At 59.1% G+C, this 55,493-nt stretch carries 57 protein-coding genes (2 of these 57 running past the window's edge); 33 read left to right on the forward strand and 24 right to left on the reverse strand.

Going from position 1 to position 55,493, the window contains the following annotated elements:
- Nucleotides 1-615 carry the 3' portion of a DUF2063 domain-containing protein gene (locus tag J4E42_RS19330; RefSeq protein WP_207285915.1) on the forward strand. The gene continues 141 nt to the left of window position 1, outside the view, so 615 of the gene's 756 nt are visible here — the last part of the coding sequence; its start codon lies off the left edge, out of view; the stop codon is at nt 613-615.
- A 149-nt stretch (nt 616-764) separates the two neighbouring features.
- On the opposite strand, the gene J4E42_RS19335 is transcribed toward J4E42_RS19330, so the two are convergent.
- The 5 genes from J4E42_RS19335 to J4E42_RS19355 all read right to left on the reverse strand — a co-directional run bounded on the left by J4E42_RS19335 (nt 765) and on the right by J4E42_RS19355 (nt 5,163).
- Entirely contained in the window at nt 765-1,712 is a 948-nt protein-coding gene (locus J4E42_RS19335; protein ID WP_192418604.1) for a phosphatidate cytidylyltransferase, read from the reverse strand.
- Nucleotides 1,709-2,308: a 1-acyl-sn-glycerol-3-phosphate acyltransferase gene (locus J4E42_RS19340; RefSeq protein ID WP_008028204.1), complete on the reverse strand. Its 600-nt coding sequence runs from the start codon at nt 2,306-2,308 to the stop codon at nt 1,709-1,711. The genes J4E42_RS19335 and J4E42_RS19340 overlap by 4 nt, the downstream gene beginning before the upstream one ends.
- Nucleotides 2,295-2,927 (reverse strand): CDP-alcohol phosphatidyltransferase family protein, encoded by a 633-nt coding sequence (locus tag J4E42_RS19345; RefSeq protein WP_207285916.1) that lies wholly within the window; start codon nt 2,925-2,927, stop codon nt 2,295-2,297. Before J4E42_RS19345 ends, J4E42_RS19340 begins: the two co-directional genes overlap by 14 nt.
- Before the next feature lie 191 nt (nt 2,928-3,118).
- Nucleotides 3,119-4,426: an ATP-binding protein gene (locus J4E42_RS19350; protein WP_207285917.1), complete on the reverse strand. Its 1,308-nt coding sequence runs from the start codon at nt 4,424-4,426 to the stop codon at nt 3,119-3,121.
- A complete protein-coding gene (locus J4E42_RS19355) occupies nt 4,423-5,163 on the reverse strand; it encodes a response regulator (protein WP_008028195.1) in 741 nt (246 codons plus the stop codon). The genes J4E42_RS19350 and J4E42_RS19355 overlap by 4 nt, the downstream gene beginning before the upstream one ends.
- 305 nt (nt 5,164-5,468) lie before the next feature.
- Between J4E42_RS19355 and J4E42_RS19360 the strand changes: the two genes are divergently transcribed.
- From J4E42_RS19360 to J4E42_RS19370, 3 genes are all read left to right on the forward strand, one after another.
- A complete protein-coding gene (locus J4E42_RS19360; protein WP_008043296.1) occupies nt 5,469-5,729 on the forward strand; it encodes a DUF2790 domain-containing protein in 261 nt (86 codons plus the stop codon).
- A gap of 48 nt (nt 5,730-5,777) precedes the next feature.
- The gene (locus J4E42_RS19365) at nt 5,778-5,990 is read left to right on the forward strand and encodes a hypothetical protein (protein ID WP_207285918.1); all 213 of its coding nucleotides are present in this window, start codon (nt 5,778-5,780) and stop codon (nt 5,988-5,990) included.
- Between the two features lie 152 nt (nt 5,991-6,142).
- Entirely contained in the window at nt 6,143-7,354 is a 1,212-nt protein-coding gene (locus J4E42_RS19370; RefSeq protein ID WP_207285919.1) for a cytochrome c biogenesis protein DipZ, read from the forward strand.
- Between the two features lie 9 nt (nt 7,355-7,363).
- Here J4E42_RS19370 and J4E42_RS19375 read toward each other — a convergent pair whose 3' ends face one another.
- Entirely contained in the window at nt 7,364-8,356 is a 993-nt protein-coding gene (locus J4E42_RS19375; protein ID WP_008028188.1) for an AraC family transcriptional regulator, read from the reverse strand.
- Nucleotides 8,357-8,536: 180 nt separating this feature from the next.
- Between J4E42_RS19375 and J4E42_RS19380 the strand changes: the two genes are divergently transcribed.
- Together J4E42_RS19380 and J4E42_RS19385 are read left to right on the forward strand one after the other, a co-directional pair.
- The gene (locus J4E42_RS19380) at nt 8,537-8,806 is read left to right on the forward strand and encodes a DUF4242 domain-containing protein (protein WP_008028186.1); all 270 of its coding nucleotides are present in this window, start codon (nt 8,537-8,539) and stop codon (nt 8,804-8,806) included.
- Nucleotides 8,807-8,841: 35 nt separating this feature from the next.
- Entirely contained in the window at nt 8,842-9,654 is an 813-nt protein-coding gene (locus J4E42_RS19385; protein ID WP_207285920.1) for a class I SAM-dependent methyltransferase, read from the forward strand.
- 138 nt (nt 9,655-9,792) lie between these two features.
- On the opposite strand, the gene J4E42_RS19390 is transcribed toward J4E42_RS19385, so the two are convergent.
- The 3 genes from J4E42_RS19390 to pcsA form a co-directional block, all read right to left on the reverse strand.
- On the reverse strand, nt 9,793-10,719 hold the full coding sequence (locus J4E42_RS19390) for a universal stress protein (protein WP_207285921.1): 927 nt from the start codon (nt 10,717-10,719) through the stop codon (nt 9,793-9,795).
- A 273-nt stretch (nt 10,720-10,992) separates the two neighbouring features.
- Entirely contained in the window at nt 10,993-11,379 is a 387-nt protein-coding gene (locus tag J4E42_RS19395) for a DUF488 domain-containing protein (RefSeq protein WP_207285922.1), read from the reverse strand.
- 3 nt (nt 11,380-11,382) lie between these two features.
- Nucleotides 11,383-12,105: a phosphatidylcholine synthase gene (gene pcsA / locus J4E42_RS19400; RefSeq protein WP_008028178.1), complete on the reverse strand. Its 723-nt coding sequence runs from the start codon at nt 12,103-12,105 to the stop codon at nt 11,383-11,385.
- Between the two features lie 1,073 nt (nt 12,106-13,178).
- On the opposite strand from pcsA, the gene J4E42_RS19405 reads away from it, so the two are divergent.
- The gene (locus tag J4E42_RS19405; protein WP_207285923.1) at nt 13,179-13,892 is read left to right on the forward strand and encodes a tellurite resistance TerB family protein; all 714 of its coding nucleotides are present in this window, start codon (nt 13,179-13,181) and stop codon (nt 13,890-13,892) included.
- A gap of 72 nt (nt 13,893-13,964) precedes the next feature.
- Here J4E42_RS19405 and J4E42_RS19410 read toward each other — a convergent pair whose 3' ends face one another.
- The 5 genes from J4E42_RS19410 to J4E42_RS19430 form a co-directional block, all read right to left on the reverse strand.
- Nucleotides 13,965-14,417, reverse strand: coding sequence for a cupin domain-containing protein (locus J4E42_RS19410; RefSeq protein ID WP_008034751.1), 453 nt, complete (start codon nt 14,415-14,417; stop codon nt 13,965-13,967).
- 258 nt (nt 14,418-14,675) lie between these two features.
- Nucleotides 14,676-14,954, reverse strand: coding sequence for a DUF3303 domain-containing protein (locus tag J4E42_RS19415; protein WP_008043696.1), 279 nt, complete (start codon nt 14,952-14,954; stop codon nt 14,676-14,678).
- 205 nt (nt 14,955-15,159) lie between these two features.
- Nucleotides 15,160-15,561, reverse strand: a complete 402-nt coding sequence (locus J4E42_RS19420) for a hypothetical protein (RefSeq protein WP_207285924.1) — start codon at nt 15,559-15,561, stop codon at nt 15,160-15,162.
- Nucleotides 15,562-16,739: 1,178 nt separating this feature from the next.
- Nucleotides 16,740-16,991: a glutaredoxin 3 gene (gene grxC / locus J4E42_RS19425; protein ID WP_008041062.1), complete on the reverse strand. Its 252-nt coding sequence runs from the start codon at nt 16,989-16,991 to the stop codon at nt 16,740-16,742.
- A 27-nt stretch (nt 16,992-17,018) separates the two neighbouring features.
- Nucleotides 17,019-17,537 carry a carboxymuconolactone decarboxylase family protein gene (locus tag J4E42_RS19430; protein ID WP_008033958.1) on the reverse strand — a complete coding sequence of 173 codons (519 nt, stop codon included), beginning with the start codon at nt 17,535-17,537 and terminating at the stop codon, nt 17,019-17,021.
- 134 nt (nt 17,538-17,671) lie between these two features.
- Between J4E42_RS19430 and J4E42_RS19435 the strand changes: the two genes are divergently transcribed.
- From J4E42_RS19435 to J4E42_RS19460, 6 genes are all read left to right on the forward strand, one after another.
- Nucleotides 17,672-18,499 carry an AraC family transcriptional regulator gene (locus J4E42_RS19435; protein ID WP_207285925.1) on the forward strand — a complete coding sequence of 276 codons (828 nt, stop codon included), beginning with the start codon at nt 17,672-17,674 and terminating at the stop codon, nt 18,497-18,499.
- Nucleotides 18,500-18,782: 283 nt separating this feature from the next.
- Nucleotides 18,783-19,280, forward strand: a complete 498-nt coding sequence (locus J4E42_RS19440; protein WP_207285926.1) for a hypothetical protein — start codon at nt 18,783-18,785, stop codon at nt 19,278-19,280.
- Nucleotides 19,281-19,646: 366 nt separating this feature from the next.
- A complete protein-coding gene (locus J4E42_RS19445) occupies nt 19,647-20,204 on the forward strand; it encodes a polysaccharide biosynthesis/export family protein (protein ID WP_207285927.1) in 558 nt (185 codons plus the stop codon).
- Nucleotides 20,205-20,230: 26 nt separating this feature from the next.
- On the forward strand, nt 20,231-21,349 hold the full coding sequence (locus J4E42_RS19450) for a hypothetical protein (RefSeq protein WP_207285928.1): 1,119 nt from the start codon (nt 20,231-20,233) through the stop codon (nt 21,347-21,349).
- A 20-nt stretch (nt 21,350-21,369) separates the two neighbouring features.
- Nucleotides 21,370-22,935, forward strand: a complete 1,566-nt coding sequence (locus J4E42_RS19455; protein WP_008041067.1) for a hypothetical protein — start codon at nt 21,370-21,372, stop codon at nt 22,933-22,935.
- Nucleotides 22,936-23,021: 86 nt separating this feature from the next.
- A complete protein-coding gene (locus tag J4E42_RS19460) occupies nt 23,022-23,753 on the forward strand; it encodes a CpsD/CapB family tyrosine-protein kinase (RefSeq protein WP_223437084.1) in 732 nt (243 codons plus the stop codon).
- Nucleotides 23,754-23,799: 46 nt separating this feature from the next.
- Here the strand turns inward: J4E42_RS19460 and galE are convergent, their stop codons facing one another.
- The 3 genes from galE to J4E42_RS19475 are packed head-to-tail and all read right to left on the reverse strand — an operon-like array spanning nt 23,800 to nt 28,968.
- Nucleotides 23,800-24,777, reverse strand: a complete 978-nt coding sequence (gene galE / locus J4E42_RS19465) for a UDP-glucose 4-epimerase GalE (RefSeq protein ID WP_008041069.1) — start codon at nt 24,775-24,777, stop codon at nt 23,800-23,802.
- Between the two features lie 43 nt (nt 24,778-24,820).
- Nucleotides 24,821-27,436: a cellulase family glycosylhydrolase gene (locus J4E42_RS19470; protein ID WP_207285929.1), complete on the reverse strand. Its 2,616-nt coding sequence runs from the start codon at nt 27,434-27,436 to the stop codon at nt 24,821-24,823.
- A 5-nt stretch (nt 27,437-27,441) separates the two neighbouring features.
- The gene (locus tag J4E42_RS19475; protein WP_207285930.1) at nt 27,442-28,968 is read right to left on the reverse strand and encodes an O-antigen ligase; all 1,527 of its coding nucleotides are present in this window, start codon (nt 28,966-28,968) and stop codon (nt 27,442-27,444) included.
- A gap of 95 nt (nt 28,969-29,063) precedes the next feature.
- On the opposite strand from J4E42_RS19475, the gene J4E42_RS19480 reads away from it, so the two are divergent.
- The 13 genes from J4E42_RS19480 (at nt 29,064) to J4E42_RS19540 (ending at nt 42,184) form a co-directional block, all read left to right on the forward strand.
- The gene (locus J4E42_RS19480; protein ID WP_207285931.1) at nt 29,064-30,440 is read left to right on the forward strand and encodes an oligosaccharide flippase family protein; all 1,377 of its coding nucleotides are present in this window, start codon (nt 29,064-29,066) and stop codon (nt 30,438-30,440) included.
- A 52-nt stretch (nt 30,441-30,492) separates the two neighbouring features.
- Nucleotides 30,493-30,687, forward strand: coding sequence for a hypothetical protein (locus J4E42_RS19485; protein WP_207285932.1), 195 nt, complete (start codon nt 30,493-30,495; stop codon nt 30,685-30,687).
- Nucleotides 30,684-32,147 carry a GMC oxidoreductase gene (locus J4E42_RS19490; RefSeq protein WP_207285933.1) on the forward strand — a complete coding sequence of 488 codons (1,464 nt, stop codon included), beginning with the start codon at nt 30,684-30,686 and terminating at the stop codon, nt 32,145-32,147. Before J4E42_RS19485 ends, J4E42_RS19490 begins: the two co-directional genes overlap by 4 nt.
- A gap of 75 nt (nt 32,148-32,222) precedes the next feature.
- Nucleotides 32,223-32,834 (forward strand): acyltransferase, encoded by a 612-nt coding sequence (locus tag J4E42_RS19495; protein WP_008041075.1) that lies wholly within the window; start codon nt 32,223-32,225, stop codon nt 32,832-32,834.
- Entirely contained in the window at nt 32,831-33,787 is a 957-nt protein-coding gene (locus tag J4E42_RS19500) for a glycosyltransferase family 2 protein (protein ID WP_008041076.1), read from the forward strand. Before J4E42_RS19495 ends, J4E42_RS19500 begins: the two co-directional genes overlap by 4 nt.
- A gap of 8 nt (nt 33,788-33,795) precedes the next feature.
- The gene (locus J4E42_RS19505; RefSeq protein WP_192418546.1) at nt 33,796-34,320 is read left to right on the forward strand and encodes a serine O-acetyltransferase; all 525 of its coding nucleotides are present in this window, start codon (nt 33,796-33,798) and stop codon (nt 34,318-34,320) included.
- Between the two features lie 43 nt (nt 34,321-34,363).
- Complete coding sequence (locus J4E42_RS19510) at nt 34,364-35,341, forward strand: glycosyltransferase family 2 protein (RefSeq protein ID WP_207285955.1); 978 nt, start codon at nt 34,364-34,366, stop codon at nt 35,339-35,341.
- Nucleotides 35,342-35,348: 7 nt separating this feature from the next.
- A complete protein-coding gene (locus J4E42_RS19515; protein WP_207285934.1) occupies nt 35,349-36,284 on the forward strand; it encodes a DUF535 family protein in 936 nt (311 codons plus the stop codon).
- Between the two features lie 75 nt (nt 36,285-36,359).
- The gene (locus tag J4E42_RS19520) at nt 36,360-37,562 is read left to right on the forward strand and encodes a glycosyltransferase (RefSeq protein WP_207285935.1); all 1,203 of its coding nucleotides are present in this window, start codon (nt 36,360-36,362) and stop codon (nt 37,560-37,562) included.
- Nucleotides 37,559-38,746 carry a glycosyltransferase family 2 protein gene (locus J4E42_RS19525; protein WP_207285936.1) on the forward strand — a complete coding sequence of 396 codons (1,188 nt, stop codon included), beginning with the start codon at nt 37,559-37,561 and terminating at the stop codon, nt 38,744-38,746. Before J4E42_RS19520 ends, J4E42_RS19525 begins: the two co-directional genes overlap by 4 nt.
- A complete protein-coding gene (locus J4E42_RS19530; RefSeq protein WP_207285937.1) occupies nt 38,746-39,480 on the forward strand; it encodes a WecB/TagA/CpsF family glycosyltransferase in 735 nt (244 codons plus the stop codon). Before J4E42_RS19525 ends, J4E42_RS19530 begins: the two co-directional genes overlap by 1 nt.
- A 375-nt stretch (nt 39,481-39,855) precedes the next feature.
- On the forward strand, nt 39,856-40,989 hold the full coding sequence (locus J4E42_RS19535) for a hypothetical protein (RefSeq protein ID WP_207285956.1): 1,134 nt from the start codon (nt 39,856-39,858) through the stop codon (nt 40,987-40,989).
- A gap of 58 nt (nt 40,990-41,047) precedes the next feature.
- A complete protein-coding gene (locus J4E42_RS19540) occupies nt 41,048-42,184 on the forward strand; it encodes a glycosyltransferase 61 family protein (protein ID WP_207285938.1) in 1,137 nt (378 codons plus the stop codon).
- Between the two features lie 120 nt (nt 42,185-42,304).
- Here the strand turns inward: J4E42_RS19540 and J4E42_RS19545 are convergent, their stop codons facing one another.
- The 7 genes from J4E42_RS19545 to J4E42_RS19575 all read right to left on the reverse strand — a co-directional run bounded on the left by J4E42_RS19545 (nt 42,305) and on the right by J4E42_RS19575 (nt 49,404).
- Nucleotides 42,305-43,729 carry an undecaprenyl-phosphate glucose phosphotransferase gene (locus J4E42_RS19545; RefSeq protein ID WP_008041091.1) on the reverse strand — a complete coding sequence of 475 codons (1,425 nt, stop codon included), beginning with the start codon at nt 43,727-43,729 and terminating at the stop codon, nt 42,305-42,307.
- A gap of 384 nt (nt 43,730-44,113) precedes the next feature.
- Complete coding sequence (locus tag J4E42_RS19550) at nt 44,114-44,635, reverse strand: hypothetical protein (RefSeq protein WP_008041092.1); 522 nt, start codon at nt 44,633-44,635, stop codon at nt 44,114-44,116.
- 139 nt (nt 44,636-44,774) lie between these two features.
- Nucleotides 44,775-45,296 (reverse strand): methylamine dehydrogenase light chain, encoded by a 522-nt coding sequence (locus J4E42_RS19555; RefSeq protein ID WP_008033908.1) that lies wholly within the window; start codon nt 45,294-45,296, stop codon nt 44,775-44,777.
- Nucleotides 45,297-45,313: 17 nt separating this feature from the next.
- Nucleotides 45,314-45,934 (reverse strand): methylamine dehydrogenase accessory protein MauD, encoded by a 621-nt coding sequence (gene mauD, locus J4E42_RS19560; RefSeq protein WP_207285939.1) that lies wholly within the window; start codon nt 45,932-45,934, stop codon nt 45,314-45,316.
- Between the two features lie 3 nt (nt 45,935-45,937).
- On the reverse strand, nt 45,938-46,477 hold the full coding sequence (locus J4E42_RS19565; protein WP_207285940.1) for a MauE/DoxX family redox-associated membrane protein: 540 nt from the start codon (nt 46,475-46,477) through the stop codon (nt 45,938-45,940).
- Nucleotides 46,478-46,490: 13 nt separating this feature from the next.
- A complete protein-coding gene (locus J4E42_RS19570) occupies nt 46,491-47,639 on the reverse strand; it encodes an amine dehydrogenase large subunit (protein ID WP_207285941.1) in 1,149 nt (382 codons plus the stop codon).
- A 283-nt stretch (nt 47,640-47,922) separates the two neighbouring features.
- Nucleotides 47,923-49,404 carry a sensor histidine kinase gene (locus J4E42_RS19575; RefSeq protein WP_207285942.1) on the reverse strand — a complete coding sequence of 494 codons (1,482 nt, stop codon included), beginning with the start codon at nt 49,402-49,404 and terminating at the stop codon, nt 47,923-47,925.
- A gap of 393 nt (nt 49,405-49,797) precedes the next feature.
- Between J4E42_RS19575 and J4E42_RS19580 the strand changes: the two genes are divergently transcribed.
- The 7 genes in view from J4E42_RS19580 to J4E42_RS19610 are tightly spaced (at most 25 nt apart) and all read left to right on the forward strand, a layout consistent with a single transcriptional unit that may run on beyond the window.
- The gene (locus J4E42_RS19580) at nt 49,798-50,961 is read left to right on the forward strand and encodes an acyl-CoA dehydrogenase family protein (protein ID WP_008041125.1); all 1,164 of its coding nucleotides are present in this window, start codon (nt 49,798-49,800) and stop codon (nt 50,959-50,961) included.
- Nucleotides 50,962-50,986: 25 nt separating this feature from the next.
- Nucleotides 50,987-51,358 carry a hypothetical protein gene (locus tag J4E42_RS19585; RefSeq protein WP_207285943.1) on the forward strand — a complete coding sequence of 124 codons (372 nt, stop codon included), beginning with the start codon at nt 50,987-50,989 and terminating at the stop codon, nt 51,356-51,358.
- Between the two features lie 3 nt (nt 51,359-51,361).
- Nucleotides 51,362-51,847 (forward strand): nuclear transport factor 2 family protein, encoded by a 486-nt coding sequence (locus J4E42_RS19590; RefSeq protein WP_207285944.1) that lies wholly within the window; start codon nt 51,362-51,364, stop codon nt 51,845-51,847.
- Nucleotides 51,844-52,992, forward strand: a complete 1,149-nt coding sequence (locus J4E42_RS19595; protein WP_207285945.1) for an amidase — start codon at nt 51,844-51,846, stop codon at nt 52,990-52,992. The genes J4E42_RS19590 and J4E42_RS19595 overlap by 4 nt, the downstream gene beginning before the upstream one ends.
- 20 nt (nt 52,993-53,012) lie before the next feature.
- Nucleotides 53,013-54,296 carry a Rieske 2Fe-2S domain-containing protein gene (locus J4E42_RS19600; RefSeq protein WP_207285946.1) on the forward strand — a complete coding sequence of 428 codons (1,284 nt, stop codon included), beginning with the start codon at nt 53,013-53,015 and terminating at the stop codon, nt 54,294-54,296.
- Complete coding sequence (locus J4E42_RS19605; protein ID WP_207285947.1) at nt 54,293-54,793, forward strand: aromatic-ring-hydroxylating dioxygenase subunit beta; 501 nt, start codon at nt 54,293-54,295, stop codon at nt 54,791-54,793. Before J4E42_RS19600 ends, J4E42_RS19605 begins: the two co-directional genes overlap by 4 nt.
- Before the next feature lie 10 nt (nt 54,794-54,803).
- On the forward strand, nt 54,804-55,493 hold the 5' portion of the coding sequence (locus J4E42_RS19610) for an SDR family NAD(P)-dependent oxidoreductase (protein WP_192229059.1). It continues 51 nt past the right edge of the window; 690 of the gene's 741 nt are visible here — the first part of the coding sequence; its start codon is at nt 54,804-54,806; its stop codon lies beyond the right edge, outside the window.

A 55,493-nucleotide genomic window follows, 5' to 3' on the forward strand; every position in this document is an offset into this window, starting at 1 on the left:
TTGCTCAGCGGCACTTTTCCGGTGTTGATCAAGATTCTTGGCGATGAGCGCTGGGGTTCGCTGGTGCGCATCTTCTTGCGGGACCACCGCGCACAAACGCCGAAATTCGGTGAGATCGCCAGGGAGTTTGTCGACTTTCTCGCGTCAGAACCGCCTGCGTTGTACGAGGGGGCGTGGCCGCCGTTCCTGGTGGAACTGGCGCATTACGAGTGGATCGAGATGGTGTTGCAACAGTCCGACGCCGAGCCATTGCCAGCGAGTGATGTCGGGCTGCTGCTGGATCGACCGTTGCAGATTTCACCGCTGGCCTGGCCGTTGGCGTATGCCTGGCCGGTGCAGTTGGTGGGGCCGGACTATCAGCCTGAAACACCTCCGGCTCAGCCGACGTTGCTGTTGGTTCGTCGGGCGGAGGACTGGAGTGTGAAGTTTTCCGAACTGAGCCCGCTGGCCTGGCGCTTGTTGCAGCGGATCGACGAGTTTCCCCAACTGAGCGGACGTGAGCAGCTGGAAGGATTGGCCGTCGAAGCGGGGGCGGCGGGATCGCAGGGTTTCATCGACAGCGGAGCGGCGTTGTTGCGGCAGATGCACGGGGAAGGAGTAGTTGGACTGCAGTAACACCGCACACCTTTGTAGGAGCCGGCTTGCTGGCGATAGCGGTCCAACAATCAACATTGATGTCGCCTGACACACAGCTATCGCCAGCAAGCCGGCTCCTACAAGGAGTCGGGGTGTCAGGAAACAGTGGTGTGTCAGGTATTAGTGGCTTATGTGGCGGAGAAGAAGTACCGCGTCAGGTGAAAGAAGATCGGTGCCGCGAAGCAGATCGAGTCCATCCGGTCGAGCATGCCGCCGTGGCCCTTGATCATGGTGCCCCAGTCCTTGGCGCTGAGGCTGCGCTTGATCGCCGACATCACCAGGCCGCCCAGGAAACCCATCACCACAATCACGAACGACATCATCAGCGACTGCCAGAAACTGAACGGTGTCATCCAGAACATGCAGCCGCCAATCAGCGTGGCCGACAAACCGCCGCCGACCAGGCCTTCCACGGTTTTCGACGGGCTCACCAGCGGCGCAACCTTGTGCTTGCCGAAGAGCTTGCCGAACACGTACTGCAACACGTCACTCAACTGCACGACGAACACCAGGTAGAACAGCAGCAGCGCGTTCTGGCCCTGGAAGCCTTCCAGGTCCAGCAGCAACAACGCCGGCGCGTGGCTGATGCAGTAGACGCAAATCATCACCCCCCACTGAATTTTGGCTGCCCGTTCCAGGAAGGCGTCGGTGTCCTGGCTCAGCACCGCAATCGCCGGCAACAGCAGGAAGGCGTACACCGGAATCAACAGCGTGAACAGCGAATACCAGTGGGTGCCGATCAGTACGTATTGCAGCGGAATCAGGATGAAAAACGCCGAAAACAGCGCGTTATGGTCGCCAGGCCGGGTCGGTGTCAGGGTGATGAATTCCCGGAGCGCGAACAGGGAAATGAAGCCGAACAGAATGACCGTCGCGTTCCCGCCCAGCAGGTAGGACACGAAGAAAATGATCACCATCCCCCACCAGGCATTTACGCGCTGGTTGAGGTTTTCGATGGTCGAGACCGAACCCTCTGTCGTCGCCCGCTTGGCCAGTATCCGGCCGATGATCGAAGCGATCGCCAACAGGGCGGCAATGGCGCCGAAGAACCACAAAAACTTTTCATCAAGATTCATTCCGACAACCTCACAATCGCGTCACGCGCCCGATCCAGAAACACCTGTTTTTCCTCGCCGCTGATCCGTTGCAGCGGATCGCCGATACGGATTGTGCAGATGATGGGCAGGGGGACGTGTTTGCCTTTTGGCATGGAGCGATGCAGGTTTTCCAGGTAGATAGGCACCAGGTCAACCTCAGGGAATGTCTCGGCCAAGCGGAACAGACCCGATTTGAAAGGACCGGGCAACGCCTCGCTGCCGCGCGTGCCTTCCGGAAAGATGATGATCGAATGGCCGGCGCGCACCACGTCGAAAATCGGCTCCAGTACGTTGACGCCGGGCGCGGGGTTGCGATCGATCAGCACCGCATTCAGGCCTTTCTGCGAGATGTATGACAGGAATTTGTTCTTTCCCCAGTAGTCAGCGGCCGCAACCGGTTTCACGTTCACTCGGGCTTCCGGTGGCAGGGCCGCGATGATTGCCAGGGTGTCCATATGGCTGGAGTGATTGGCGAAGTAGATACGCTGGCGTGTCAGGTCCGGCGGGCTTTCCCATCGGGCGGTGACGCCGATCACGAATCGAAGAACAGAAATCAGCGCGTTACTGATCCACATGAGGATTCCCCTTCAGTTCGCGCGAGATGGCCAGGCTTCGCGTGACGCAGGTCGCGGCGGAGCCGATGGCGATGATGACCAGCGCAATCAACAGCACGTAGTGAGTGGCATAAACGCTCGCTTCGACGGCATTCAGCAGCAGCCCGACCGTCATGACTGCCATTCGGTGTTGCTTGGCCATCGGGCCGATGAAGCTCTGTTTGAGACCGATCGAGCCGCCAAACACCCTGACGTAAGCCGTCAATGCCGCAGCCAGCGCGGCAAACCAGCCAAGGTCAGAGTAGCCGATGGCGTAGCCCAGGCCGACAATCAGCAGGCTGTCGGCAATCCGGTCGGGGAATTCGTTGTAGAGGCTGCCGATGTCGGATTTCTTGCCGCCCTCAATCGCGACCATGCCGTCGAAGAGGTTGCACAACAGGCGTAACTGAATGCCGAGGGCGCAGAGGATCGAGCCGATGACGCCCGTGTCGATATTGAGCGCGACGATGCCAGCGAGTGCGAAGGCGATACTGGCCAAGGAGATCTGATTGGGGGAGAGGTCCCTTTTCACCAACTGGTCGGTGACGTATTTGGCCCATCCCGCAGAACGCGTTTTGATGGGTCTTCTGTTTTCATCCATGTGCAATGTCCATATCAGTGATGAGGTACTGCCGAGTACAGCACAGCGGCGAATCACCGACTGCGCCCGACAATATAAAGGCTTTCCTTAGCCTTGGTTCAGGTTCTGTAGGAGCGAGGCTTGCCCGCGAAGAACGATGACACGGTTTTCAGGTAGAACCGTGTCGAGGCCTTCGCGGGCAAGCCTCGCTCCTACAAAGAGCGGGTGGGGAGCTTTAGCTCTGCGCAGAGTCCGCCGCCTTCGCGGTTGCTCAGCGTCAACGACCCGCCGAGGGCCAGCGCCAGTTGCTGGGCAATCGCCAGGCCCAGGCCGGTGCCGCCGGTGCTGCGGTTGCGAGAATTCTCCACGCGGTAGAACGGCTCCATCACGTGGGCGAGTTCTTCTTCGGCAATCCCGGGGCCGCGATCCATCACCTTCACCGACAAGCTGCCGCCAGGTTTCGATTCCACCTGCAGTTCCGCTGCGCCGGCGAATTTGAGTGCGTTGTCCGTGAGGTTCACCAGCACGCGGCGCAAGGCGTGCGGCCGGGTGTCGATGACGGTGTCACTTTTTCCGCTGAGCTGAACGTCTTTGCCCACGTCCTGATAGTCGAACACCAGGCTGTCGAGGAACGAATCCAGATCGGTGCGACGGCTCTCTTCGGTGGCGCCATGGACGCTGCGGGCATAGGCCACGCCTTCGCGCACCAGGTGCTCCATCTCGCCGAGGTCGTTCCACAGTTTGTCTTTTTCGTTGCAGTCGTCCATGAGCTCGGCGCGCAGTTTCATCCGAGTGATGGGGGTTTGCAGGTCGTGGGAAATCGCCGCCAGCAATTGCATGCGTTCTTTGAGGTATGCCGCGATACGCGCCTGCATGGCGTTGAAGGCCATGGCGGCGTGGGCGACTTCGGTCGGGCCTTTTTCGTCCAGGTGCACCGGGTGGGTGTTGGGGTCCAGCGTTTCGACGGCCTGTGCGAGGCGGGTGAGGGGGCGAATGGCGATTCTCACCGCCAGCCAGGTGCACAGAATCATCAGCAACAGTTGACCGAGCAAGACGACCGGCAACCAGGGCGACAACGGCACCATCGACGGACGCACGTCGATGGTGACCGGGCTGCCATCGGCCAGTTTCAGATGGACCTGGAAGTGTTTGACCGGACCGGGAATGTCCGTAACCGTCATCGGGTAATCCTTGCCGATGGCGTCCTTGATCGAGGTCATCGCGATAGGCGTATCGCTCATCGCCGTGCCGGGCGAACCTTCATCCAGCAAATAGCGGTAGTTGCGGCGATCCAGTTGTTGCAGCCAACTCATGCGTTCTTCGGCCGGCAAGCGGTCGAGGATGGCGATGGACGTTGAAACGTCGGTTTCCAGATTGCCCAGCATGGTGTTTTTCGCGCTTTCGTAGCGCTCGTAGTACTGCGCACCGAAAGACAAGACCTGCGCCAGAATCAGACCGATCAGGAATATCAGCGACAGGCGCGAGGCGAGGGTGCGGGGCCACCGCAGGGAAAGGTTCATGCGGGCGCCCCGAGGACTTCCACCGGCAGCGAAAACACATAGCCTTCGCTGCGCACGGTTTTGATGTAGGCCGGTTCCCGTGCGTCGTCGAGCAAGCGCTGACGCAGGCGGCTGACCAGCAAATCGATGGAGCGGTCGAACAGATCGGCATCGCGGCCCTGGGTCAGGTTCAGCAACTGGTCGCGGTTGAGCACCCGTTGCGGATGATCGAGGAACACCCGCAGCAGTCGATATTCCGCGCCGCTGAGCGCGACCATGGTGCCGTCGTCATCGAGCAGATGGCGGGCCGAGGTGTCCAGGCGCCAGCGACCGAAGGCCAGCAGGCGACCGCTTTCGGTGACCACCAGGTTGGGCGGCAGCATCCGCGTGCGCCGCAGCACCGCGTTGATCCGCGCCAGCAGTTCACGGGCGGCGAACGGCTTGACCAGGTAATCGTCGGCGCCCATTTCCAGGCCGATGATACGGTCGGTTTCATCGTTGCGCGCGGTGAGCATCAGCACCGGGGTGGTCTTGTGTTTGCCGGCGCGGATCTCGCGGCACAGCATCAGGCCATCGTCGCCCGGCATCATGATGTCGAGCACGATCAAGTCCACCGGCGTGGTCTCCAGGAACGCGCGCATCTGCCGGCCGTCCGCCACGACGGTGGTGCGCAGGCCGTTCTTCTTCAGGTAGTTGCCTACCAGCTCTCGAATCTCGCGGTCATCGTCCACGATGAGGATGTGATCGACGTGTTCCATGGGGCCAAGCCTCTTCAAATAGGGAGTGCGCACAGTCTATCGAGCCTTTGCCCGCTCGCCCGCCACCCTTTGTATTGCAGTGTATCTGGTGTGTCGGCGGATACACATGGACTTAAAAACCCGGGAATCCAGGGGTTTTGTATCGCTGTGTATCGGCAGGCCCCTTTGATACGTACCGATTTACACGCGCCGCTTCTCGACACAGACGAGATACCTCAGGGCCTTCTAATAGGTTCCATCGAGGCAAACCCAACCGCCTCGGCTCAATTGAACGATCTACCCATTGAAGCCTTGAGGACACCACCATGAACACCAAAGCCATCTACGCCGCTTGCCTGTTTGCCGCCCTGAACATCTGCACCCTGTCGGCCCGTGCCGAAGCCGACGTCAGCGCCAGGACCTACAGCTACGGCACGCACCTGGACATCAAGAAAGTGGTGTCGTTGACACAGGACACCACCAACGCCTGCGGGATTGTCGATGCCCAGCTGACTTACCTGGACTCCCAGAACAAAACCCAGGTGCTGGACTACCGAAAAATTGCTGACTGCAACGAAGACAACTGAGTCCTTCGCTGACCGATTGCCAATCCCCTTTGATACAGGAAGAACGCCATGAACAACGTAACCCGCTTTTTGACCGCCGCTGCCTTCGCCCTTGCCGGCGCCGCCGCTCACGCCAACGCCGCCGTTGAACAAAGCACTTGCGGTAGCAGCACCTGCTTCCAGCTGACCCCGGTGAACGAGCAGGGCGCCAATGATTTGCTGGTACAGGACGGTTCGAGCCGTACGCCGCAAGGGCAATTTCTGGATGAACAAACGGCCTGAAGCAACACCGTTCCCCTGTAGGAGCTGGCTTGCCAGCGATGGCGTCATCACATGCCACTCATATGTGACTGACAGATCGCTATCGCTGGCAAGCCAGCTCCTACAGGGACCGCGTGTGAATCGCCACCCTCGCATTTAATAAGGTGATCCCCATGTTTCTCATCGCTTTCCTGGGCGGCATTTTGACCGTCCTCAGTCCCTGCATCCTCCCGGTCGTGCCGTTCCTGTTCGCCGGGGTCGACCGCACCCGCTCCTCGATCCTGCTCACCCTCGGCGGCATGGTCCTGACCTTCGCCCTGATCTCCAGCCTGGCCGTGGTCAGCAGTGAATGGGTGGTGCAAGCCAACAACACCGGTCGCCACGTGGCCCTGGTCGTGATGGCGCTGTTTGCCCTGTCGCTGATTTCGGCGCGGGTCGGTGGCTGGCTGGCACGCCCGTTCGTGCTGTTGGGCAATCGTCTGGACCCCGACACCCGCAAAATGTCCGGCCCGTTGGGTTCGGTGATGATCGGTGTCGCCACCGGTCTGCTCTGGGCGCCGTGCGCCGGGCCGATCCTCGGCGTGATCCTCACCGGCGCCATGCTGCAAGGCGCCAACGCGCAAACCAGTCTGTTGCTGGTGGCGTACGGCCTGGGCAGCGCGTTGTCCCTGGGCACCTTGATCTTCGCCGGTCGCGGCCTGGTCAATCGCTTGAAAGCGTCGATTCCGGTGACCGGCTGGTTGCGACGCGGTACCGGGTTTGCGGTACTGGCGGCTGCGGTGGTGATTTCCACCGGCGCCGACAAGACCCTGCTGGCCGGCACTTCTTCCGAGGGCGTCAGCAGTATCGAGAAAGGCGTGCTGGAAAGCGTACCGAAAGTGGTCGATTACCTGGTCAGCAAGGTCAAGGCCGATACAAGCCTGGACAATGCCCAGGGTCCGATGCCGTCGCTGTCCGGCGCCGTCGAATGGATCAACTCACCAGCACTGACCAATGAGTCGCTCAAAGGCAAAGTGGTGCTGGTGGACTTCTGGACCTACGACTGCATCAACTGCCAGCACACCCTGCCTTACGTGAAGGACTGGGCGAAGAAATACGAGAAGGATGGCCTGGTGGTGATCGGCGTCCACACCCCGGAATACGGCTTCGAGCGCATCATCGCCAACGTCAAGGATCAGGTGAAAAAGCTCGGCATCACCTACCCGGTGGCCATCGACAACAACTACGCGATCTGGCGCAACTTCGATAACCAGTACTGGCCCGCTCACTACCTGATCGACGCCAAGGGGCAGGTGCGTTTCACCCACTTCGGTGAAGGTCGCTACGAAACCCAGGAGAAGATGATCCAGCAGTTGCTGGAAGAAGCGAAAGCACCCGCTGCGTAACCCGTCAACTCAATGGCTCACAGGCTCCGCGCCGTGGGCCATTGTTCGTTTCTCCTGACTGCGCCGCCACGCTGCGGGCGGTGCGCCGAACTCCCGCCGAAACGCCCGGCTGAATGCCGTATCGGTCTGGTAACCGACCTCCTCGGCGATGCGCATCAATGAGCTGTTACTGCTGCGTAACAGGTTGGCCGCCAGCAACATGCGCCATTGCGTCAGGTACTGCATCGGCGAAATCCCCACCAGTTGCTGAAAGCGTTCCGCCAATACCGATCTTGAGGTGCCGGCGGTGCGCGCCAGTTCATCCAGTGTCCAGGCATGACAGGGTTTTTTGTGCAGCGCGTTGAGGGCGGCGCCGACGATCCGGTCGCCCACACCCGCCAGCCAACCGGTCCGGCCTTCGCCCTGTTCGTGCATGTACAAACGCAGCACTTCGATGAACAACACCTCGGCCAGCTTGGCCAGTACGCCTTCACCACCGGGCCTTGGCGAGCGTGCCTCGGCCAGCGCATAACGCACCGAAGATTCCAGCCAGATCCCGGCGTTCGAGCCGCGCACATTGACCTTTACCACGGCCGGCAACCCCGTCAACAACATGCCCGCCAGCCGCGTATCGCACGCCAGATAACCGCACACCAGGCGCGTGACCGCGCCGCCACCGCCATAACTCAACTGCCGTGGACGGCGCGCGAGCACGACGTCCAGCCGTGCACCGCTGGCCGGCGCGAGACCGGGTTTGGAGCACATGCGGTGGGCATCGCCCTGCGGAAACACCACCACATCGCCAGCCGTCAGCAATTGGGGAGGATCATCACCGAGTTCGACATAGCACTCGCCTTCGGTGATCAAGTGAAAGATCACCACGCGTTCGGCGCCGGGCTCGAGAAACGGTGCGGCGGTGTCCGCGCTCGGTGACTGATAACACCAGGGGGCAGTGAACCTGGCGTTGATGAAAATCGCGCCGACCAGGCGGACGACGCGCAGGGTCTGGGACAGGGCGTCCATGGTGGTGTTCCCCTGTGGGCGGGCAGTTTTTGATTGTGAGCCTGTCGCGGCACAACGCGAAACCTCCGGACGATCGGGCAAGGTTGGCCGACGATCGGGCAGGACGCCGATGGTCAGCGGCGCGATAGTTGGCACAGGGTCTGCCGACCCTGTCATCAATAACAAAAATGAGAGGTTGCCATGCCGAAGTTCATCATTGAACGCGAGATTCCGGGTGCTGGAACACTGTCAGAAAGGGATTTGAAAGCGGCTTCGCAAAAGTCCTGTCGAGCGCTGCGCGACTTGCCGGAGGTGCAGTGGCAGCAGAGTTATGTCACCGGTGACAAGCTCTACTGTGTGTACCTCTCGCCCAACGAAGAGTTGATCCGGGAGCATGCCAGGCTGAGTGGTTTCCCGGCCAATCGCATTTCCCGGGTCATGACCGTCATCGACCCCACCACGGCGGAATAAGCCAGGGGCGTTTGAACTCGTAACGGAGCGATTTGATGAGTACTCCCATTGATCTCACTGCCTTGAAAAACCGTCAGATGGCCGCCTGGGCCAGTGGCGACTATGCCGTGATCGGCACCACCTTGCAGATTGTCGGCGAGCAGCTCGCCGAAGCCTGCGACCTGCTTTGCGACGAGCGCGTGCTGGACGTCGCCGCCGGCAACGGCAACGCGACATTGGCGGCCGCGCGCCGGGGTGCCCGCGTCACGTCCACCGACTACGTCGCCGCGCTGCTGGAGCGCGGCGAAGACCGGGCCAGGGCGGAACGCCTGGAGGTGACCTTTCAAGTGGCGGATGCCGAGGCGCTGCCGTTCGAGGACGGCAGTTTCGATGCGGTGCTGTCGACCTTCGGCGTGATGTTCGCACCGGACCAGTCCAAGGCTGCCGCCGAGCTCGCGCGGGTCTGTCGTCCGGGCGGCCGGATCGGCCTCGCCAACTGGACGCCCGAAGGTTTTGTCGGCCAGATGTTCAAGACCCTGGGCCGGCACATGCCACCTCCGCCGGGGGCACAACCACCGTCGAACTGGGGTTCCGAGGCCTGGCTGCATAAGCATTTTGATGAGCGTGAGTTTCTGCTTCAGGTGACACGGCGGTTCTTCAATTTCCGCTACCGTTCGGCCGCGCATTTCATCGACACGTTCCGCACCTGGTATGGCCCGGTCCACAAGGCGTTCGCGGCGCTGCCCCCCGAAGGCGCCCAGGCCCTTGAAGGTGACCTGGCCGAGCTGATCAACCGCTTGAACCGCACGGGTGAAAAATCGCTGGTGGTGCCGAGTGAATACCTTGAAGTGGTCATCACCCGACGCTGACTTAGCCACACAAAAACCTGTGGGAGCGAGACCGGCTTGCCGGCGATGGCGGTGAGTCAATCGACATCAATGTTGGATATGACTCAGTCATCGCGAGCAGGCTCGCTCCCACAGGGGGTTGGGGTGTTTTCAGCAGGATTACTCATCCAACCGTTCGCTGTACACCACCCAGACGCTGCACGGCATTTTGTACAGCAGGTGCTCCACCGTGCTGCCGATCAACCTGCCCAGGCCGCGATGGCCGATGCGGCCCATGACGATCACGTCGATGTCGCAGGCATCGGCGTAGCGGGTCAGGACCTTTACCGGGTTGCCCATGATCATGTGCCGTTGCTGCGGCGCGATGCCGTTGCGTTCGGCCAGTTCGTTGAAGGCTGCTTCCTGGTAGTCGAACAGGGTCCTGGCTTTGCCCGACGAGAAAAACGCCGAACCGTTGTCGAAGCCGAACTCATCGGCGCTGATCGATGACAAGTCATAGGCGTAGACCACATCCAGCTCGGCATTACAGGCGCTGGCCAGTTTTGCCGCTTCGTGAAGAATGCGGTCGTTGAAGCTTTTGTAGTGATCATCACGATGGAACGGGTCGACCGCCGCGACGATCTTGCGCGGCAACGCACGCGCGGCATGGCTGACGAAGTGCAACGGCACCGGGCATTCCCGCAGCAAATGCACGTCGAGTGGCGTGAACATCAGCCTTGAGAGCATCGAATGCGGCTCCAGCGCCTTGATCAGCACGTCCATCGGCTGCTCTTTCAGGTGAATCAGGATTTCCTCCAGCGGCCGTTCGACCCACGTCACTTCGGTGGTGACGTGCACCCCGATCTTGCGCAAGGGCCGCGCCTGGTCCTCAAGCCATTGACGGTGTCGATCGACATAGCCCAGGCGCATCTGCTCCAGGGCCTTTTCATTGACCAGACTGGCGGTCGCCAGGCCCTCCAGATAATCGAACGCAACGATGTGCAGCGCCGCGTCTTCGGCCTTGGCCAGCGCTGCGGCCCTGTCGAAGGCGGGGCTGTGTTCCATCAGGGGTGAGGCGACCAGCATGAAACGTGATTGCTCAGACATGACAAACCTCCCGTGGGTAAACGAGCGTCAGGGTCATTCGACAGGCATTCAACCCTTTGAGTATTGACCATGATCAACCTGTCGTCTGGTCAGGTGGGAGTGGGGCGGGGTGATGAGGCGATCACACTGTGAACATCAACCTTGAGAACAACGCGATCCTTTGTAGGAGCTGGCTTGCCAGCGATGGCGGTCTGTCAGTAACAGTAAGGTTAACTGGACGGACGCCATCGCCGGCAAGCCGGCTCCTACAGGGGATTTGTGGGGTTTTGGAATTTAAATAATCTTGGCGCCGCGTGCTTCCAGCAGTTCGCGCAATACCGAGCGATGGCAGTGCGCTTCATCTTCGCAATAGCAGCCGACGGCCAGCGAGGTGTGATGGGAGAGGGCCGCCAACAGATCCAGCAACTGGCTGGGCGCAGGCTGATTCATTTCAGCCTTGAACTTGCGCTTGAAGCCTTCCCAGGTTTTTTCATCAGCCGCCGCCTTGGCTTCGGCGACTAATTCAGCGCTGGGCGACAGCAGCGGTTGCCACACATCATAAAAATCCCGGCGGGCAAACTCAGCCTTCGGCACGCCACGAGGCGGGCGGCGCACGGTGCCTAACCGAAGGCCTTCATCGGGCAGGCGCGGTGAGCCGAGTCGTACGATATGAATTGGCATGGCTTATGGGTGCCGCGAGCCGTCAAACCATTCCATCGCCGTGCGCCAGATGCAAATCCCCAGGAAGTAGGCCGACATCAGCAACCAGAGCCCCATGACCATCGGGTTGATCACCGGATGGTTGATCACCAGCGACAAGCTGCACAGCAACCAGATGGCCGTCACAGCGATGTTGATCGGCATGAACCGGCGCACGCGAAACGGGTGCAGGAATTTCATCCGGGTCACGGTCAGCAACGCCAGGCCGATGACGGTGAGCAGGGTGATCCACGGCGACGGGGCGATGATGTACAGGCACAGCGCAACCACGTTCCACGCGGCGGGGAAGCCCTGGAAGTAGTTGTCTTTGCTTTTCATGTTGACGTTGCAGAAGCAGAACAGCGACGAGACCAGTATCAGCGACACGGTCAGCAGCAGGGTGTAGTCCGGCAACGGGATGTAACGATAGATAAACAGTGCCGGGATAAACACGTACGTCAGGTAGTCGATGACCAGGTCAAGGATCGAGCCGTCGAAGCTTGGCAACACCGACTGTACGTTGACCTTGCGCGCCAGTGCGCCGTCGAGCCCGTCGACGATCAGTGCGACGCCCAGCCACAGCAGGCAATTGGTGGGCTGGTTTTCCAGCAGGGCGAGGGTGGCGAGGAAGGCTGTGACTACGCCAGTGGCGGTAAAACCATGGGCGCCCCATGCTTTGAGCCTGGCGATGTGTAGGGTGGATATCACGGGGGCGTTCTCCAGAAAGTGAAGCAAGCCAGTCATCACCCTCGTTTATCGGGGGCGGTGGCGAACCGGGTCGGGTTGCAGGTATCGACCGGAAATCCGGGAATAAGGTTCACCGTCTGTAAATCTTAGCTGGGTCGTCAAAAAATACTGTGGATTAATCCTGATGCGCGTATGAAGTCCTTCACTATGGGGTATGTCCTTGTCGGACTGCGTTGCGTCCATTTCGGTAGGGCTGATGGCTGACCTGATCTTGCGGGTGTACTCGGAACCCTTGTGGGAGCGGCGGTGCGACGATTCGACTTGCTCGCGAAGGCTTTGTGTCAGGTGACGAATTTTTTGAGGGTGTACATATCCATTCCTGCGGTAACGGCGGCTATTGGTTTCGCTCTTACAGCGAGTCCCTTTTTCAAACGCCAAAAAGGAACCAAAAGGCTTTGCCCCTGACGTACGGTGGCTCGCCAAGGCTCGCCATGCCCTCGCTCCGGTCCTGCTTCGTGGGCCCGCCGCCATCGGCCATCCCTGGCCGGGGGCGGCTAACCCGGCATCCTTGCCGGGTTGCCCACTGCGCAGAACCTCCACTCGGCCTTCCGACGGGGCAGATCAAGATCAAGATCAAAAGCAAAGCAAAGCAACAGCAGCAGACGCGGTAATTGGCCATGGCACCAATCAACTGTAGGAGCCGGCTTGCTGGCGATAGCGGTGGGTCCGCCAACTTATTTCTCGACTGACCCACCGCCATCGCCAGCAAGCCGGCTCCTACAGTTGATCGTATTTATCCAAACACCTATGCATTTCCCATGTAGGAGCCAGCTTGCTGGCGATGGACGTCAACGATAACGCGGACTGTCTGAATGAACGCGTTGCCCCGACGCTTTTCGCCGGCAAGCCGGCTCCTACAGGGAATCGCGTACGCTTTTGATTTTCGCCACTCATCAGGCCGAGCGTTAATAATGGATACCCACCAAAACGCTTGAACACCACAGACAGCGAAGTCAGCCAAACGGTAATGGCGCAACGGCGTACGAGGACTATCGTTGCCTGACTGGATAACTCCAACCGATGAGGACGTCGTCATGAACACCAGCGATTTGCTCGAACAACTCTTGCGAGCCGGCCAGGGCTCGATGACGCAGCAAGGTGGCGGCGCACCTCAAGGCGGTATGGGCGGCGGTCTTGGCGGGTTGCTCGGTGGCCTGTTGGGCGGCGGTGGCGGTGCAAACGCCGGGTTGGGCGGTTTGCTCGGGGGCTTGCTGGGCGGCGGTTCGGGCATGGGCGGCGCGACCCAGACTCGCTCGGGTGGGGGCACCAACTACGCAGCGTTGGCGTCCCTGGGGATGATGGCTTTTCAGGCGTATCAGGCCTGGCAAAGCAGCCAGGCAGCCGCGCCGCAACAGGCGCCGCGCACCGTGGATCTGCTCTCCGGCCCGGAAGTCGAGGACCACAGCCACGCGGTCCTGCGCGCATTGATCGCGGCGGCGAAGGCCGATGGCCGGATCGACGACGCCGAGAAACAAATGATCAGCACTGAAATCGGCCGCCATACCGATGACCCGGAACTGCAGCAATGGCTGGATGATGAAGTCGCCCGGCCGCTGGATCCCGCGGATGTGGCGCAATCGGCGACGGACCCGGCGATTGCGGCGGAAATGTACCTGGCCAGCGTGATGTTGGTGGACGATCAGCAAGACGCCGAGCGCAGCTACCTGGATGAGCTGGCGGCGGCGTTGCAGATAGATCCGCAGTTGCAGGTGCATCTGGAGCAGCAGGCCAAAGGTGGCGCCGCTTGACCAGTTTTTTGTAGGAGCCAGGCTTGCCGGCGAAGGCGTACTGACAGGCCCCTTCGCCGGCAAGCCTGGCTCCTACAGAGGCTGCGGTGATTTCGGAATCAGAAACGTAACCCCGTGCGCTTCGGCAATCTCCAGGATTCGCGGCAAATCCTCCGGCACCCTCAGCCGGTCCACCGCCGTAAAAAACTGGCCGCCGCGCGGATCGGACACCACGCCAATCATCCTCGCGGTCGCGCTGATGTTTTTGTAGGCATGGATCGACCCACCGGGAATATGCACGTAGCCGCCGGCAGAAACAGTGGTGGACTTGCCCTCGACCGTCACTTCGACCTGCCCGTCGGTAACGTAGAAAGCCTCGTCCCACGGATGGAAATGCAGCGGCGGCCCGCCCCCTTGCACGCCTTCCTGAATATGCATTTCAAAGGGTTTGCTCAAATCGCCGCCGGCGAGAACCGTGATCGCCTCACCCACCACATTGACCGGCCCCGGGGTTTTTTCGGGGGTGATGACGTGAACCGTTCGCATGATTGCTCTCCGGAGGATGTGCCCACTCCCGCTGAGTATATTCACTTGCCAGCGTGCCCAGTGCCCGACCATCTGTCCGTCTGTCAGGGCAGTTTCAACCCCGATTGAATTTTCCCCCGGCGTATCGCTCTGCTGCTCAGGCAATCACTGCCGAGATGCGGCGGCGGGTGGGAATCAAGACGTAGCAGGATCTAAAGCCTGACGCTGACAGAGCGCCTGCGTCGTGGCGGCGAGCAAGACTCGCCGCCACGACGATTATTACTTGCTGACAGCGGCCGCCAGCAGCGGCCCAGCCTGCTCATCGGTGAGTGCCGCATGAACCTCCATGCTCATCAGGTCACTCCATTGCAGCACCCATTTTTGAATCTGTACGGCATCGTCGGTTTCCGCGATGCCAAAACCGCTCGAGCCACCGACGGCATGCCAGCGCCCGAGCATCTTGACGCCGGGGGGCGGGGCACCTTGGGTCTCGAGAAAGCGCTTGATCGCGCTGTTGCGGTTTTGCGGACTGATTGACCAACTGACCATGAATAACATCTGCCACCTCCTGATAGGGATTGGCACCTGTTGCTCTTCGCGCACCTGGCTGGCGCCGGGACCACGGTCACGCCTGTTTCCCGCTTCATCCTGACGGGCTTTAATGTCTTTCTCCCTTTGAGAAGGCATAGCAGCGCGCCGGGATTTGCGTACGACCGCTGATCCTCTTTCGTGGCATTCGGGATTGTTGGGGGGCATTCAGCCGTCAAGTATCGCGCAGCAGGTCGTTGGCGTTGAGCAGTTCGTAGGCGATTTCCGGCCGTTTTTCCAGCCCGCGACGAATCGCGGCCGGGATCGCCTGGCGGGTTTTTCGACACAGCCCCGGCAATTCGCCGATGGAGATGGCGATGCCGCGCATGGTGCGGACTTCGTTGAAGCCGGGGGCGATTTCGACCCGGATGCCCAGTTGTTCGAACATCCGCTGTTGCAGCCGTTCGAGGTCGCTCAGGCTCTGGAGATTTTCCAGGCGGTCGAGCAGGCGTTTTTCTTCGGTGCGGGTCAGGAAGAGGATGCGCAGGTCCGCGCCCGCTTTTTCCAGCAGCGGTTCACGCTCGCAGTTGCAGGCACCGGGCGGGCAGGGTTGGCGGATCGGCATCGACGTGCTCATAGGGGTCAATCATAGAGCGCCCTTTGTGTGTTTGCCCATATGCCCCGACTCTTGCGGATGTACCCGGTCCCTGTAGGAGCTGGCTTGCCGGCGATAGCGGTCTATCCGGCGACTATTTTCTTTCATGTGTACATATCCATTTCTGCGGTTATGGCCGCTATTGGTTTCGCCCTTACGGCGAGTCACTTGGAAGAGCCCCAAGTAACCAAGGGCTCTTGCCCCTTTCGTTCGGTGCCTCGCTAATGCTCGGCATGCCCTCGCTCCGGTCCTGCTCCGTGGGCCCGCCGCGATCGGCCATCCATGGCCGTGCGCGGCTAACCCGGCATCCATGCCGGGTTGCCCACTGCGCAGAACCTGCGCTCGGCCTCTCGAGGGTGCGCTTAGATCAAAAGCTGAAGGCGAGCTAACGCTCGGCCTGATGAGTGGTGAAAATCAAAAGCGTACGCCGATCCCTGTAGGAGCCGGCTTGCTGGCGATGGCGTCTGCCCAGCCAATACATACGTTGACTGATCCACCGCTATCGCCAGCAAGCCGGCTCCTACAGGGGAAATGCGTGTGTATTCGGAACGCATACGTTCAACAGTGGGAGCGAGCTTGCTCGCGAAAATTTTCTGGGCAACGCGTTCATTCAGACAGCCCGCGTTATCGTTGGCGCCCATCGCCAGCAAGCTGGCTCCTACAAGGGAAATGCATATGCATTTGGATAAATACGATCGACTGTAGGAGCCGGCTTGCCGGCGAAAAATGTCTGGGCAACACGTTCATTCAGACAGCCCGCGTTATCGTTGGCGTCCATCGCCAGCAAGCCGGCTCCTACAGGGGAATGCGTACGAGCAAAGAAACAGGTCGGCTGGCAGGCCGCCTCGCTTTTGCTTTGCTTTGGTTTTTGATCTTGATCTGCCCCGTCGGAAGGCCGAGTGGAGGTTCTGCGCAGTGGGCAACCCGGCATGGATGCCGGGTTAGCCGCCCCCGGCCATGGATGGCCGATGGCGGCGGGCCCACGGAGCAGGACCGGAGCGAGGGCATGGCGAGCCTTAGCGAGCCACCGTACGTCAGGGGCGCAGGCGCTTGGTTACTTGGCGCTTTTCCAAGTAACCCGCTGTAAAAGCGGAACCAATAGCGGCCGTTACCACAACAACGGATATGTACACCCCCCCCCAAAAAAAAAGTCACCGGCCTCAAGCAAGCATCGACATCAACCCCCCCTGACGATCAAGTTTGGCCAGCTCGTCAAACCCTCCAACATGCACATCACCGATAAAAATCTGCGGCACGCTACGGCGACCACTGCGGCCGAGCATCTCCTCAAACTTCCCAGGTTCCGATTGAACGTTTATTTCCTGTGCCGCAATACCTCGGCTCGCCAGCAAAATCTTGGCGTTGCGGCAATAAGGGCAAGTGTCAGTGGTATAGAGCGTCACGGTGTTCATCAGCGGTTCTCCCGAATAGACAGTCGTTCAAGCATCGATGGCCGGAAAATCGATCTCGGTCAGGGCGACGTTGTTGAGGTAATTGGTCAAGGTCTGCGAGGCCACGTGAGCGATCACTTCGACAATCTTGCTGTCGTTGATCCCGGCTGCCCGTGCCGCTGCGATCTGCTCGCTGCCCAGGTGGCCACGGCTTTCGGTGATCTGCCGGGCGAGGGTGGCAAAGGCATTGAGCTGTCCGCTGCGGGCGCTGAGGATGTCTTGCGCGGATAACCCGGCCTTGCCGGCAAACAATGTGTGGGCCGCGAGGCAGTAGTCGCACCCATTCACCTGGGACGTGGCGAGGAAGATCGCTTCTTTCTCGGTGGCGCTCAGTGACGTTTTACCGAGGGTCGCAGACTGTTGCAGATAAGAGGACAGCACGGCGGGAGCATGCGCCAGCGTCTTGAAGACATTGGGCAAAAAACCGATTTTTTTCTGCACGCCTTCCAGCAGCGGGCGAGTGGCGTCGGTGGCGTGTTCGAGGCTCAGGGTGTTGATGCGGCTCATGGTGGATCTCCGTAGATGACGGCGCGGTGTGCGCTGGGTACGGGGTCCATGCTAATGACGAGTGCTGGTCTATTGGCTGCAAATCGTCGAGGATATGCGACTGATCGTCCAAATATGCCGCCAGGAGCCTGTCCATGGATCGCTTGTCCACCTTGCTCAGCCATTTCGGCGTCAGCGCCGGTACCTTCCACAGCGGGACCTTTTGCGGCACCACCGGTTTTGATGGTGATCAGGCCTGCGGGCACCTCCATCTGCTGCAATCCGGCGAGCTGACCCTGAAACTGGCCGATGAGCGCGCGATTGAGCTCAACACCCCCACCTTGATTTTCTTCCCTCGGCCTTATCGCCACCGACTGATTGCCGCTGCCACGTCCGACACGCAACTGGTGTGCGCCTCGCTGACGTTCGATGGCGGTGCGGGGAATGCGCTGGCGGCGGCGTTGCCCGATTACCTGGTACTTGATCTCGATGAAGTGCCGACCATGGCCGGTACGCTGGACTGGCTGTTCAACGAAGCCTTCGGCGGCATTTGCGGTCGCGAAGCGATGATGGACCGCTTGTTCGAAGTGCTGGTGATCCAGTTGCTGCGGCACATTCTGACCAATCGCGAACAAAGCCCCGGCATGATGGCCGGTCTCGCCGACCCGCGCCTGGCACGCTCGTTAAGCCTGATGCACGACACGCCCGGCAAGTCCTGGACCGTGGCTGAGTTGTCGACGGCGGCCAACATGTCCCGGGCCAGTTTTGCCGAACACTTTCGTCAGGTGGTGGGGCAGACCCCGGTGGATTACCTGGTGAGCTGGCGCATCAGCCTGGCCCAGAAACGCTTGCGTGAAGGCAAGTCCATTGCCCTGATTGCCGATGAAGTGGGGTATGAAAGCCCTTCGGCGCTCGCCCGGGCATTTCGGCGCAAGACCGGCGTCAGTCCGCGAGAGTGGATGCATGGCGGCCAGCGTCGATAGTTTTTTGTCGCCGGTGTTTCGGCGAGGAAAAAGCAACGCGTTCAGGCCCGTTTTCGGTAGGGCTGATGCCCATGTTTGAGTCGTTTCAAGGAGATAGAGACCCTTGTTGTGATGAGGACTAATTGTCGATTTATTGACGCCATTCTGCCTTGATTTTTATTTTAATTTATTGTTGTGACAGACCATTGACGTGCTGGCTATGTGCTTATAGGCTCCAATCAGCTGGGTAACGAATCCTTCATTCGATATCAGGAACACCCTGTGTGCAGGGAGGCGGGCTTCAATGCGTTCATCACTGGTTCTCAAATCCGTTTTGTTCTGCGTGCTCTTTAATGGTGCGGCCATTGCCACCGCACAAACGGCCAATTTGACCCGTGAAATTAACCGCATGGGCGATGCTTGCCAAGCGTATGGTCCAAAAGCGGGCATGACCGCCGCCGAGCAGGGTGGTGCCCCTTCAACCGTTGCAAACGGTCCTGGTGCGGCAGCTTCGGCCAGCGATATCAGCTTCGCTGATACAGCAAAAAATCAAATCAACAGCCTTATAGAATCCGCCACCAAGGTGGGCGCTACCGTCAATAGTTCTTCCTGTGACGGATTAATGGCGCAACTTGCCGTTGACAAGTTAACGGCAGATTCAGGTACGCAAAGTAAAGTTTTGAGTGGCGGGGATGATGCCCTCACCAATCAATCGAATGCAGTTCCGTTAGCTGCTGCCGCCTGGTTGTTTTCATCCGCGTTATTCGGTTTTGTCATGGTCGCCAATCGGCGGAAGGTGTAGCTAGCTTTTTGTTTTTGCTGGCGATTGTGTGGCGTATTGACACTAGTGATTGATATCAATTTGATCTGCTAGTGGGTTTGGCGATGTATTAGCTGAATGACGGGCTCTATTAAACAGAGTGCTATTAATTTGGCAGGCAGACATCGAGGTCGATATGTTTAACGACAACTTATTGTTAAATAAAAAACTTCCTTCGCCAGCTGTTTCCCGGCAGGCAATAGAGGCGTCAGGCCGACGAAAACCGCACGGCGTTGAGCGCAAAAAACAGCCCCTTGATCGTTTCCTTGACCTAAAAATGAGCAAGAGTGATTTACCCCGGTTTTTATGCAAGACTCTTGGCAAGGCTACTTAGGCGGAGGGATCCCGATGTCGCGTTTCTGGTTACCTGTGGTCTGCGCGCTGGCAGTTATGCCCAGCATTTCCAATGCCGTCGCAAACGATGCTGCATACCGGTTGAGTCCGGGTGACAAGCTCGCCGTTTCCGTTTGGGGCGAAGACAAGCTCAAGCAGGACGTGATCGTTCTTCCCAACGGAAGCATTACCTTCCCGCTGGCAGGGCAAGTCGATGTGGCGGGTCTCGATACCACCGCAGTCGAAGAGAAAATAGCTGCCAAGCTTGTAAAGTACATACCCGATCCGCAGGTGAGCGTTGTCGTCACCAGCACGGATGGCAATCTCGTGTACGTGCAGGGCAAAGTGTTGAAGCCAGGCAGTGTCCATTTATCAGGTCAAACGTCAGTGCTGCAGGTTTTAAGCGTGGCGGGCGGGCTCGACAAGTTTGCCGACAAGGATGAAATCAAGGTCGTGCGACTCAACGGGACCAAGCAACAGATCCTGCCAGTCAATTACAGCGATCTGATGTCCGGGCGTGACATGTCCACCAATATTCTCCTCCAGGCCGGCGATACGCTGGTCGTGCCTTAGACTTGCGCGATGCATTAAGGATTAACTTGCTTGCTCTTCGAACTACCGGGGTTGCCACTGCAACCCTGATCCTGTCGTGTTCCGGTGTGGCCCATGCGGCGACCTGGCAATCATCAATCGCGGTGCCTTCGACTGTCGAGTACGACAGCAATCCACTGTTGCTCACGAGTGGCGAGCAGGGTGTGACCCGCACCATCATCGCTCCCGAGTACGGCCTTGTCGGTACTTCCGGTCGGGATGAGTTTCAATTCGGTCTCGGTGTATACGTCGTGCGTTCTTCCGATACCGACATCGTGACGGACCGTGAAGACCCCCGATTGAAACTGGGATGGCAGCGGGAAACCGAAACGGGCGGTTTTGGGCTCAAGGCCAGGTATGAAGAGAGTTCAACGCTCTCTACTGCCGTTCAGGAAACCGGCGTGGTAGCAGCCGACGGCACGCAAAAGCTGTATACCTTGGGCGGCAACTGGCATACGGCTCTCAGCGAGCGAAGTACCTTGCTCAACGAGACTGACTACACTCATGTCACTTACGACATTCCGACCCTGATCAACTACGACGAACTGGCCACCCGCTTTACGTGGAGCTACGCGTGGAGCGAGCAGACCGAGGTGTTCACCCGTTTGGGCGTCAGGCGCTATGAGCCTGAGAAGGGCTCTGCAGTGGCGTCCTCCTCAAACAGCTATACACCCACGGTCGGCGTGAACTTCCAGCTCTCCGAGCAGTTCAAGGGTACGGTGTACGCGGGCGTCAATCAGGTTTCCGGTTCGGGTGACGGCCCCAAGGGGCAGGGCGGATTGACCTTGCAATACACCGGCGAGCGGTTTGATGCAATCGTCGACGCCGGTCGCAGTACGGTCGCCAGCGGTGACGGCGGGTTCGTCGAGGCGGATAACCTGAAGGGAACATTCAGTTACGCCATCGATGAGATCCGACGCACCGGTTTTGATGCCTCCTGGCAGGACACCAAAGGCCAGACGCCGAACACTTTGCTTAATTACAGTGCCTGGATCAGTCAAGAACTCTCGCCTTTTTGGATTGCGCGCCTATCCTTCACGTACAAGGAGCGTCAGCAGGACGGCTTGCCGGATGCCAGCGCAAATATTGTCGGGATGACACTGATTTACAGTTACCCCGGTCTCTGAAATTCAGTTGTGTGAGAAATATGGCCTCTGAATACGAAATGTCGGTCAACGACTACATCGCCATCGTCAAACACCACGCCGTGCTGTTGATCGTGAGTTGCGCAGCCATACTTGGCGTGAGCATCGCGGTCGCGATGTCGCTGCCGCCCACGTTCGAGTCCTCTGGCACGATCCTGATCGAGTCGCAGCAGATCTCGCCTGAACTGGTCGCGACAAACAACGGCACCTTTGCCGATGAGCGCATCGAGGTCATTCGCCAGCGTGTGATGACCCGGGAGAATCTTTTAGCGATCATCGACAAATACAACTTGTTCTCTTCTCAAGGCCGGCAGTTGAGCGTTTCCGAGAAAATCGATGAAATGCGCAATACGATCGGGGTCACCCTGGTCAGCGCCGCGGTCAAGGGTCGCGGGGAAGTGACGATTGCGTTTCGTCTTTCCTTTGAGCACCGCCAACCAGAGATTGCCAACAAAGTGGCCAATGAACTGGTAACGCTGTTCCTGAATGAAAACATCCGGCAGCGCACCGAGCGCGCCAATGAAAACACAGAGTTCGCAAAGCAGGAGGCGGACAAGCTCGAGGTTGCCCTGAATGCCCAGGACAGTCGCGTGGCGAAATACAAGGAGGAGCACAGCAAATCGCTGCCCGAGAATCGGGAATTGCTCACGAACATGTTGACCCGCGCCGAAAACGACCTCAAGGAAGTCGATCGTGACTACAAGGCTGCCCGTGAGGATTTGCGCTTCAATGAGTTGGAGCTTGTCGCCGCCAATGCCGGCGTAGCGACCAAGCCTGGCGTGGCGGGTGCAGCCGCTGACAAACCGCAGGATCTGGGCAGCCTCAAGGCGGAATACGTCCGTTTGCTGACGCTGTATACCGAAGCCCACCCCGATGTGCGTGCCGTGAAACGCAAGATTGCGGCACTTGAGGCGAACAAGTCGGTGGCGGGGAGTTCGGTAGTGTCCGTCAGTATGGATGTAGCGAAGGCTCAGGCGCGGATCGCGGCCACCGACGCACGTATCAAGTCGCTGGCCGATCAGAAGCAGCAGACGCAGCAGAAAATAGCCGAATACGAAGCGCAGATTATTGAAATGCCACAAGTCGAGCGCGGCCTGATCACGCTGATGCGTGACCATGACAACGCGAAAAAGAAATACGAGGAAATGCGCGCCAAGGAGATGAATGCGAGAATTTCCGAAAGCCTGGAACAGGAAAACAAAGCCGAGCGTTTTGTTCTCCTGGAGTCGCCGCTGATGCCTGAAAAACCGGTACGGCCGAACCGCAAGAAAGTGGTTGCCATGGGCTTCGTGCTTGCCCCTGTGGGCGCTGGCGCATTGGTGATGCTCCTGGAAATGCTGACTCAGCGTGTGCGCGGAGCTGAAGCCCTGGGTAGCGTGTTGGGGCGGCGTGTACTGGTTGCCATTCCCTACATTCACACCAAGGCGGAGCTGGCGAATCGCAAGAGGTGGCGAACGCGCTTGATCATCTGTGGGATAGTGGCATTCGTGATCTTTCTGGTGCTCGTGCACTTCCTCTACATGCCACTGGATCTTTTGATTTTTAAAGCTTTGGGCCGGTTTGCATAAGGAATACAGCCATGGAATTTAACAAGACCGATACCGAAGATGATGAAAAACAGTCGTCCTCGGCCCTCGTGGCCACGCCAAAAGCCATGACCGCAACCGGGCACTCTGCAGGTCTGAATGCGCTCAGTTATGTGCAAACCAAAGTTGTGCCTTTGCGCCCGGATCATCTCGAGCGTAACCGCATTGTGGCGTACAACAAGAACTCGAACATGGGCGGGGCGTTCGATCTGCTGCGCACGCAAGTTCTGAAAATCATGGAAGAAAACGGCTGGCGTACGCTTGCCATCACCTCGCCGACGCCGGAGGCAGGCAAGACGGTCCTGGCGATCAACCTGGCAATGAGCATCGCCCATCACACCACCAAGACTGCATTGCTGGTGGATTTTGACCTGCGCCGTCCGACAGTGGGTGCCTGCCTGGGTCTGCCGATGGATAAATCACTCAACGAATACCTGGCCGACGAAGCGGAACTGCAAGAGGTTCTGGTCAACCCGACCTTGCCGCGTTTTGTCGTCCTGCCGACCCGTAAGCCGATTCCTCTCTCCACCGAGGTGTTGTCATCGCCCGCAGTGACCCATTTGATCAGTGATCTGCGTGAACGCTACAACTCGCGTATCGTGATTTTCGACTTGCCGCCAATCCTCAGCTCGGACGATGTGATTACCGTCCTGCCGAAATTCGACTGCGTCCTGCTCGTGGTCGCCAACGGCATGAACAGCAAGAAAGAGATCGAGGAAAGCCTGCATCACCTGGGCTCAGCCAATCTGATTGGCACGGTGCTGAACAAAGCCGAACCACAAAACCGCTCTTACTACTAGCGCGTCATCCTTCGGCGCGTGGCGCGTTATGCGCCAGCGCCGACTGTCAGTGCCAAGGGTGCTTCTGCTCCCACTTCCAGGCGTGCGTCACGATCTCTTCAAGCGAGGCAAATTGAGTTTGCCAGCCCAGTATTGCGTTGGCCTTTCGAGGGTCGGCCACCAGCCGTGGCGGGTCGCCGGCACGGCGGGGCGCGTCACTGACGCAGAAGTCCTGGCCGGTGACGCGACGCACAGTGTCTATCACTTCCTGTACTGAAAACCCTTGGCCGTTACCGAGGTTGAACGCCGTGCTTGCGCCACCGGCCAGCAGATAATCCACGGCAAGTGCGTGAGCGGCAACGAGATCGACCACGTGGACGTAGTCGCGAATACAGGTGCCGTCCGGCGTGTCGTAATCCCGACCAAACACGGTGATGGATTCGCGTCGGCCCGAGGCCGCTTGCAGGATCAGTGGCAGCAGGTGGGTTTCCGGTTCATGGCGTTCACCCAGCTGTCCTTCAGGGTCGGCGCCGGCGGCATTGAAGTAGCGCAGGCACACCGATTTAAGACCGTAGGCGCGGTCGAAGTCTTCCAGTATCTGCTCCACCATCCACTTGCTGCGGCCATAAGGGTTGATGGCGGCCTTGGGATGTTCTTCGTCGATGGGCACGTATACCGGGTCACCATAGACGGCGGCGGTCGAGGAAAAAACCAAGTGTTTGACCTTCGCGCGCACCATGGCTTGTAGCAGCGTCAGCGTAGCGGCGAGGTTGTTCCGGTAATACTTGGCTGGCTCGGTGACGGATTCGCCGACCTGGATAAATGAAGCGAAGTGGAACACCGCATCAAAATGTTCAGCAGCAAAAACATCGTCCAGGGCTTGCGCGTCGGCGATGTCCAGTTCGACCAGCTTTCCGCCCGGCAAGGCGCTGCGGTAGCCGGTGGAAAAATTGTCTGCCACCACCAGCTCGTGACCCGCACGCAGCAATTGTTTCACCATGTGCGAGCCGATGTAGCCTGCGCCGCCAATCACCAAAAACTTCATCCTGACCTCCTGGAAACTGTTCCTGTGCAAGCGGATTGCAGCGTCAGCGAGTGGCGTTTTTTCTCAAAAACAACCAATTGGACGCCTGCAGGTCGTCGAACTTGATCGTATAGCGTCCATCCACATAGGTTGCGGGCAGTTTCTTCATTTGTGCGAGCGTGCCGTTAGTAAAGAGCGTCAGGCCAGGCGGTGCCTGGAGGCTCAGCGTGCCCTCCAGAGGCTCCACATAAAATGGTGTTTTGTCGTCTTCCTTAGGGATGGCGCGGGTGCCCAATGAAATCAGCAAATCCTTCGATTGTGCGACGGGTGCGTTGTCCAGACTCTGCACCACCACACTGGCATTCGCCGTTTTCACTTGCACCTTGATGTTCCCGAGGCTGATCGATTCGCCGCCGATCCAGCCGGTGACAGCCTGGGTACGGGGTGTATCGATGGTGTAGATGCCTTGTTTCCAGTTGCGCTTGAGCTCGCCCGTATCCGTCGTGGACTCGCTGGCATTGGCGTCCAGCAACGACTGGTCAGGGTCATGAAACACCTTGGCAGTGCTCGGGATAATGCCCGGCTGCAACCAGGCCAGTTCCGGCGTTTGTGGCATGGCGATTTGCAGCTTGCCTATCTCCATCGCCGTGCGCAGCAGTGCAGAATTGGCCGGTGACACGGGTTTGTTGAACAGGGTGTCGGGCGTCGGTGCGAAGACGTACGTCGTGTTGGCTTCGCTGACGTCACCGCGACGATAGAGCAAGGCGGCGGCGGGCAGGGTGGCCAGCATGGCGGGGTCGTTGTAGGCGTGCCAGTTATCGGCCGTTACCCAGTCGCCGTCGAATGATTGCTGGCTGTAGGCATATTGCATCAGCGCGTCCCAGCCTTGGTGGCTGGCGGTGCCGGCGACATAGAGTGGCAACGAGTGGCGGTCGGGTGTCGGGAATGGTTCGTTGTTCCACTCGGTGACGGTCAGGGGTTTGCCTGTCACCTGGCCGGCGGCGATCCAGTCGATGATGCCGTCGGAGGTGAGCGGGTTTTTCTCCAGCTGGCCCGCGCCGCCGTAGCTGTGAACGTCGATGACATCACCGCTGGTCAAGGCCGGCAATGAGCTCAGGCCGTCACCTCCCCAACTGCTGGTGGTGGCAATGGGCACCTTCACGCCGAGGTCGCGCAGATGCTGAATCATCTCTACGTTGAAACGCTGTTCCAGATCGTTAAGGAACAGTTTGGAGGGGCCATGCTCCCACGAACGCCAGGTCAGTCCTTGCGATAGATTGTGCTGGCTGGCAAAGACATCGGCCTGGTTTTTGTAGAGCTTCCAGTGCTTGGGAACTCCCTTGTCTCGCAACAGGGCATTGCCGAAGTGTTGAGTGACGTCGTTTTCGTTGGTGATCAGGACGGCGGCGATTGCCGGCTCGTCTTTGTAGGCGAGGCCGGTAAAGGGATTTACATGGGTCATGTAGGCTTCGGTGAAGCGTTTCATGGCCTGCTGAATGGTAATGTTTACATACGCGTAACCCTTGAGGCTGGCGTTGTTCTGCTCATTTTTTGGCAGCTCATCGAAGGCAAAAATGTTGTCCTTCGGCATAAGGGCTCGCTCGACGTGCATGTCGAGCCAGACATAAATACCTTCGTCTTTCAGGCACTTGATCCACCAGTCGATTTTTTTCAGCGACTGCGCGCTGAGTTGCTGAGTGTCATGCGTGAGGTCGCGCTCGCCAAAAATGTTCGGGCTGACCCAGGGTGAGTCATGGTGGTGCAGTCGCACGAGGTTGAAACCGAGTGCCGACAGGCGTTTGGCTTGCTGCTTGATTGCATCGTCGGACGTTTGGAACAGCGCGTAGGACGTGATGTTGGTGCCCCAGAAACGCGCCGGGGTGTTGTCGGCGAACATCAGCTGCTCGCCGGACGCTTTGACGAAACCGCGCTTGCCCGCAGGTTTTTCGCCAGCATTGAGAAACGACAGATCGACCGGTGAGGTTTTTATGTCGATGTTGTCGTTCGGCCAACGTGTCGGGTCCGTCAGGCCAAAGCGCTCGGTCAGGGTCGGGCCGAGTGTCACGTCACCCGAGACGCTCAAGGTGGCTTTGATGTTTTGCTGGCCGGGCCTGATCGTGCTTTTGTAGAAAAAAGCGCGCACCTCGGATCGGTCGCCGGGTTCAAAATAGACACTCGCCAGTGCCGGCTCAAAACGCATCTCGATGCGTCGTCCTTGTGCGTTTTCCCAGGCCCAGCCGCTGTTGTCGGGGAGCAGCACCGGTTCGCCCATTTCTGCCGCGAACAGTGCCGGGTCAAACTTGAAGACGATGCCCCCGCCCATTACACCCGACTTCGTGCTGTGCGCATCGAGGGCAAAGTTCCAGGTCAGCTTTTGCTCGCCGTCCTTTTGAATCTGCGCCGTCAAGTCGAAGTCCAGGTCTTTGTTCTGGCCTTCCAGGGAGTAACTGTGGGGGGCGTTTGCCTTGAACCGGGACGCAAAATACAACCACTCCCAGTTGCTTCCCCAGAAGGTGAATGTCGATGCCAAGACGGGGCTGCCACCGCGTGTCAGCATCGGCAGGCCGCTGCGCTCATCCACGCTCGCGACCCAGTCCGACGCCCAGCTCCTGAACGGCCAGATGGCAACGCACAGGAGCGCGATGAGCAGCAGAGGTGTGCGGCGAAACAAGCTGGGCATTGGCATTACCGAAGTTGAGGATGGGCACTTACAGCGGTTGCAGGTGAGGTTTGCCTGAGCTTGCGAACCATCTGGACATAGGCAACGCCCAGCCCGGCCACCGACCAATACACCACGGGGATTACCGTGATGCTGCTGACGGTAACGATGGTCACCAATATGCCCGCCAGCGTCGCGAAGAGCGCACGCCCCAGTCGGCGCGTCTCATCGTCCTTGTCGGAGAAAGAACGCATTGCCTTGCGCAGACCGAAGAGCACCGTGGCGAAAAAAGCCACGAACAGTGTCAGCCCGATCAACCCGACCTGCAGCGCCACGTTGATGTAGGTGTTCACGATATCGATGATGCCCTGGCCCTGAATCATGGACTGCATTTCCGGCGTGTTGCGGAAGTCGAAAGCGCCGAACAAGGGGTTGCGCTGGATCACGATCATTGCGTTATCGATCAAGCGTTGCCGGTACGTGATGTTCTCTACTTCGATCGTGCCTAAGAACGGTAGCAGGTCCAGCACTTTTTGCCCGCCAGGCACGACCGCCAGCAAGGACAGGGCGAGCACGCCGACCAACGCCAGCAGAATCAGGCGTTTGAAAGCGCTGCGGCCGGTGGCGATGAAGGTTGCGATCATGACGGTGGCCCCGATCCACGGGCCGCGCGACAGCGGTGCAAACAACCCGCCGACCAGCAGCAGTGCGCCGAGGCGGCGCTGGAACTTGCTGCGCACGTTTTCCTGCAGATACATATAAAAGCCGATGGCTGTGCTGATCACGAAGCCCAGCGCAATCGCCTGGCCGGTCGTGGCGCTGGCGCGCAATGAACCGCCACGGTTCAGGTATCCGGACATTTCCCATTGCATGCCCAAGGCATCGATCAACGCGCTGTACAGCAGCCAGCTGCGGGCAAATTCGAACAGGCCAATAATCGACAACACCATGGAGGCGAGGACAAAGGCCAACAGTGCGTCCTTGAAGTCGCTGAGGTTTTTCAGTGCCCGGCTGGCCACGTAGTACGGCAGAAAAACTTCGATGAACATGTAGAGCACTTGGCGCAAGGTGTCGGTGGGCGTGGTTTCGCGCAGCAATAGCAGGCTCGCCAGCAGGATGTTGGCGGCCAACAGTTTGTCAGGCCAGGTCCGCCCGAATGCCAGCGTGTCTGCACGCTGGCGCAGCACAAAAAACGCCGGCAGCAAAACGCACAAGGACAGCAGGCGAATATGGTTGAGATCGAAAAAGTAGTTGATCACGCCCAAGCCTGGAATCTGCGCCGAGGCCGGCGGGACCAGAAACAGCAGAAAGAAGAACAGCGCGATGGGGTTGCGCTCGCGTTTTCCCGCGACGGTCATGATGACGGCGGCAACGGCTGCATACACCCAGAAGCTGTGCGAGACGAAGACCAGGAGCGTCAACACGAACCACAGATTGCGGCGACGCGTGAAGTCGCTGTAGGGGATAAGGTCCGCTGCAGCCCGGCGTGAAAGGGTAAAAACGATGCCGGCCAGAACCAGAATGACGGTTAACGCGCGTAAGTGCTCAGGCATGAGTTTTTAAACTTATTGAGTGGTGAGCGAAGCATAGTGGATTGCCTGATTGCGGCTATAGTAACGTTCGTGCCACAGAGTCCGGGATTGATGTTATGCCTTCAGTTGATATATCGCCATCGTTGAGCCTGCGCAAGCGAGCGATATTCGCCGGAGCATGGAATCTCGGAGCACTTGTCACCTCTCAAGCCGTGCGCCTGGGCGGCAACCTGATCATGGCTCGCCTGCTGATGCCGGAGATGTTCGGCATCATGATTATCGCTACCACCGTTTCGGTCGTTATCCATTTGCTTTCCGATGTGGGCTTGCGCCAGAACATCATCCAGAGCCCGCGTGGTGACGATCCGGTATTTCTCAATACCGTCTGGACCGTGCAGATCGTGCGCGGTTTTATCCTTTTTGCCTTGACGCTTCTGATTGCAGGCCTGGCCTGGTTTGCGCAGGTCATCAATCTGTGGTCGCCTGGATCCACCTATGCCGCACCGGAGTTGCCGCTGGTGTTGGCCGTTACTGGCTTGTCCGCGCTCATCTATGGTTTTCAGTCGACAAAGGTCGACGTGGCCGTTCGTGCATTCCAGCAAAAGAAAGTCGTGCTCGCCGAGTTTGCGTCCCAGATTTCCGGCCTGCTGGTGATGCTGGTTATCGGCTACTTCACCCGGTCTATCTGGTCGCTGGTGGGGGCGGGTCTGGTTTCCGCCCTGGTCAGTCTGCTTCTGGGGCATTTCTGGTTTAAGGGCCCGCATAACCATCTGCAGTGGGATCGCAGTGCGCTCCAGGAGCTGGTCGTCTTCGGGCGCTGGATATTGTTGTCGTCGGCAGTGGGCGTATTGGCCATGAATGGCGATCGCATCTGGTTCGGCGGCAGCATGTCGGCCGCCGAACTGGGTGTTTATTCCATTGCCGTGCTGATTCTGGGGGCTATTACTCTCGGCGCGCAGAGGCTGGTTGGCGCCGTGGCGTTGCCAGCTTTCAGCGAGGCGGCAAGAAGCAATGACACCGTACGGCTGCGCGCTTTGTATGACCGCTTCAGACTGATTATCGACATCGCCTTGCTGTTTATTTGCGGGCTGTTGTGGGTCATCAGCCCTCTCATCATTCACTGGTTATATGATGAGCGTTATGCCGAGGCCGGCAACATGATGGCCGTGCTCTCACTGTCTTTCTTCATCTTGCGCTATGGCGTGGCGCATCAAGCCTGGCTTGCCTTGGGGCTCACGAAGTACCAGGCCATGGATAACATTATTCGCGCCATCTCGTTATGGGTGTTACTGCCGCTGCTGCTGGCCGTTGGCGGCGTGAAATATGCAATTTGGGGTGTCGCGCTGCATACGTTTCCTACACTTGTGCTAATTGTTTATGTGAACCGTCGTGTGGGGCTGTTCAATCTCAAACGAGAGCTGGCTGTACTGCCAATGGTGCTGGTAGGCGTCGGGTTTGGGGAGTTAGTGTTGGGCCTTGCCAATTGGCTTTGACTTGATTCAAGTCTTTTGCAGTCTTCAATTTCAATGTCGGGGAGCTTGAAGCATGAGTGAACTTGATTTGAATACCTCCGCGATGGGGCGCAGAGAACTCCTCCAGGCGTTCGCTCTATTAAGTCTGGGGGGGATGACATTTGGACTGCCCTCGCTCCTTGCTTCGCCTTCTTCTGAAAAAAGCGGGTTTGTCGTCGTCAACGGCTGGGTGTTGCCGGCCCAGTATTTTCGGCAAACGCGAACATGATCAAAGATTACCAATCGCAGAAAGAACTCCGCGATCATTATGACTTCTGCATCATCGGGGCTGGGCCGGCGGGCATCACGCTGGCGTTGCGCCTGGCCGGGAATGGTCGGCACGTGTTGCTGATCGAGGGCGGGGGGCACGAGTATTCGCAGCCCTCGCAAACCCTTTATGACTGCCCCTCGACAGGCCTGGATGTCTACGCACATGAAACACGCCTGCGCTTTCTCGGCGGCACGTCCAACCACTGGGCGGGGCGTTGCCGTCCCTTCGAGAAGTCAGACTTCGAAATGGCTCCTCCGGTCAAACTGCCCGGCTGGCCCATCGCGTTTTCCGAGATCGAGCGTTATCTGCCAGCGGCCATGGCTATTGTGGATCTTCCGACGGATTCCGGATTCAAGGCCATTAATGCGTCCATGGATGGCAACGACTTTGACGCGGATCGTTTCCTGCTGAGCCCGCCGACACGATTTGCACAAAAATACGCCAAGGAACTTCAAGAGACCGAGGGGCTTGATGTCTTCATCAATTGCAACTGTGTCGATCTTGAGTTCGATGCCAAGACCGGCCGCATAGCCACCATCGTTGTGTCCGATTACGAGAAGCACCGGGAACGAGTGAAGGCAAAGCAATTCATTCTCGCGACGGGCGCCATCGAGAATGCCCGGCAGCTGATGAACAGCGAGTCCCTGGCATCCGCCGGCATTGTCAGCAAGGACGGTTTCGTCGGCAGATGTTTCATGGAACACCTGAACCTCGAGCTGGGCACCTTCATTCTGGGGGAGGGGCAGAGTACCGAGCCTCGGCAGTATTTCACCACCGATGCGTTTGTCGCGCACTTTCAGTCAGGTAAAGGGAACGTTTCTGCTGCGTTGCTGGCGGAGGTCAAAGCCTATGGGCGAACAGCGGCCATCAAGGGTTTTCTGGAGACCCTCGTCTGCGACGTCGGAATGGGGCACAAGATCGATTTCATTACGAATTTCAATTGCCCTGGCGACGGGGTGATTACCACCCTCATCGAACAATTTCCCAACCTTAACAGCCGCGTCAATTTGCTCGAGGCGCGAGATGTCTTGGGGATGCGCAAGGTCAACATCAACTGGGAGCTGGTCCTCGAAGACAGGCATACCATCAAATCGATAGGGCTGGAGGTGGCGAAGTGTTTTGCCGAAACGGGGTTGGGCTTCGTCAAGCTGCATGAGTACGTGTATGACGTCTCTGTGCCACTGAAAGTGACGCCCCATGCTCATCATATGGGGACTACACGGATGGCCTCGGCGCCTGAGTCCGGTGTGGTCGACGAGAACTGCAAAGTGTTCGGCACCGAGAATCTTTACGTGGCGGGCAGCAGTGTCTTTCCTACAGCCGGTGCGAGCAATCCGACCATGCCGCTTTTACAGCTTACCCTGAGGCTGGCAGATCATCTCAATCATCAAGAGGGCCCGGCGGGCAGATATTCCTGATACTACAATCAAAAAAACCGGGGTGTACCTGGCTCTGGCACGGATGAACATCGCAGGATTTGTGAGGCTGACAGGATGATAGGGCTGGCAAGACGTGCTGTAAGTTATTACGTCAACAAAACGGGGCGGGGACGCTGGCTCTTTAAACGGTTTTGTAATCCTGACGGGTTCGAGTGGGCTCGATATCTGGCGCGCTGGGGATCACTGCATTCCGTCGGCAGCAATGTGTGGATCAATGTCGGGTGCAATATCGCTGACCCTTCGCTGGTGCGCCTCGGCAACAACATCGCTTTAGCGGATTGCACGCTGTTCTGCCACGATGGTGCCGTTTTCTTCTCCACTATCTACAACGTAAAACTCGATGCTGTCGGACCTGTCGACATCCGTGACAACTGCTTTGTCGGGCATGCTGCGATCATCATGCCGTGTGTGACCGTAGGTCCGGGCTCAATTGTCGCCGCAGGTGCTGTTGTCAGGAAAGATGTTCCGCCTGGTGTCGTGGTCGCGGGCAATCCAGCGAGGGTCATTTGTACCGTTGACGAGCTGATGAAAAAATTCGAGACGCGCTGCAACGACTATCCGTGGATGGACCTGATCAGAGAACGCAACGGTGCCTATGATCCAGGCGTGGAGCCGGCGCTGATGGCCATGCGAGTGCAGTACTTTTTTGGCGAGTCACCCAAATGATCAATACGCCCCTTGATGTGCTGGTCGTCAACTACAACACAGCGAAGCTGTTGCAGCCGATGTTTGATGCATTGCGCCAGTCAAACAGTGCGGATCTGACGCGCTACTTGATGGTGGACAATGCCTCTGCCGACAATTCGCTGGAGTGTCTGGCCTCCATTTGCCCGGAGGCGTTGCTGCTGGCCAATGACAAAAATGTGGGCTTTGGCCGTGCCAACAATCAGTTGGTTGAACACTTGCAGGGCAAGTACGCGTTACTCCTCAATACCGACGCTTTTGTTGCCGCCGACACCCTGAACAAAACCCTCGAATACATGGAGGCTCATCCTGATTGCGGCGTGCTTGGCGTTCGGCTGGTCGGACGCGAAGGCGACTTGCAACCCTCCTGCCGCTATTTCCCCACACCGTTGAATGTCTTCCTTTCCCGTGCAGGGCTTGAGCGCTTTTTCCCGGTGGTGAAGCGGGTCGACGACATGGAATGGGATCACGACTCGGTCCGTGAATGCGACTGGGTGCCCGGCTGCTATTACCTGATTCGCCGGGAAGTCATCGATCAGGTGGGTTTGTTCGACCCGCGCTACTTCCTTTACTACGAGGAAGTTGACCACTGCAAACGCGTCAAACAGGCCGGTTGGAAGGTGGTTTTTTACCCGCATACCACGGTGGTGCATATCGGTGGTGAAAGCGCCAAAACAGTGGTTGAACTCAACGCGGTCAGTCGACAAATACCCAGGATGCAAATCGAAAGCGAGCTGTTGTACTTCCGCAAGCACCACGGCCTGCTGGGGTTGGGCTGGCATATGTTCCTGGTTTGCCTGGGGGATCTGATTCTGGCGCTCAAGGCGCTGCTCAAAGGTCGTGGCCGAGCCGCCATCGCAGCGTGCTGGCAGCATACGCGTGCCACTTGGGCGCTGCTGCGTGAAACCCGACTCGCTACCCAACCCACACGGTAGGTCAATCAATGTTCGAGAATATACGGGCGGACTTGCGTGCCTATGGTGGTGATTGGGGCGCTCAGGGATTCTGGGTCATGCTGGTTTATCGCTTTGGGCGCTGGCGTTACGGTGTGCGCCCGGCACTGCTACGTAAACTGCTCTCCTTTATCTATAAAGTGCTCTTCAAACTGGTGCAGATCGTGACGGGCATCGAGTTGCCCTGTGAAGTCGTGGTCGGGCGCAACTTCGTCATCGATCATTTCGGCGGCATTGTGATCAGTGGCTATGCGCAGTTTGGCGATGATTGCCGGATCCGCAATGGCGTCGTCGTAGGCCTGAAGAATGTGAACGAGCCGATTGCCCCGGTGATTGGCAATAATGTGGATATCGGCACCGGGGCCAAGGTATTGGGCAACATCCGCATTGGTAACAATGTCGTGATCGGCGCCAACGCCGTGGTACTGACCGACGTACCCGACGACTCGGTGGCCGTGGGTGTGCCCGCGACCATCAAGAAAAGGAAGTCAGTAGAAACAGAGGAATACTCATGAGTTATCCGAAGGCCTGTTTCGATGGCGGCGCTGAGTGAGCGTCATGACTACCGGCATGGGTGTCGTTGTGATCGGTCGTAATGAAGGCCAGCGGTTGCAGCGTTGCCTGGCGTCGCTGGTTGATGCCGCGCAGCAGGTCGTTTATGTCGACTCCGGCTCAACCGATGGTTCGGTGCCAATGGCGCAGGCGCTTGGCGTCGAGGTGGTCGAGCTGGATATGAGCATCCCCTTTACCGCTGCACGCGCGCGCAATGAAGGATTTGCCAGCGTGCAACGCGTGTTGCCTTCGCTGCGTCATGTGCAGTTCGTCGATGGTGATTGCGAGGTCGTCGGCGGCTGGCTGCCAAAGGCGCAAGCCTTTCTGGATGCGCACCCTGAGGTGGCGGTGGTGTGTGGGCGGCGCCGTGAACGCTTTCCTCAGCATTCGATTTACAACCTGTTGTGCGATCTCGAATGGGACACGCCGATAGGCGAGGCCAAGGCCTGCGGGGGCGATGCGTTGATGCGGGCTGACGCCTTCGCCGATGTGTCGGGGTTTCGCCCGGATCTGATTGCCGGGGAAGAGCCCGAGTTGTGTGTGCGGCTGCGTGCCAAGGGCTGGAAGGTCTGGCGGCTGCCTGAGGAAATGACCCTGCACGATGCGACCATGACCCGGTTCGGCCAATGGTGGAAGCGAACCCTGCGCGGCGGCTACGCTTTTGCCGAAGGTGCTTATTTGCATGGGGCGGCCCCCGAGCAGCATTGGCTGCGTGAGTCACGCCGCGCGTGGTTCTGGGGCCTGGGCATTCCGCTGGCAACTGTTCTCGCCAGCCTGGTGCTGGGAGGGGCTGGCCTGCTGTTGTTGCTGGTCTACCCATTGCAGGTCGTGCGCCTGGCCCGTCGGGGTTCGGGATCCGCGCGGGAAAACTGGTTGCAGGCATTCTTTCTGGTGCTGGGAAAATTTCCCGAGATGCTGGGGCAATTGAAGTTTCTTTTGAACAGGTTCGGCGCTCGCAAGTCCGCGTTGATCGAATACAAGTGAGACTTAAATGAATAACTGGCAACTGCTGAAAAACGCGTTTTCTTTGCATGCTGGTTATTCATTGAGAGCCGTGAAAAACAAGCTCGAATTAATGATTTTAGTGGCAAAGAACTGGGCTGACCTCAAGCTGTTCACCGGGCGCATGTCGAACGCTTTGGGCAGCGCCGGTTTTGCGAAGTTGGGCGGGGATTGTGTGGGGGTCGTTCATTGGCCCTACATCAGCAAAAGCTGGAACCCTCAGGACCGACTGAGTGTGTTGGCCTCGCACTATGAGGTGGTGACGAAAAGCTGTCCGCAGCTATTGCTGTTTGGTCGAAGTGAAAGTCTGGTGTTGAGTGACTTGTCGGCCTTCGCTGCCGATTGTTCCCTGGTGCTGGATCGACCCATTTGGTTTATGCGTGAAGGCGAGCTGGTGTTGAACCTGTTTCAGGGTGATTTACGCATTGCATCGATTGCGTTCACCTTGTGTTGCACCGAGGGTGAGCTGTGTATTTTCATCGGTGCCGTGCAAGGGATTCACAAAGGGGTAGAGAGCGAACGCTCCCTGGACATTTACCGGGAGCTGACAAAAAGTTTCGAAGGTCTTCGGCCACGAAGCTTTCTGATTGAAGTCATTAAATACATCGCGACCCGGATTGGCGTTGAAAGGATCTACGCAGTAAGCGACGGGTTCCGTCATCACCGGCACGCCTATTTTGGTGCTGAAAAAACCCAGGACCTGGCGGCCAATTACGATGTGATCTGGCTGGAACATGGCGCGACGCCGTCAGCGCGGGAAGACTTCTTTGAAATCCCCATGGCCCCGTCGAGCAAACCGCTTGAGAGTATCGCGTCGAAAAAACGCGCCATGTACCGCAGGCGTTATGAGTTGCTGGAGGACACGTTCAAAAAGATAGATGACGTGTTGATTGGCAGTTATAGCGACCCGCGTGGGGCTGATTGACGTTCCAGGCCACTGAACTACTGTGGGATGCCCCGCTGTAATCATTCACCGCAACGACAGCCAAGCTTGGTGCTTATGCGTATCGCTTACTTCATCAATCAATACCCCAAAGTCAGCCATAGCTTCATTCGTCGCGAGATTCTGGCATTGGAGCGTCAGGGCTTTGAAGTGCAGCGCATTGCCCTGCGCGGCTGGGATGCGCAGTTGGTGGATGCCGAGGACGTGTCCGAACAAGCCCAGACCCACTATGTGTTGCAGGGCGGAGTCAAAGCGCTGGCAGGGCCGGTGCTGCAAGTGCTGCGCGCTCAGCCTCGACGCTTTTTTTCGACGCTGTGGCTGGCGTTGCGCATGGGCCTGCGTGCCGATCGGCCGTGGCCGTACCATGTGATCTATTTGTTCGAGGCGTGCCGGTTGTTGTCCTGGTTGCAAGTGTTCGGCGCCAGGCATGTGCATGCGCATTTCGGCACCAATTCAACCGAGGTGGTGATGTTGGCCCGTGCGCTCGGCGGGCCTGCGTACAGCTTTACCGTGCACGGCCCGGAAGAGTTCGACAAACCACAATTTATCCATCTGGGCGAGAAAGTCCGGCGCGCGGCGTTTGTCGCAGCGATCAGTTCCTATGGGCGCAGCCAGTTGTTTCGCTGGGTGGAGCATGCGCATTGGGAAAAGGTCAAGGTGGTTCACTGCGGCCTGGAGCGGGCGTTTCATGAGGTGCCGGCTGTCGCTGTGCCGTCTGTGCCACGGTTGGTGTGCGTGGGGCGCTTGTGTGAGCAGAAGGGGCAACTGTTGTTGCTTGAGGCGGCGCGAAAACTGGCGGCGCAAGGCGTGGTGTTCGAGATCGTACTGGCCGGCGACGGGGAAATGCGTGCAGAGATCGAAACCCTGATTACGCGGCATGGCTTGCAGGCGCAGGTGCGCATTACCGGCTGGATCAGCAGCGATCAGGTGCGGGCGCAAATCCTGGCGGCGCGGGCCCTGGTGTTGCCGAGCTTCGCCGAGGGCTTGCCGGTGGTCATCATGGAAGCCATGGCCTTGCGCCGGCCCGTGCTGACGACCTGCGTGGCGGGCATTCCCGAACTGGTGCGTCAGGGCGAGAACGGCTGGTTGTTTCCCGCGGGCGCCGTGGATGAGTTGGCGGTGGCGCTGGCCGACTGCCTCGCGCAACCTGTCGAGGTGTTGCAGCGGATGGGCGATGCCGCGTATCAGCGGGTGCTGGAGCGGCACGATATCGATACCGAAGCAGCCAAGCTGGCTGAATTGTTCAAGGCGCACGCATGATCACGTTACTGGGTTGGCTGTTCAGTGCACTGCTGATACTCATCGTCCTGCCGGTGTTTGTGTTGTTCGTGCAGGTGCTGCTGGCCAGCCTGCCGGTGCGATCGCTTGCACCGGCGCAAGGGTCGCGACCGAGGGTGGCGGTGCTGGTGCCGGCTCACAATGAGTCCTCGCTGATCGTCGCGACGTTGAACAGCATTCTGCCGCAACTGCTGGCGGGCGATCGCCTGGTGGTTGTCGCGGACAACTGTACTGACGACACGGCCGCGCTGGCCCGCGCCGCGGGTGCCGAGGTGGTGGAACGCAGCAATGCTCAGCAGCGAGGCAAGGGTTATGCACTGGACTTCGGGGTGCGTTACCTGGCCAGCGATGCACCGGACGTGATGATTGTTGTCGATGCCGATTCGCGGGTGGGTAAAGGCTCGATTGAGCGTTTGGCACTGTGCTGCATCGACTCCGGGCGTCCAGCACAGGCCCTGTACTTGATGCATGCGCCGGCAGGCTCCGGGTTGAAAGTGCAAATTGCCGAATTCGCCTGGTGCGTGAAGAATCAGGTGCGAGCGCAGGGATGGGCCCGACTGGGGTTGCCTTGTTCGTTGATGGGCTCGGGAATGGCGTTCGTCTGGCGGGATCTGGCGTTGATCGAATTAGCCAGTGGCCACATCGTCGAAGATTTGAAGATGGGCCTGGATTTCTGCCGAAGCGGCAAACCGCCCCTGTTTTGCCCCGGTGCGTTGGTCAGCAGTGATTTTCCGCGCAGCGACGAAGGCCTGAGCATCCAGCGTACACGCTGGGAGCATGGTCATCTCGGGGTCATCCTCAGTGATGCGCCAAGGTTGCTGTTAGAGGCTATCCGCAAAGGCAACTTGAACCTTCTGGCAATGACCGCGGATTTACTGGTCCCGCCGCTGGCCTTGCTGACGTTGCTGCTGGTGGTCGCCTTCAGCCTCTCATGGCTGGTGGTGTTGCTCGGCGGCGCGTTGGCGCCAGCCTTGATCGCGTCTTTCGGGCTCGCACTGTTGGGCGTGACTGTCTTGCTGGCATGGAGTCGGTTCGGTCGCGGGATCATCGCGTTTTCAGCCTTGTTGTATGCGCCGTTCTACGCGTTGAAGAAAATCCCGCTGTACATTGGTTTTGTGCTCAAGCGCCAGGTCGACTGGGTGCGTTCGAAGCGAGATGACACCTGATGAGCCCCTTATCCTGGCAGCAAAACTGGCAAACCATCCTGCGCAAACTCAGGGTGGTTCGTGATGCCGGTGACGAACAACAATTGATTGATGTGTTGTCCCGGTCCGAGGGGACGACAGTGCTTGGATTCGTCAATGCCCATGCCATGAACCTGGTGACGGCCAACCCCGCTTATTACGACGCGCTGTCGGCGGCCGACGTGTTGTTACGGGATGGCTCCGGCATGGCCATCCTGTATCGCCGACTCGGTCTCGAACCGGGGCTGAATATGAACGGCACCGATTTCATCCCCAAATTACTGGCCGCCTACAAGGGCCGGCGCGTGGCGTTCTGGGGGACTGAAGAGACCTTTCTGGCCAACGCGGTGCGGCATTGCGAAGCGGTGTTTGCGGTCAATGTCGTCTCTGCTCACCATGGTTTTGCAGGGGTGGATGATTACGTCAACCTTGCCCGTCAGTCACTGCCGGAACTGGTGGTGCTGGGGATGGGCATGCCCAAGCAGGAAGTCGTTGCCGCGAGACTGGCCGCCAGTGGCGTGCCATGCCTGGTGGTATGCGGTGGGGCGATCCTGGATTTTCTCGGCGGCAAGGTGACGCGTGCTCCGCAATGGGTGCGTCGCCTCGGTTGCGAGTGGGTGTTCAGGCTGCTCAGTGAGCCAAAGCGTTTATTCACTCGCTATATCGTGGGTAACCCAAAGTTTTTGTTACGCACACTCATTTGTCGAAGTTCCTGACGTAACAGGAATTTGACGTCAGTTTTAATATTCGGGCTGCCTGAAAAGCACGTCTGAAATATCTTGCAAAACTCTGCGCCAGCATCTTTACTCACCCTTGTATTACCGACTCGGTGGATGAGTTGGAGCGTTTTTTTGTTAAGGTTGGAGACGAATAAATGACGTCAGAAAATCTTGATTACAGAGAGTGAATGGCGAGTTTCTCGCAAGAAAGACAGCTGGACGTACATTCAAAAAACAGCGCACATCATATTGGTAGTTATGGTTTGCCGCATATTTTGAAAAGCGTGGTGAGCTATCGACTCTCATTTCGAGTGTTTGATCTATTGGTTTGAAAACTCAAATGAACGCTTCTTGATGTGTGCTAATAAGCAAATGAACGCATATATATCAAAACTGATACACAAGTTAATGTCGCCTTCCATGCGATTTGAGCTAAGAAAAGCGCTCTCCTGGTTACGTGATATAGCCGCGCGCGCCTGTGTTTGGCGCTGGGAAATCGCCAGGTTCAAACTGCGGGAAGACAGCCGCTACGACATTCTTTATGTGGGCAGAAAATCCCAGCGGGAATTTGTGAAGGTGCTCTTGGGGGCTGAGACTCAGGGGGTTGATAACCTGTCGAAATCAGACCGCACGGTCGTTGTCAGTGACATGCCGAGCTGGGGTGCATTGTATGTGCCGCAATACCTGAGTGCTGTCGTGCCACTGCGCAGATCCATTGATGAGATTACGGCGCGATACAACACCGAGTTACGGCGCAATCTACGCAAGAACCGGTTGCGCTACGGCATGAAGCAAGCATTGAACGATGATGAGATTGAAACGGCGGATCGGGAAATGCTTCAACCCTACGCCAGGGCTCGTCATGGCGCAGCCGCCTCGCAAATTGCATCACATGAAGTTCAGCGGGTGGCTAAAAGAGCCGGACGCCTCGATCTGGTGGTGTTGGAAGACCAGGTTGTTGCCTGCCATCTGGGGTGCGTCGTCACTCGCGCGGGCAAGCGCTATTGGAGCACCGTGCGTTTTGGCTACCCTGACGAGGTGTTTTCAGATGCCAGGAAATTACGTGAAGTCAATTCCATCACCACGTTCATGGCGCTTGAGTGGGCGATAGAAAACGGATTTGATTACTACGATATCGGGACGTGTCTGGCACGTCCGGACGACGGGCTTCTTGAGTGGAAAAGAAGGCGCGGCGGTGATGTCGATACGCTGGGAAACCATGGCTACGTGTTTGTTCGGCTGCCCAGGACCGGCGCTGCGCAGTTTCTGTGGGAGACACCACTTTTTGCTGTTGAAGGCAAACATCTGACACTTCATCTTGGAATACCCGAGGGGCCAAGTGATGAAGAAGTTGCAAATCGATATCGTGAAATGGGCTTTGGGGGGCTATCCAAACTGTATCTCCATTGTTCCAGGGAGCCGGACACCGCGCTGCTCGATAACTTGCGTAGTCGCTATGCTCATTTGAAGTCGCCGCCCATTCTGCAAACTATTCTCTGCACTTGAGATATTGAAAAATAGTTGGCTGTAAATACTGTGTAATCATATTGCGCCGGGGGTGTCTATGTCGGAATTCAGCGCGTTGGCAAGTAGCGGCCCGGCGAAGTGGAGCCTGGCGGCTTATAAACACCTCTTTAAAACACGCCTTGCCCGGAAACCAGCATTAACGCTGCAAAGTATGGCGGTGAAAACCTGGGATATTGCGCCGGGTGAAGTCGCGTTTGCTCAACCCGCCTTCTTTCTTCCCAATCAACTTGAGCGTGTGACGGGATGGGAAGAGCAACTTTTTTATCCCCATGAACATCCTCGTCGCACAATGGAAGGCGTCGGTCGTGTTGAACATGGACCGACCCGGGGTTATTTGCTCAAAGATGTCTGGATGATCGATGGCGCGCTCTACAAAGGAAACGCCAAATCCTGGTTGACGCCTGGCGTTGGCCGGCTGCCAGGGGTTCGCGTCGAAAACGAAATCGAGCGCGGCGCGTTGTATTGCACGGCGGGGGGCAACAAGTGGTTTGGCAGTTGGCTGACGGACGATTGCCTGACCTATTCACTGGCCTGCAACGAAGGCGTTCCAGTGACCACGGCTCCCTCCGCCAACATTGTTTCCACCACCAGGAACGGCATCCTTCACACCCCCGGTTATGAGGACTGGCTTGGCATGAAGCCGGTTCGTTTACGTAATGCGTTTTTTCGTGAACTCGTGATCTTTGACGACATAAGTCAAAATCGCCACAAGCATCTGCGCTTCCGTGCAATGGGCGAAAAGTTGCTGTCCCACGTCAACACGAGCGCTCATCCAGGCGTGTTTATCCTGAGAGGTGGTCGCGGCGATTTACGCTTGTTGCGTAACGAAATGGAGTTGGCTGAGCGTCTGCGTGATCGTCGGGGTTTTCGCATTCTCGACCCGGCGCTGTGCGATGTTGCGACCATTGTCGCGACCTGTGCCGGTGCAAGAACCGTGATTGGGGTCGAGGGCAGTCAATTGATCCATGGGGTTAATGTATTGCCGCCGGGTGGTTCGCTGCTGGTGTTGCAACCTCCTGAGCGTTTCATCTGCTATTTCAAGTACCTGACCGATCGTGACCATCAACACTTTGGTTTTGTCGTCGGTACTCCCGCGGGCAATGGTTTTACTATCGACCCCGATGAGGTCGAGCGCACGCTGGACCTGTTTCCGTCATCGTGCGGCTTAGTGTAGGAGCGAGCCTGCTCGCGATGGTCGTTAACGATAGCGCGTGTTAACTGGTTAAACGCGGTGGTCGGTCGTCCATCGCGAGCAGTCGAGCGTCGACCGGCTGCTCCTACAGTTCACTACGGATTAATAGGCCTGTTTACCGGAGAAGGCCGATACCGTCCGTAAAAGAATGATGAAGTCGAGCCAGAGCGACCAGTTGTTGATGTACTCGATGTCTGAGTCAACCCGGCGAATCATTTGTTCTACATCTTTCGTTTCACCACGAAGGCCCCGTACCTGCGCCAGCCCGGTGATACCCGGTTTAATGTTATGTCGCGCAAAGTAGCCCGAGACATCGGGCGAGTACTGCACGTCGTGTTGAATCGCGTGCGGGCGAGGCCCCACCAGCGACATTTCGCCCATCAACACGTTGAACAATTGCGGCAGCTCATCGAGGCTGGTTTTGCGAATAAAGGCGCCCACCCTGGTCACGCGTGGATCATTCTTTTGTGCCTGCTTGACGGTGCCGTCCGACGGCTGATGGACCACCATGCTTCTGAACTTCCAGATACTGAAAACTTCGCCGCTCCACCCCATGCGTTGCTGACGAAAGAACACGGGACCGGGGCTATCGATCTTGATCGCAAGGGCAACTAACGCCAGCACTGGCGCCGCAAAAAGCAGGATCAGGAAAGCGCCGACCTTGTCTTCGAGATTCTTCAGGAACAGTCGCATCCCCATCAGCGGAGTTTCGGACAAGGTCAGCACGGGAATGCCGGCAATCTCGCGAACACTGTGGTTGATCAACTTCAAGGCGAAAATGTCAGGCACCCAGTTAACCCTGACGTGTTTATCGAACAGGCTTAAATAAACCTTCTGGATAACTTCGGAGCCGCCCACAGGGGTCACAAAATAGACGGTACGAATGGCGTGTTTGACAACCAACTCATCAAGATCAGAGATGTTGCCCAGTATCGAAAGGCGTGGTGCGCCTTCCACGCCTTCCTTTGCCCAGTCATCGTCCGCGCCAATCAACACACAGCCAACGATGCGTTCACCGAGCCAGGGGTTGTTACTGATTTTCTTGTGGAGGTAGCTCGCCAACTCGCCCGAGCCAATGATCAGCGAGTTTTCCAGTTGCGTCGGGTGGGCCAGGAATTTCTTCTGCATTTCCCGTGAGGCGAGGTGCAAAAACAACTGGGCGAAATAGCCAAGAACAAATAACTCCCCAACCAATAGCCGCGAATACCGTTCGCTGGTTTTGGTCAAAAAAGCCATGGCAACGAGAAAACCAAAGGTCGCGGTCCATGCCTTCAGAAGCTTGAAGGCTTTGACAGTGAACCCGACATTGCTGCGGTAAATGGCATAGTGGTCGTACACGACGGCCAGCGCGCCAAGCAGCAGCAGGAGCATGATGACGTAGTCTTGCGAGATGAAGCCGATGTGATAATTGATCAAGAACCACGCAACACCGGTTACCGCAACGCAATCGAGACCGGCCTGAACAACGATACTGGTACTGCTTCTTCGCTGGAGAACGGAACGGGTACTGTTAGGCTCAAATATCATCTTTAGACCTCATTTGCTTTCCCTTGCGCTCGGTAATGACGAGATTCAGGTCAACACAGCCCTCATTTGAGAGCCTCAGCGTCACCGACAAGCTGCTCATACTTGTGACAGGTTTGCACCCTCAAATGCGTAAATCCGGTGAGACGAAGACAGGTGCTGTCACTTTAGCACCACTGTGCACACATTCATTCTATAGCTACGGATTCAGACAACATCCATAAATAAAAATGCACTCGGATACAAGGTGCCGGGCAAACCACGGAGAGACGCCTGCACGGCGTTTGCCGCAAGGTCGTCTTGTTATCGCAGAGGAGAGTTGGCGCAGCGGAAGGGCGGGGGAACGGGCCCCCGTTTTTGCAATGACGGCTTTGGTTCAAGCCGTTGTCAGTTGTTCATCCCGTCTTCAATTGCGATGCCTTGCGCACGCATTTGCTGGATCAGTCCGGCGCGGGTGCCGGGGAGGTTGAGCATGGTTTCTGCGCGCAGTGCCGCCACTTCGTCGGCGCTGTAAGGCTGATAGTCGGCTGGCGTGCTTTTGCCCGCCATCCCGTCGGCACGGATCAACCAGTTGAGCAGGTCGGCCAGTTGCGCGTTGTCCAGCGCGGACTGCGACATGCCCGGTACGCGCACGAGAAACTCGCGGCCGCCCGGCACTTTCAGAAAGTTGCCGACAAACCCCGCCATCCGGGGCGTGTCATTCGCGGCAGAACCCATGCCATTGCCCAAGTGGCAACCGGCGCATTGCAGTTGGTAGTTCACGCCAACGCTGTAACCGGCCTGGGCAATCGGTTTTTGCAGGGCTTCATTGCCCGGCGCATGCCGTTGCGCCGGGTCCGGGATGGCCCTGGCATGAACGAGCGGGGCGGTCATGGCGCAGACAAGACCGAGGATGAGCAACCTACCCATAAGCAGCACCTCCACCTGTGCAGGTAAAAAACGGACCTGTAGGAGCCAGCTTGCTGGCGATAGCGTTTTCAGAGACGCCATCGCCGGAACGCCGCCCGCAGCAAGCCGGCTCCTACAAATAGCCAACCACAATTAGGCGTTAAACCGCGACGCCACGAATGATCGAAACGGTGCAGTGGTAGATGTGCGATTTGGCGGCCAGGCACCAGTTCACATCGTTGTTGTTGAACGGGCGATAGGCCGGTTCTTCACTGTCGTTACGGGTGCAGGCGCACTGCGCACAGCTCTGCTTACCGCAGCAGTCGTTGTACGAAATGATGTAATCCTTGCCGTCGGCCGGGTTGCGGCAGGTGCCGATCCAGGTCACTTGCGACACTTCCGTGCCCGGCGGACAGGACGTCACCGACCCTCCGCAGCAGCTGCACAAAAAGCCATCGATGGAGCAGTAGCGCCAATAGTCGCAGGTGTTCGGATCACCCGGGTCACCGGCTTTCGGGTTATCGGCGGCCAGGGCTTTGCTGGTGCGGTCCAGCGGCAACAGCAGCGGCAACGCGGCGCCGGCAACCATCAGAGAACCCATGCGCGACAGCAGTTTGCGCCGCGAAGTGGTGTCGGCAACACGACGAGTCGAACGCTCAAACAACAGATCCAGCAGTTTCATGAAAGTCTCCTGCCTTATCAGTGGCTATGGCCGTGGCTATGGTCGTGTGCATGCGGCTGGCTGTTGAGGTATTCCTGCAGCGTCGCGCTTTTCAGGTGCTCGACTTCGAACAGGCTGTCCAGGTGCTCGCGGGAATTGACCAGGCCTTTGGCGCGCAGGGTGCCGGTCTTGTCGATCAGCGCGGCGTACGGCAGCTTGCCGATCTGGTAGGTCATGCCCACTTCAGGCCCGACCACATAAGTGGCGTCTTCCAGTTTGTGTTCGGTGATCAGCTTTTGCTGGGCGTCCATGTCGCCATCGCTGATGAACACTACGTCGAGGCGATCGGCCTGTTCCTTGGCGATGGATTTGATCGCCGGCAGCAGCGACTTGCAGATCGGGCAGGTTGGCGAGAGGAAGAACAGCAGTTGCGATTTCTCGCCGGCGTAGCCGAAGTTCACCGGGCGCCCTTTGCGGTCGGAAGCGGTGACCTGTGGCGCGGCTTCATTGACCGCCACGCCCTTGTCCATCATCAATGCACCGGCCGGGGCCAGACGGCCGTGCAGCACACCAATCTGCCGGACCAGGCCCATGACGGCAAACGCCACGGCCACCAGCAGTACCCAGAGCAGAACGTTGGAAACGATTAAGCCTTCCATTGATCACCTACCAATCAGTTTGAGCAGAAGAGGGGAGTTCGCCAGCAAGCCATCGGCTGCGGCGTAAATCAGCAGCGCGACAGCGCTGGCGGCGACAGTCACGAAGCCGTCGAAAAAACCCAGTTCACGAACCACCGGCGAGACACTGGCCAGCAACGCCAGCGCCACCAGCGCGCTGTTGCGCAGCAGCAGAACCGGGCGCAGTGGTTGGGCCTGGTCCGGGCCGGCACAACCGCAATCGATATCGCGACGGCCGCGCCACAGGTTGATGCCAATGGCCGCTGCATACAGTGCGATCAGGCTGGCGGCGCCCAACGCTGCCCAGGCACGGCTGACCGGTACCAGCAGCGCAAAGGCGATGGCCAGTTCAACCACCGGAATCACTCGTGCGACGGGGCGTACGGCCACGTCGGGCAGCAGTTGGTAGTCCGCCAGTTGCCGGGTAAAACGTGCCGGTGCGCGCACCTTGTGGGTCGCGGCACTGGCCAGCAACACCGCGATGGCGAGGGCGCTGGCAATGATGAAGATCGGATCTAAGTGCATGGCCGAACCTCGGTTAGTAGCTCATGACCTGAGTCGCGGTTTTCGCGACCTTCGCCATGCTGCCGGTGAGCGTGTTGGTCTTCAGGTCGAAGATCTGCAAACCGCCTGCAACGTCGGCGCCCAGCAGCAGCGGCTTGTCGTCGCCGGTGGCCTGCATGCTCCACACCGGAACCGGTGCCTCCAGCGTGGCGACCTTCTTGTGGGTTTTCAGATCAAACGCCCAGATCAGCGGGCTTGGGTCTTCCCACTTCATCGGTTCGTGCGCGTCGTGCATCAGCACGTACAAGCGGTTCAGCTTCGGCGCGACGGCCATCAGCTGCCAGCCGCCCGGTGCCCAGCCGGCCTTCTTTTCCTCGTCGCTGGTCAGCGACCAGGACGGCAGGATTTTCGGTGCGTCGGCCGAGAAATCCACCGGGCGCACGGTGCCCGTGGTGGTGGTGAAGTAATAGGTGTCGCCGACGTTCACCGCGCGCTCCACCAGCTTCTCCGCGTTCGGGTCGAAGAACGGCGTGCGGCTGCGTGCGGTTTCCTGGCCCTGATCGTTCAGCGTGATCACTTGCAAACTGCCGTCGCCGCACAGCGAGGCGAAGCGGCGATTGCCGATCGGGTAGTTGAGCACGCAACCGGGAATCGCCAGTTCGGCGGTGACGGCTTTGGCCTGGGTGTCGACCACGGTCACCGAGGTCGACGGGGTGAAGTTGTAGACGTAGACGAAGCGGTCATCACCGCTGGTCTTCAAGCCGTAGCGTTGGGTCAGCGACTCGGCGCGCTTGTTCGGAATCAGCACTTCCCAGGCCGGCGACAGGGTCGAGCTGTCCCACGCGGTCAGCACGTCGGTGCGGGTGCCACGGGTGCCGCGCGAATACCAGATGTCGGCGCTGTAGAGGGTTTTCTGATCGTGGCTGAGCGTCGAGGGCGCAGCAAAACCAGTCGGCACCATGCCGAGCACGCGCTTTTTATCGGGGTCGACCACGGTGACACGGCCCGCCACGAAACTTTCGAATTCGACGTCGACGATAAAGGCCCGATGAACTTCCGGCGGAAATGCCAGAACAGTCTGGCCGATCGTGTCAGCGGGCAGATCCGCGCTGGCATTGTTCAAACCCAGTACCAGCAGGCTGAGACTCAGCGCTGACTGTACGGTGATCCTGGTGGCTCGCATTAGGGGGAACTCCCTGAATTATTGTTCGTGCAAATCGCAAGTGCATTGGCAGATTTTTGCAGTTCGATTCTGCCTCGCTGGCAGAAGGGGGGAATTGCTGTGGCTGCCAAGCGTTTGTGTGTCTGTGCCAGTCTCGAAAAACCGGCTGCACACACCGCAATTGCAAGCCAAAACCACTGACCTGTAGGAGCCAGGCTTGCCGGCGAAGGCGTCCTTGAGTACGCCTTCGCCGGCAAGTCTGGCTCCTACAGGTTCGTGGTTTGATTCAGGTTCTTCGGCGGTGTCAGGCGGGAGTTGCGAGGGGCAGGGTGAAGGTGAAAACAGCACCGCAGGGCTCAAGGTTTTGCGCCCAGATATCGCCGCGATGGCGGCCGATGATGTTTTTGCACAGTGCCAGGCCAATGCCGTTGCCGCTGACCTTGGAGGAGAAGAAACCGTCGAACAGCTTCTCTTGCGCCTCGGCCTGAATGCCGCGACCGCAGTCTTCGATGCGCACCAACGCCACGTCGTTTTCGCGGCTGGCGTGAATGCGCAGCACCCGTCGTTCAACAGGCAGATCGCTCATTTCTTCAATCGCGTTGAACGCCAGATTAAGAATGACCTGACCGATCAGCACCTTCTCGCAGCTCACCCAAAGCGGCGCGGGACTGGCGACAATCTCGACGCGGACCAGGCTCGGATCGGCGCGCAGGCTGATGAAATAGCGGGTTTCGCGCAGCAGTTCGTTGAGGTCGATCAGCTCTTCGGCCTGCTCCAGTTTGACCACGTAATCGCGCACGCTTTTGATGATCAGCGACGCATGTTCGATTTGCCGCACGGCGTTTTGCAAACCCCAGGCGACGCCCTGGTCCGTGGTGGACTCCTTGCCCAGGCGAATCACCGCGCCTTCGATGAAGTTGCGGGTGGCGGCCAGCGGTTGGCTTAGCTCATGAGCAATGGCCACGGCCATTTCACCCATGGCGTTGTAGCGCGCCAGGTATTCGAGTTTCTGCTCGCTGACCCGCCGAGCTTCTTCGGCGCGCACTTGTTCGGTGACGTCGCGAAACAGCAGCAGGTGGCCGACCAGGTCATCTTCGATCTCGATAAAACGACACGTCGCCTCATGCCAGCGCCATTCACCGTCGCGGCGTTGCAGGTGGTAGTGCACGCGGAATGGCGCATGTTCCGGGGTCTCGCTGGCCAGCTGTTGCAGCAGCCGGCGGCGCGAATCGTCGTCGCACCATGACAGGAAGTTTTCGCCGATCAGCGTGTGTTCTTCGCTGTTGAGCAGGTGCGCGCCGGAGTCGCTGATAAAGCGGATATCACCTTCAGGGCCGAGCACCGCGACACCTTCGGCGAGGTCCTGCATGAATGCCTTGAGCCGGCTTTCGAAACGCTTGAGGTCGCGCTTGACCTTGTCCTCCCTGGAGATGTCGCGGAACTGCACCATCAGCACATCGCGACCTTCCAGATGCACCAGCGTAGCGACGGCCTCGGAGAGGATTTCCACGCCTTGCTTGGAGCGATAACACCACTCGATGGCGCGCTGGCCCGTGCGCGCTGCGCCTTCCAGCCAGCGCAGGCCGACCGAGCGCCGGTACTTGGGCGCGTCGCGGGTCATGTCCGGGGCTTTCAGCGGCGTCAGTTCTTCCAGGGTAAAACCCAGCGCGTCGAGGGCGGCGGTGTTGGCCCAGAGGATCTCCTTGCTCTGCGCATCGTGAAGAATGATGCACAGCGGCATGGCTTCGATGAGGGTGAAAAAGTCGTGCGGTTTTGGCAGGTACATCGCGCAGTCCTGAGGAACCGGTGAAGGGAAAGTATGGCTTTTTATACCCGCTTGCGCGTGGGGATGCGCTCAGAGGTAACCGGGGGCGGGCTAGGGGATTCCTTTAGTGAAGAGGCTGCACGCACCAATAGTGGCGACCCGACGCGGTTTTTACACTGGGCCTCAATGCAAGGGCAACGACCTCACAGCCAACAATCTTCCCTGTGAACGCGAACCCTTGTAGGAGCCGGCTTGCCGGCGATGACGTCTTCAAGAGCGCCGCCAGATTCAAGGGCCTCATCGCTGACAAGCCAGCTCCTACAGGGAATCGCGTCGGTCGTTACCCATGCCACATAACGCTCGCCACGCCTCCCGGCAGGCTGCGGCTAATAACAATTAAACGGAGAGAAGCCCATGCTGCGTTCAGCTGTCGCGGAGAAAGACCCTCTGCCAGGCGTCGACGGCAACACCGTCCACCGTCAGGCCTTTGAGCAGGTGCTGGCGGAAGTGCGCCAGCGTCGCGATGAATTCGACGCCGGTTCCCACGTGCCACGGGACATGATCGAGCGCTTCAAGCACGTGGGCATCTACCGCGCCGCCACGCCGAAATGCTTCGGCGGTGACGCCCTGGCGCCGGCGCTGTTCCTGCAAATGATCGAGCGTATTTCCGAAGCCGATGGCTCTGCGGGCTGGGTCGCCAGTTTCGGCAGCGCCGGCGTCTACCTCGCCGCATTGCCGCCGGAAACCCTCGCCGACATCTACGCCCAAAGCCCGGACCTGGTGTTCGCCGGAGGCCTGTTCCCGCTGCAACCCGCTGAAGCTGTCGAGGGCGGCTGGCAGGTCAACGGCACCTGGAAATTCGCCAGCGGCTGCAAGGGCGCCGACTTGCTCGGCGTGGGGATCGGCGCGGCGGGTGGCAAGCCGCGCACCGCGGTGTTCCGTGCGGATCAGGTCGAGATCATCGAAAACTGGGATGTGGTCGGGCTCAAAGGCACCGGCAGTCACGACCTGCGCGTCAGCGACAAACACGTCGACGAACGCTGGACCTTCATCCGTGGCGGTGCCGCGACCATCGACGAGCCGCTGTTCCGCTACCCGTCGATTGCCTACGCCGCGCAAGTGCTGGCCGTGGTCAACCTTGGCCTGGCCCGTGCCGCCCTCGACGAAGTCAGTCGCATGGCCGCCGGCAGCGGCATCACCGGCGCACCGAAAATGGCCGACCGCGCCTACGTGCGCATCGAGATCGCCAAGGCCGAAGCCCGACTGGCCGCCGCCCGTGGCTTCTTCTACAACGCCACCGAGCAAGTGTGGAATTCGATCCTCGCGGGCAACCCGGTCACCGCCGAGCAAACCAGCCTGTTGCGCTTGTCCGCGATTCACGTGTCCCAGGCGGGCGCCGCCGTGGTGCAGAGCGCGTACAGCCTCGCAGGCACCACCGCGATTTACCTGCGCCATCCGCTGCAGCGCTACCTGCGCGATTCGATGGTGGTCACCCAGCACGCGTTCCTCAGCGAAGGCCTGTACGACGGCGCCGGCTCGGTGTTCCTCGGCGTGCCGCCGTTCCCTGGCTACATCTGAACCCACTCTTCAAGGATCAATATTCATGTCCCAGACCACCCAAGAACCGCTGCGCGTCGTCTTCTGCATCGGCATCACCCAGAACTTTTTCGACCTGCCCACCGGCGAAGGCCTGAGCGTGTGGAAAGGCTTCAGCCAGATGATGGGCTCGCTCGGCGCCATGCCCGGCATCACCGTACTCGGCGCGATGGACGATGACCGGCTGATGGTCGGCCCGTCCAACACCTCGCCGTGGACCGTCTACATCATGGCCGACGTCGACTGCCACCAATCGGTGATCGATGCCTGCAACCTGTTCCGCACCACGCCGGTAAACGAGTACAGCCTGTGGCGTTACGCCAAGGTCGAAGCGCGCATCGGTCGTCCACTGACCATCCCCGATGCCGCCAGGGTGTAAGCCATGAACGAGGCCTTGTTGCAGCGTCTGGCGACGCTCGAAGGGGAGAGCCAGGTGCGCCGCTTGATGGCGCGCTACATGGACCTGTGCGACGTGCCGAGGGCGATCACCCACGTCAGCGAGCTGGCGCAATTGTTCTGCATCGACGCCGTGTGGGAAGGCGTCGGCAGCGTCACCGCACAGACCTTCGGCCAGCACTGCGGGCGTGAGGCGATTGCGGCGTTTGTCGGCGGCTACTTGCCGCCCTCGGAGCACTTTCACCTGAACCTGCATTACCTCACCAGCGAGTCGATCCTGGTCGACGGCAGCAGCGCGCAGGGGCAGTGGATCATGCAGCAGGTGTCCACCTACGCCGATGGGCGCAGCGAGTTGTTCGGCACGCGCTTGAACATCGATTTTCGCTGTGTCGAGGGTGTCTGGCTGATCGCGCATTTCCGCACGCAACGCTTGTTCAATTCGGACCTCTTCACCTCGGAGTCGGGCGCATGAGCACGTTTATCAGCGAATTTTTACTCGGTGGCGACGGCAAGCGGGTCGCGATCAAGGACTCGATCGACATCGCCGGGCATCCGACGCGCTCGGGCAGTCGTGCCTTCGCCGATGCTGAACCGGCGCTGCGCAACGCCGACGTGGTGGACGCGATCCTCGACGCAGGCTGGCAAATCGTTGGCAAAACCAATATGCATGAGTTGGCGTTTGGCGTGACCGGGATCAACGACTGGACCGGCACGCCGATCAACCCGCAAGCGCCGGACCGCGTGCCGGGCGGCTCTTCCAGCGGTTCGGCCGCAGCGGTCGCCGCCGGTCTGGCGGACATCGCCATCGGCACTGACACCGGCGGTTCGGTTCGTGTACCGGCGGCGTGCTGCGGCATTGCCGGGTTGAAACCGACTTATGGGCGAGTCAGTCGGGTCGGTGCGCATCCAGCGGCGTCCAGCCTCGATTGTGTCGGGCCGTTTGCCGCCGATATGGCGGATCTGATCGCGGCGATGCAAGTGATTTGCCCAGGCTTCCAGGTGCAGGGTTTGCCCTCTGGCAACGCGTCGGTGGGTTTTCTTGAAGTCGACTGTGACCCGCATCTTCAAGCAAGCCTCGGCGCCGCCGCCGACCGTGCAGGCTGGCGTCGTAGCCAGCTGCACCTGAGCGATTTTGAAGCCGCGTTCGCCGCCGGCCTCACCGTGATCAATTTTGAAAACTGGGCCGCGTTCGGCCACATCACCGGCAAAGGCCTGATCGGCGCGGACGTTGAGCAACGCCTGCTGGCCGCGAGTCGCACGAGTGCGGCGGACCTGGCGCAAGCGGAGAAAGTCCGCGCGCGCTTCAGCCAGCAAGTGGACGCCGCGCTGGAAGAATTCGCGGTGCTGCTGTTGCCGACGATGCCCAGCCTGCCGCCGACGCTGATCGAAGCCCGCAGCGCCAGCAAAGCGGTGGCCGGCATGACCCCACTGGTGCGGCCGTTCAACCTCAGCGGCCATCCGGCGCTGACGGTGCCGGTGGAACTGGAGGGCAGCGGATTGAAAGTCGGCCTGCAGATTGTCGGTCGTAAAGGTCAGGACGAGCTGGTCTGCGCCTTCGGTGCGCAGTTGCAACAGAGCATGGCCGGCGAACGGTCGACCCCTAACAAGAAATCATAAAAAGCCATGAGGAGAACCGCATGAGCACTCATGAATACCGGCTGATCGCATCATCGAAAAGCCCGGACGAACTGGTCAGCCACGACCGCGTAGACGTCTCGCTGTATAACGACCCGGCCCTGTTCGAAGCCGAGCTGGAAAAGATTTTCTACCGCACCTGGGTGTGGGTTGCCCACGAAAGCGAAGTGCGCAACAGCGGCGACTTCAAGACTGCGACCATCGGCCGTCGCCCGGTGATTGTGGTGCGCGACAAGAAGGGCAACATCAACGTCCTGGAAAACCGCTGCCGGCACCGTGGCGCCACGGTGTGTGAAAAACACAAAGGCAACGCCACCGGTTTCACTTGCCCGTATCACAGCTGGTCGTACGGTCTGGACGGCAAGCTCCGTGCGCTGCCGTATCCGGACGGCTACGAAGGCATTCTGGAAAAGTCCGAACTGCCGCTGACCAGCCTGCGCGTGGAAAGCTACGCCGGCATGGTGTTCGCCAGCTACAACGACGAGATCGAACCGCTGGAAGATTTCCTCGGCGGCGCCAAACACTGGATGGACCTGTTCATGAAGCAGGGCGCCGGTTTCCCGATCAAGACCCAGGGCGAACACAAGTTCAGCTTCAAGGGCAACTGGAAGATCCAGCTGGAAAACACCACCGACGGTTATCACTTCCCGATCGTGCACAAGTCGTTCATGTCCTCGGTGGATGAAGAAACCTCGGAAATGCTCTCGTTCATGACTGACGAACAAGCGGTCACCCATTCGCTGGGCAACGGCCACAGCGTGATGGTGATGGTGCCGGAGCATGTCGATCTGGATCACGACGACGGCACCGAACAGTTGCAGGAGCGCTTCGCTCACGTCACTGAAGAGCTGTCGAAAACCATGGAGCCTGCGCAAGTCCGTCGCATCGTGCGCTCGCTGCACGGCGCCGGTTTCAACCTGAACCTGTTCCCTAACGTCGCGATGTCGATGTCGTTCTTCCGCGTGCTGCGCCCGGTGTCTGTGACCGAAACCGAGATCCGCCACGTTGCCCTCGGCATGGACGGCGGCCCGGAAATCGCCAACCGCGAACGCATGCGCATTCACGAGCACTTCCAGGGGCCGTTCGGTTTCGGCAGCCCGGACGATGCCGAGGCCTGGGACCGTGTGCAGCGCGGATCCTACGCCGGCGTCGATGCGCCAATCCTGGTCAACCGCGGCCTCAATCGCGAAATCACTGCCGAGAACGGCGACAAGGTCAGCCACGCCACCGACGAAGGCGGCATGCGCGGTGCCTATGACATGTGGAAAAGGATGATGAGCCAATGAGCAATCACGACACCTTGAACGGTTTTTCCGGCCCGTTGGCCCAGGCCATCGAATTCATCTGGCGCGAAGCCGAATTGCTCGACCACAAGAACTACGCCGAATGGGCGACCCTGTGGAGCGACAGCGGCAAGTACATCGTGCCGATCGACCCGGACACCGAGGACTTCGAAGCGAACCTCAACTACGCCTACGACGATGCGCGCATGCGTGACCTGCGCATCGAACGCCTGACCGCCGGCTATTCACCGTCGGCGGTGGACGCGGCGAAAACCATCCGCACGATCTCGCGTTTCCGTCTGGTGGAAGCCGCCGGCGACATCGTCGAAGTCAACTCGGCGCAGTTGCTGTACGCCTACAAGCGCGGCGTGCACACGCCGTTTGTGGCCGACCTGAACCACCGGATCCGTTTCACTGATGGCGTGCCGACCCTGGAGCGCAAAGTGGTGCGGCTGATCAACTCCACCGACAGCCTGAGCGCGCTCGGCTTCCTTCTGTGAGGGCAACATCATGAGTCGAGTAGCCCTTGTAACAGGTGCCTCGCGCGGACTGGGCGAGTGCATCGCCCGCCGTCTGCACGGGGCGGGTTATCGCGTCGCCCTGGCGGACGTGCGTCTCGAGGGCGTGCGGCGACTGGCTGCCGAGCTGGATGCCAGCGGTGCCAGTGCTGTCGCCATTGAGCTGGATGTGCGCAGCAAGGCCGACTTCCAGCATGCCCGCGACGTGCTGGTCGAGCATTGGGGCGGCTGCGACATCCTGGTGAACAACGCCGGCGTGTCGAAAGTCGCCGCGTTGATGGACATCACCCCGGAGGAGTTCGACGAGTCGATGGCGATCAACCTGCGCGGCACTTTTGTCGCGTGCCAGGTGTTCGGTGCGCACTTTGCCGAGCGTGGTTTTGGCCGCATCGTCAACATCGCCTCGCTCGCCGGGCAAAACGGCGGCACCGCCACCGGCGCGCATTACGCTGCGGCCAAGGGCGGCGTGGCGACGCTGACCAAAGTCTTCGCCCGTGAACTGGCCCCGCAAGGCGTGACGGTCAACAGCATTTCGCCGGGGCCGCTGGACTTGCCGGTGGTGCGCGAAACCGTGGCCCCGGAGCGTCTGGAACAGATCCTGAAAATGATCCCGGCCGGCACCCTCGGTGATCCCGGCTACATCGCCGACAGCGTGTTGCTGCTGATCGCCGATCACGCCGCC

The sequence above is a fragment of the Pseudomonas sp. FW300-N2A2 genome, assembly GCF_017351735.1.
GTDB lineage: Bacteria > Pseudomonadota > Gammaproteobacteria > Pseudomonadales > Pseudomonadaceae > Aquipseudomonas > Aquipseudomonas migulae.

Excerpts from the sequence above, each read along its gene's own strand:
- J4E42_RS19335 (WP_192418604.1), bottom strand. The coding sequence starts at position 1,712 with ATGAATCTTGATGAAAAGTTTTTGTGGTTCTTCGGCGCCATTGCCGCC.
- J4E42_RS19340 (WP_008028204.1), bottom strand. The coding sequence starts at position 2,308 with ATGTGGATCAGTAACGCGCTGATTTCTGTTCTTCGATTCGTGATCGGC.
- J4E42_RS19345 (WP_207285916.1), bottom strand. The coding sequence starts at position 2,927 with ATGGATGAAAACAGAAGACCCATCAAAACGCGTTCTGCGGGATGGGCC.
- J4E42_RS19350 (WP_207285917.1), bottom strand. The coding sequence starts at position 4,426 with ATGAACCTTTCCCTGCGGTGGCCCCGCACCCTCGCCTCGCGCCTGTCG.
- J4E42_RS19355 (WP_008028195.1), bottom strand. The coding sequence starts at position 5,163 with ATGGAACACGTCGATCACATCCTCATCGTGGACGATGACCGCGAGATT.
- J4E42_RS19360 (WP_008043296.1), top strand. The coding sequence starts at position 5,469 with ATGAACACCAAAGCCATCTACGCCGCTTGCCTGTTTGCCGCCCTGAAC.
- J4E42_RS19365 (WP_207285918.1), top strand. The coding sequence starts at position 5,778 with ATGAACAACGTAACCCGCTTTTTGACCGCCGCTGCCTTCGCCCTTGCC.
- J4E42_RS19370 (WP_207285919.1), top strand. The coding sequence starts at position 6,143 with ATGTTTCTCATCGCTTTCCTGGGCGGCATTTTGACCGTCCTCAGTCCC.
- J4E42_RS19375 (WP_008028188.1), bottom strand. The coding sequence starts at position 8,356 with ATGGACGCCCTGTCCCAGACCCTGCGCGTCGTCCGCCTGGTCGGCGCG.
- J4E42_RS19380 (WP_008028186.1), top strand. The coding sequence starts at position 8,537 with ATGCCGAAGTTCATCATTGAACGCGAGATTCCGGGTGCTGGAACACTG.
- J4E42_RS19385 (WP_207285920.1), top strand. The coding sequence starts at position 8,842 with ATGAGTACTCCCATTGATCTCACTGCCTTGAAAAACCGTCAGATGGCC.
- J4E42_RS19390 (WP_207285921.1), bottom strand. The coding sequence starts at position 10,719 with ATGTCTGAGCAATCACGTTTCATGCTGGTCGCCTCACCCCTGATGGAA.
- J4E42_RS19395 (WP_207285922.1), bottom strand. The coding sequence starts at position 11,379 with ATGCCAATTCATATCGTACGACTCGGCTCACCGCGCCTGCCCGATGAA.
- J4E42_RS19405 (WP_207285923.1), top strand. The coding sequence starts at position 13,179 with ATGAACACCAGCGATTTGCTCGAACAACTCTTGCGAGCCGGCCAGGGC.
- J4E42_RS19410 (WP_008034751.1), bottom strand. The coding sequence starts at position 14,417 with ATGCGAACGGTTCACGTCATCACCCCCGAAAAAACCCCGGGGCCGGTC.
- J4E42_RS19415 (WP_008043696.1), bottom strand. The coding sequence starts at position 14,954 with ATGTTATTCATGGTCAGTTGGTCAATCAGTCCGCAAAACCGCAACAGC.
- J4E42_RS19420 (WP_207285924.1), bottom strand. The coding sequence starts at position 15,561 with ATGAGCACGTCGATGCCGATCCGCCAACCCTGCCCGCCCGGTGCCTGC.
- grxC (WP_008041062.1), bottom strand. The coding sequence starts at position 16,991 with ATGAACACCGTGACGCTCTATACCACTGACACTTGCCCTTATTGCCGC.
- J4E42_RS19430 (WP_008033958.1), bottom strand. The coding sequence starts at position 17,537 with ATGAGCCGCATCAACACCCTGAGCCTCGAACACGCCACCGACGCCACT.
- J4E42_RS19435 (WP_207285925.1), top strand. The coding sequence starts at position 17,672 with ATGGATCGCTTGTCCACCTTGCTCAGCCATTTCGGCGTCAGCGCCGGT.
- J4E42_RS19440 (WP_207285926.1), top strand. The coding sequence starts at position 18,783 with ATGCGTTCATCACTGGTTCTCAAATCCGTTTTGTTCTGCGTGCTCTTT.
- J4E42_RS19445 (WP_207285927.1), top strand. The coding sequence starts at position 19,647 with ATGTCGCGTTTCTGGTTACCTGTGGTCTGCGCGCTGGCAGTTATGCCC.
- J4E42_RS19455 (WP_008041067.1), top strand. The coding sequence starts at position 21,370 with ATGGCCTCTGAATACGAAATGTCGGTCAACGACTACATCGCCATCGTC.
- J4E42_RS19460 (WP_223437084.1), top strand. The coding sequence starts at position 23,022 with ATGACCGCAACCGGGCACTCTGCAGGTCTGAATGCGCTCAGTTATGTG.
- galE (WP_008041069.1), bottom strand. The coding sequence starts at position 24,777 with ATGAAGTTTTTGGTGATTGGCGGCGCAGGCTACATCGGCTCGCACATG.
- J4E42_RS19470 (WP_207285929.1), bottom strand. The coding sequence starts at position 27,436 with ATGCCCAGCTTGTTTCGCCGCACACCTCTGCTGCTCATCGCGCTCCTG.
- J4E42_RS19475 (WP_207285930.1), bottom strand. The coding sequence starts at position 28,968 with ATGCCTGAGCACTTACGCGCGTTAACCGTCATTCTGGTTCTGGCCGGC.
- J4E42_RS19480 (WP_207285931.1), top strand. The coding sequence starts at position 29,064 with ATGCCTTCAGTTGATATATCGCCATCGTTGAGCCTGCGCAAGCGAGCG.
- J4E42_RS19485 (WP_207285932.1), top strand. The coding sequence starts at position 30,493 with ATGAGTGAACTTGATTTGAATACCTCCGCGATGGGGCGCAGAGAACTC.
- J4E42_RS19490 (WP_207285933.1), top strand. The coding sequence starts at position 30,684 with ATGATCAAAGATTACCAATCGCAGAAAGAACTCCGCGATCATTATGAC.
- J4E42_RS19495 (WP_008041075.1), top strand. The coding sequence starts at position 32,223 with ATGATAGGGCTGGCAAGACGTGCTGTAAGTTATTACGTCAACAAAACG.
- J4E42_RS19500 (WP_008041076.1), top strand. The coding sequence starts at position 32,831 with ATGATCAATACGCCCCTTGATGTGCTGGTCGTCAACTACAACACAGCG.
- J4E42_RS19505 (WP_192418546.1), top strand. The coding sequence starts at position 33,796 with ATGTTCGAGAATATACGGGCGGACTTGCGTGCCTATGGTGGTGATTGG.
- J4E42_RS19510 (WP_207285955.1), top strand. The coding sequence starts at position 34,364 with ATGACTACCGGCATGGGTGTCGTTGTGATCGGTCGTAATGAAGGCCAG.
- J4E42_RS19515 (WP_207285934.1), top strand. The coding sequence starts at position 35,349 with ATGAATAACTGGCAACTGCTGAAAAACGCGTTTTCTTTGCATGCTGGT.
- J4E42_RS19520 (WP_207285935.1), top strand. The coding sequence starts at position 36,360 with ATGCGTATCGCTTACTTCATCAATCAATACCCCAAAGTCAGCCATAGC.
- J4E42_RS19525 (WP_207285936.1), top strand. The coding sequence starts at position 37,559 with ATGATCACGTTACTGGGTTGGCTGTTCAGTGCACTGCTGATACTCATC.
- J4E42_RS19530 (WP_207285937.1), top strand. The coding sequence starts at position 38,746 with ATGAGCCCCTTATCCTGGCAGCAAAACTGGCAAACCATCCTGCGCAAA.
- J4E42_RS19535 (WP_207285956.1), top strand. The coding sequence starts at position 39,856 with ATGAACGCATATATATCAAAACTGATACACAAGTTAATGTCGCCTTCC.
- J4E42_RS19540 (WP_207285938.1), top strand. The coding sequence starts at position 41,048 with ATGTCGGAATTCAGCGCGTTGGCAAGTAGCGGCCCGGCGAAGTGGAGC.
- J4E42_RS19545 (WP_008041091.1), bottom strand. The coding sequence starts at position 43,729 with ATGATATTTGAGCCTAACAGTACCCGTTCCGTTCTCCAGCGAAGAAGC.
- J4E42_RS19550 (WP_008041092.1), bottom strand. The coding sequence starts at position 44,635 with ATGGGTAGGTTGCTCATCCTCGGTCTTGTCTGCGCCATGACCGCCCCG.
- J4E42_RS19555 (WP_008033908.1), bottom strand. The coding sequence starts at position 45,296 with ATGAAACTGCTGGATCTGTTGTTTGAGCGTTCGACTCGTCGTGTTGCC.
- mauD (WP_207285939.1), bottom strand. The coding sequence starts at position 45,934 with ATGGAAGGCTTAATCGTTTCCAACGTTCTGCTCTGGGTACTGCTGGTG.
- J4E42_RS19565 (WP_207285940.1), bottom strand. The coding sequence starts at position 46,477 with ATGCACTTAGATCCGATCTTCATCATTGCCAGCGCCCTCGCCATCGCG.
- J4E42_RS19570 (WP_207285941.1), bottom strand. The coding sequence starts at position 47,639 with ATGCGAGCCACCAGGATCACCGTACAGTCAGCGCTGAGTCTCAGCCTG.
- J4E42_RS19575 (WP_207285942.1), bottom strand. The coding sequence starts at position 49,404 with ATGTACCTGCCAAAACCGCACGACTTTTTCACCCTCATCGAAGCCATG.
- J4E42_RS19580 (WP_008041125.1), top strand. The coding sequence starts at position 49,798 with ATGCTGCGTTCAGCTGTCGCGGAGAAAGACCCTCTGCCAGGCGTCGAC.
- J4E42_RS19585 (WP_207285943.1), top strand. The coding sequence starts at position 50,987 with ATGTCCCAGACCACCCAAGAACCGCTGCGCGTCGTCTTCTGCATCGGC.
- J4E42_RS19590 (WP_207285944.1), top strand. The coding sequence starts at position 51,362 with ATGAACGAGGCCTTGTTGCAGCGTCTGGCGACGCTCGAAGGGGAGAGC.
- J4E42_RS19595 (WP_207285945.1), top strand. The coding sequence starts at position 51,844 with ATGAGCACGTTTATCAGCGAATTTTTACTCGGTGGCGACGGCAAGCGG.
- J4E42_RS19600 (WP_207285946.1), top strand. The coding sequence starts at position 53,013 with ATGAGCACTCATGAATACCGGCTGATCGCATCATCGAAAAGCCCGGAC.
- J4E42_RS19605 (WP_207285947.1), top strand. The coding sequence starts at position 54,293 with ATGAGCAATCACGACACCTTGAACGGTTTTTCCGGCCCGTTGGCCCAG.